We start from the raw sequence: 57,671 nt of genomic DNA on the forward strand, positions 1-57,671 counted from the left end.
GGATTTGGACGAACTCAAAAATGAAACGTTACCTGAGTGGCAGCATTACTACAATTGGCAACGCGCTCACGGCTCATTCAAAGGTAAAACTCCAATGGATGTTGTATGTGAACGGCTTGAAAAAAACACCGCTTTGGGAAGACGTTCACGCTAACTACGAAACTGAAAATGAACGCATTCAGTTATCGAATTATCAGCGTGATCTTCAACTACGAAAAGTGAAATGATGTCTATGAATCACACACTCTATGTGCCATATCTTGTCCGAGCTAATACATATAAAACACAAAGCTGGCTTGCTTAACCTTGCTGATAATAGATACTCTGGCCTTCTCCTGTTTCGTTTATGTGTAATAATTTAGTTATGACACATAAACACTATATTTGAAGTTGGCCACTACATGAACTCGTTATTTCTATAAAACACTCGCTCTATCTAAGCAAGAAAGTGTTGTTTGGCCTTGCTGGTTATAGAGTTCAGCTATCTCCTCTCGGCCTTGTGCTTTTTTATCTAAACAATACAACAACTCGTTTGGGCGCATTAATTTTGCATTGATAGGTAGAAAATCAAGCTTATTATCATTCATATGCGTATTATCTAAACCAATAAACATACCAATATTACCATCAGGGTGATCAACAGACCATTCTTCAGGTGCACCATCCATGTCTAATTGTAGTGTAAGAAAACGGTGTTCTATGAGGCGCTCTTTAAAGTTATCGATATTAGGTATTATGCGGCCAATTGTTTGAATTAGGTTCATTTGCCAAGAGCTGCTAAATCTTTGAATGGATTCATTGGTTTCTATATATACCTCAAATGGTGTTTCAGGGCTTGATAAGCCACTTGTAGCAACGATCTGATTTTCCCATTCTGGTGGTGTAACCAAAACAATATTTCGCGTGCTGCCATGCCAATGAGGGTAATCTGCTAAATAAGGATTTAAAAAGCTCAGCTCTAATGTTTCGTTTATTTCACCGGCTTGTTGCCAATAAGATGATAATATTGCTTGCTCTGATTCAGTTTGTTGTTGAACATCTAAATTACTTTGCAAAAATTTACTCTTATCATAACTGCCTTTTTTCCATGGGCGTGTCATATCATTTGGTAGGCTTTCCCACGACTCTATGGCTAAATGAAAGTCGCTACTTAATGAGTCAAACTCTGCACCCTCGGCATCTAATCCAGTGTAGATTATATAATCTTCATCGAACTTAGTTTTAATGTCGTAACTACCATCACTTTCCAATTCAAAGCGAGCTTTATTCCAAGGAATATCCGCTTCGTCTTTTTTCATCATTTTATAAAGTGCATAAAATGCTTCATCACCCTGAGAATTTTTCAGTACACCATCGACTATATCTATATCATAAATTTTTTCTTCGCCGCCGATATAGTAAGTTCCAGTCATAAAACCACAGGTGTTTTCTCGACTCAGACCGATATCACAATAAGCTTTATCCCACTGTTCGGGTAATGCGTTGAACATTGATTGGCCAATATGCTGGTGAATTTCTTCTGCTGAATTAAACATTGCTACTCCTAGAGATTAAAATTAAACATCCTGTTCAGTTAATTGGATATGATGTGCTTTAAAGCTGTTAATTAATTTTTTTGATGGATTACTGTGCTCTAAACCAATGACTTGTTTTAAGTTAGGTAGCAGTGGTAAGTCTTTTGATGCTTTGTTGCTTACTTTTAATACCTCATCTCCACAGCCTGGATCCCAAAAAGGCCATATCTGAGAATAAACTTCTGAGCCGCCATCGACACCGCAATCTTGTGTCAGAGAAGTGACTTTTGCTAACAGTTCCTCTGGGATATCAAGTCCTTTAAAGTAAGCGAGTACCTCGGGTATAACTTCATATCCTTCTTGCTCTTTATCAATTTCTCGCTGGTGGTATTCAGCTATAAACTCGGTAAGGTCAAACTTAGGGGTTAATAAATTTTTGTTATACATCAGCTCTTCAATAACAAGTAACTTAAAATGCAGATCGTTAAATTTGATTTTAGGTTTTTTATTAATCGGAAATGCTTTGGGTGTGTTTTTAAGAGCTAAAATTCTTTCGATAAGTTGTTCAAGCTGTACTTTTGTTTTACTGTTTGGGGTAAGTTTTGAAAGGTTCTCTAAAAATGTAATGGTATTATTTTTTACCATTAATTTTTTAGCAGCCTTGTTATAGCTCGTATTTATAAAGGCGTTTGGGTCATTTTTAATGTTTACTATTTCTTGGTTATATTCTTTAACTCGTTTTTTAACAATCTTAGCATTACCGTCACCCTTATTTAACTGGGTTATATAACTCTTTATTTTATCAATCTTCGTTTGTGGGTTTGGATAAATGCCATAGCCATTAAATACGCCTTGAGTTATAAAGTAATCAAGCTGCTCGTCATTCCAATGTGTAATATGAGTTGAAAGTAACGTTAAGATCTCTTTTGATTTTTTATATAAAAAGTCGCTTTTTTCGGTATAAAAACCAATTATTTCGCTTATTAAAATATAAAGTAGTAAATCACGATTTTCATCGTTTTGTTTGCTACATACAATGTCATTAATTAATTGTGTATATTTTTCTAAGGGGTCTGAGGCTGATGGTAATAAACTGATTAGAAGATTACTGGTATTTTGGTAAGGATAAGTATGTAAAAACTTAAATGCTAAATTGCCACCAATATGTTTTAGGCCTTCATACCCCTCACTGTGATAAGAAGGATGATAAAAATATAAAGAAATTAAATCACTCACCATCTCCCTTAAATCAGCGTCCTTTGCAGGTGTTGGGTTTTGGAACAGTTGCGTGTTTTTCTCAAGTAATAGCTGTTCTATTTCACTTTCTAATAACTCTGTGTGCATAAGCAAAGCATGATGATAATTTTTGTCAAAAATAACTTTATAATCTGATGAACTAAATAGCTGTAAAAAATAATATAATTTCGTAGGTTGGCTTTGACCTTCACGAAATAATCTTAACTCTTTAATTAGTGATGAATAAAGTAGCATAAGAGTTGCTTGATCAAAGACATCTTTCCAATGACGGTTTATCTTATCTTTTAATGACTTGTTTAATTTCTGTGTTTTTAAATCTAGTTCATCCAAGTCAGGAATGAACGTTTTAAAAAATGACATAAGGTATCCATTAATAACTTCTTAACTTTACAAAAACACCAGTTAAGATTTAAATAATCATAACTTATTTAGGTAGTTAAAGTAATTATCAGTTATTTGGGTTAAAAGTGACAATACATAGATTAAATTATGTATTATTGTGTATTGATATTAAACCTTTATTCCGATTATTTCCCAGTTCTAAGTAAAGTATCAATATATGCTAGCTCTTCGCGAAAAAGACCGCTAAAGAATGTGGATTGTTCAACTTTTACGGCGTCATCGGGTTGGGCTTTGCTGATATCTGATAAGTTTTGTTGTTAACCACCAGCATTCGTTGCTCGAAGTGTTTATCGCTGTTGTTAGAAATGATGACCATTTTATCTTTTGTAAATTAAAGCGATAGAGCGTTACGGGATATGGTCATAGGCTTGTTGCTCTTGTGATGGAGAGTTACCAGTATTTACAGCATTACGGTCTAACAGCTTACTGTTTACAGTGCTTGTTGCAGTGCGACTTGCTGTGATTGACTTAAAAATTTTGTCGTCATAATGCGTGGTCAGCCTCAGTTAAAATTAAAGGTGACATTTAATATTGAAGGTTAAGCAGGGCTATATGTGAGTCATGCAGCAGCAAAAAAATGAAGCAGTAGTCATAACAAAATTGGGCTGACTCTTTACTGAATTATCAAAATACGATTGTAATTAGTTAGATAGTTTTGAGATATATTAGCATCAATATTTTAATATCAAGGTAGCCCATTGTTCTGGTCTTTTCTTTTTTACAATATTACCAATTTTATTAGCTATAAAGGGTAAAAACACACGTTTGCTAGATGATGGTAATCGTTTTTACTCATTAAGTATCATAACTGCTGGTAGCGGCGCATTGCACTATATTTCTATTCGACTGGTATGCAAGATGGCATAAAGTAATAGGTAAAAGAAAAAAGTCCCCAAAATTTTGCAGGTGTTGTTTAAGCTTTATTATATTTTATTTATAACATTTAGCTCTATGTTTTTTATTAGCATGCCTTATGGCATATTTTTATTTAAAAGGGAAAAAGATCAGAATGGTTAAAGAAATTTAGAGTCAGGAAATCGCGACTATTCATTAAGTTTTGTATGGCATTTCATGGTTTACTTCATTATAGCAGTGTATTTTGTAACTTTTATGCTTTGCGTATTTTTAATGTTTTACCTACATTATTTTTTGAATAATGAATCTAGATGATGGTGAGTGAAATGACTGTGGCCAGCTTACAGATAAATTCAATACCAAAACTAAAATACAGTTTAGCTTGTGCTTTAGCTATATGATACTGTAAATGCACTCAGATCTAGGGTTATCGGGTTTTTATTGGCATATATATGTATATTGTTCTTGGTGCTCATATTAGCAGCTCAAACTGGGTGATTAATATGTATAATTTAGTTGCCGGGTGCGCTATAGCTTTTTCCCTGATTTATATTTTAGGATTAATATTTACGTATAAATGTGAGTGATAATTTAATGATTTAGATATTTAATTTTTATTTTTAATGTCTAACTTAGTATTACTGCTATTTTCTAACAGTAAATATTTAATGTGAGTGTTAATGTTATTAAAAGATTAAAAAGACGAAATAAAAAACAATTTAAATACTAAAGAAGTCAGCTCTAAATTTTAGTCTGCAACAGACTCAGCAAGTATTAAATTATTAGCCGCAGTGAATTTTTTATAATATATAACTTACCTAATACATGGAGAAATATAAGGTGCAACTGCTTAAGCCTCTTTTTTTACTGAGCATTATACTGTTTAGTCAGTTTACGATGGGGGAAAGTTTATATTTTTATGTGGGAAAAGCGACTCCTTATCTTAGTGTATGCTCACTAAAAAATGATTTATCTGAAAGTAACTCAGTTGTTGATTTTACCAATGATTTACTAGGTAAAATCTATCACTCATCCGCAGAGACAGAGAAGGCTGTTATTGCTTTAGGTGCTAATGAATACCTTGATCAGTTGAGTTATCAATCTGCGCTTGGTGTTACTGAGGAATATGAGTTGTATACTTTGCGAAGGTGCGAGCGTTATGCCGTGAGCCTTTTAAAGAAACTATGCCCAGATAACGCGAGTAAATTTTTATTTTCTAAACTTACATGTACAAAGGCAGAACGCTATTTTAAATAAGAATAAAGCCCATTAATATCTTGCGTTCAAACTTGTAGTAGCATAGTTAATTTGGCTACCCATTAAAAAGAAATATTATGCTAGTAAGCATACAAATTTTGGTAAAAAATGACGAAATTAAGACGCGCAGCGTATTCTGCGGCAATCAAATTAGAAACAGCTAAGCTTGTCGTTGACCAAGGCGATAAACAATAAGAAGCAGCCAAAGCAATGGGTGGTTGTTAAAACAACCGTAAGTAAGTGGGTTACTCAATTAAAGCCAGAACGTAATGGTCAGTCACCAACTGCTTCACCAATGACACCCGAACAAATAGAAATATGGGAACTTAAAAAGCAAATCCAACGCATCGAATTAGGAAAGGATATATCAAAAAAGCTACCGCTCTCTTTATGTCCGACTCCCTGAACAATTCTCCTTAATTGAGAAGTTAAATCAACGGGAGCGTTATCCAATTAGCGTGTTGTGTAGCGTATTCAATGCGCATCGTAGCGGCTATAAATATTGGGCTATACGGGATACAACGCCGACACCTGAGCAATTAAGGCTGAATTAAAAGCAATACATGTGATGAGTGATGGTTTAGCAGGGGCAAGGACAATCGCTATAATAGCAACGAGTAATAAGTTTGAATTAAGCCGTTATCGTGCCGCTAAGCTGATGGTTAAACTAAAATTAAAGAGCTGCTAAGTCCCACAGCATCAATATAAACATGATGATAATGAACACCTTGAAATCCCAAATTTGCTAGATAGGCAGTTTGATGTTGTTGATCCAGATACCGTGTGGTGCCGTGATGTTACATATATTTACACAGGTAATTGCTGGGCTTATTTAGCCGTTATTGATTTATTTGCGCGTAAAGTTGTTGGCTGGGCAATGTCGTTGTCGCCAAAGACTAACTTAACGCTAAAAGCGCTTGAACTTGCGTATGAAAGTAGAGGAAAACCGGCTGAACTGATGTTTGATTCAGATCAAGGTAGCCATTATACAAGCTTACAATATCGCCAACGTTTATGGCGCTATGAAATCACAAAAGCATGAGTCGACGCGGAAACCGTTGGGATAATGCGCCAATGGAGCGATTTTTAGAAGCTTTAAAACGGAGTGGATGGCGAAGGTATGATACTTTAGTACTTTATCGGTTGTATTTATACTTTATGAAGCGCATAACCCAGTAGTTCAAAATAGTGGTTAAGTGCTTCATTTGCTTTATTGATATGCTCACTATTTGGGTATATTAAATTACTACTTTTTAAGCCTCCCACCAAAAAGCTATTTTTTATATATGTGTGGCCTTCAATACAGGCTTCAAAACACCGTGCTGCAAGCTCTTCTGGCATGCTCATATAATTCATATTGTGGGCTTTATCGTGTTCTATACACGTTTGTACAAAGTTATTTGCATCAATACCATCTTCATCTAGAAATACATGTTTATAAAAACTGTTCAAAGCATTATTAAGTGGATGCGATAAATTAGGCGTGTTTGAAAGCCACAATTTTGAGGCAAAGCCAAATTGTGGTTTTGTTGCAAATAAGTGCTCGCTTATATGATGGTCAAACGCATGGAACCATTCATGAGCAAGTGCACCACCGCCTGCATTTTTTGCAAGAGCAAGTGTTTGAGAGGCTGCATTATAATGCGCTTGCACGCCTTTTTGACCACCATGGCCAAATGCAAAGTTAAGCTTCCCGCGCAGGCCAATTGCTTTAGGTGGTAAATGCAGTATTTGCGCAAGGTCGGCCAGTGCATCGTAAATTAAATTGGCGCTAATGTAGCGCTCTTCTTTAGTTACCCATTTACCAACGACCATTGACCTAAAGCCGAAGGTATCTCTTATATCGCTAAAGTCGACTTGGTCGTCAAAGCGATAGTCGGGTCCTTGGCGAGTAAAGCCACGTTTTAGTCTGTTAGGGTAGTTACGCATTGCAAGTTTCATATAGTAACGAATTTAATCTAAGTAACGTGCTTTTACGTGCTCAGGCATGTGTTGGGTTTGTTTTTGTATTAATTCATTTAGCGCATTATAAAGTGGTGCGGGATTTAGCTGCTCTATTAAAAACAAACTATGCGCTACAGCTTCAAGTGTGGATAGGCTGTCGGCCCGAGGAGCTTTACGAATAGCATAACGATTTTTAGGTAGCTGTTTAAAACTGACCGTTTTAAATTGATTTAGTAATGTGGTGAGCTGCAAAATTTTGTAGACTTTTTTCCATGTACCATCAACCACGATTAAATGGGTGATGTTTTTTACATTTGGCTGCTCAGTGTTATCGTCTAAATTTACAGCGTGTTCGTTAGGGTAGAGTAAAACAGTTGAGCTTACAGGCAGTGTTTTTAGTATGGAAAAGTCATCATTATTTTCGCCTTTGATTATTTGGCAATCAGTTAGGCATAAATTGAGTAGTTTAGCGGTATTTTTTGCTATTTTTTCTTCACTCGGGTGCTGTAGAATAATAACCGTAACTTTGTTGTTTATATTTGTAATTGCGTTGCAAATACAGGTGTTTATTGAAAAGTTACAATGATTACAAAGTGTGCGTGCCATTTAATAAACTTTTTGTTGCCAGTATGATCCTCGCAATTATACATTTATAAGGTAATTAAGTTGGTTTTTTTTACGCATCAATATAAAGTAGTACTATTAAACTGTAACTTACATGGATTGTTTTAAGGGCTTAAAATATGACAGAAATAAATATTGATACATCAGCATTAGAGAGTATGGAATCGTTATTGGGTGAGCAGTTTGCTGATACACTTGATTTTTGCTGCTCAGAGTTTGAACGTTTAGGCTCAGAAGTGTTAGCAACCATTGGTAAAGATAAAGAAGCAGCTATTCGCCACTCTCATAGCTTAAAATCGAATGCGGCGCAGTTTGGTGCTTCAAGCCTTGCTGAAGTATCGCGTGTTATTGAACAAAATTTAAACCTAGATAACTTAGCTGAAGCTATCGACGCATCTAATAGCTTAATGGCTCAAGTAACAGGCTCTCAAGCTAAGCTAAATGAATGGTTAGCATCTCGTTAATTATTGACGCTGAAACGTGAATTTATTTCAGTATTAAGCACCTAAATTGACTGGCATTTTACGCCTTTACTAGGTTAGTCTAAAGACTCACTAGGGCGTGTTGATCTTTCGGGATTGAATTTGCAACGAGTGTCTGGTTTTTAGGTTAGGCAGAGCCTATGCAGTGTGGTTTTTCCACATAAATAGGCGAGAACAACACATAAAATCCAAACACGCATTGCCCAGAGGGTTCTTCCTAGGGGCTATTTTCTCTTTGTTACTCAATTTTTACTTAGCCCACTAGGTTACAAATCTCGCGCCGCGATTAAATCGCCCCTAGGTTGAACAAATTTAATCCATAAAGTCAATACGCCCTAAAGAGGTAAAAATGTCTGATATTAAAAAGAGTCACAAATTAGAGGGTGTATGTTATGACATTCGTGGGCCGGTTTTAGCACAAGCTAAAAAAATGGAAGACGAAGGTCAAAAAGTATTAAAATTGAATATAGGTAATCCAGCTGCTTTTGGTTTTGATATGCCAGAAGATATGCACCGCGATATTATCCGCAATTTATATTCAGCCCAAGGTTACTGTGACTCTAAAGGCCTCTATTCAGCCCGCGTGGCTATTTATCAGCACTACCAACAACGTGGATTACATAATTTAGATGTAGATAGCATATATATTGGTAATGGCGTAAGCGAACTTATTCAGATGATCACCCAAGCGCTATTAAATAATGGCGATGAAGTGCTTATTCCAGCTCCAGATTATCCACTTTGGACTGCTTCTGTCACATTATCGGGTGGTAATCCGGTGCATTATTTATGTGATGAAGAGCAAGATTGGTTTCCGGATATTGCAGATATAAAAAGCAAAATAACGTCTAAAACTAAAGCTTTGGTATTAATTAATCCTAATAATCCGACAGGTGCGGTTTACAGTGATGATTTGTTAATGCAATTAATTGATATAGCGCGTGAACATAAACTGCTGTTATTGAGCGATGAGATTTACGAAAAGATTTTATACGATGGTATAACGCATACTTCAATCGGCTCACTGTGTGATGATGTACCAATCATTACTTTCAATGGTTTAGCAAAAACCTACCGTGCAGCGGGGCTAAGAATGGGGTGGATGGTTCTAAGCGGTCGTACCTCGGTAATGGATGATTTACGCAAAGGCCTTGAAATACTTTCATCTATGCGTTTGTGCGCCAATGTACCTGCGCAATATGCAATTCAACAAGCGTTGGGCGGCGTGCAATCAATTGATAATTTAATTAACCCAGGTGGGCGCTTATACGAGCAGCGCGATATAGCATGGCGCGGGTTAAACGCTATTGAAGGCATTAGTTGTAAAAAACCTAAAGGTGCGCTCTATGCGTTTGCCAAAGTAGATACAGCACTTTTTAACGTTAAAGATGATGAAAAGATGATGTACGATTTGCTAAAAGCCGAAAAAATATTACTTGTACATGGCAGGGCGTTTAATTGGCCCGAGCCGGATCATTTTAGATTGGTATTTTTACCAAGCAAAGATGATTTATCGGATGCGATGTTAAAAATGAAGCGCTTTTTTAAAGACTATCGCCAAGTATAGTTATTTAAAAAATAAAAAAACGAGCCAAATTTGGCTCGTTTTTTACATTAGTCATGAATATATTGGCTAATACGCTTTATCTACACGCACCGTGTTGTCGTTCAAGTACACTAATCTTACGTTATCGCCTTTGCTAAAGCGCATTGATTGGTCTTGATCTTGAACAACCATAAACTGGTCGCCGTTTTCAACTTGTATTAATAACTCTACAAAATGATTTTGCTGATAATGACTTTGCTGCTGCCTATTGTGTGCAACACTGCCGCCAATTACCGAGCCTAATATTGTTGCTACTGTGCGGCCGCTACCGCCACCAAACTGGTTGCCTACAACACCACCGAGTAATGCACCGCCGAAGGTTTTCCAGCCGTTGTTTTTGTCTTGAATGATTTCTTGTTCGGTAATATTGCGTACCGATTTTACGTCACCAAATAAAACTTGCTGCACAGGGACTGCTTTATTGCGCTCGTATTGAGCAAAAGTTGGCGCGCTCACACTAAGTAGGGCACACATTATTAATATTATAGCTTTCATAATAATCTCCTATTGGTAGCCTTTATGGGCTTATTAGCCCGTAAAGGCTTAGTAACTACCAACCAAATGTCGATTTTTCTTTAGTTTTACGAATTTCAGTTTCGTCAGCCCATTCTACAAGGCCGCTTTCCATATCCATTAAGCGCATTGTAAATTTGTAATAAACATCTGATTTATCAGCGTTTGATTTAACTATGCTCGATAAATTTCCGTATAACATATATTGCGCGCCAATTTGTTTACCAAATGCAACGGCTGTTGCAGGGTTAACAAGGGCATCTTCGTTTTGAAACGTTAATTGCTCACGTACTGACTCAACACGCGTCATATCTACAAAACGGAATTTACCACTGCGTAGCATTTGCGTTGAGATTGAATCGGTGATTGATTCAGTATCAATGTGCTCACTAGTTTTGTTTTTAATACGCTCAACAAATACTACAGGGCGTTTATTAGCGGTCATTGTGCCAACAACGGGTGAGCTGAGTAATGAATCGGTCATTTGGCTAGCTACTTTTTGTAAATCGGTAGAGCCAAAATTAATATCGGTTGTTTCTACTGCTTGTGCATCGCCATAACTTACTACGGCTTTATTAGCACAGCCACTTAATACTAAAGCGCTCAAGCCAACTAAAGCGTAAGTTGATACTGTTTTAAATTTGTTACTGATGATCATGGTTGTTTCCTTTAATCTTTAAATTCTTGTGATTCGGTAGACACTTCTCTTACTGCTAAAGAAAAGGTAACCGCATCAGAGCTCGGTGCTAAGCCCGGTAATTGTGTTTTTGCAAAACCAAATAAGGTGAGTGCTTGCCAAGGTGAATGGTTGCCTTTAATTACAAAGCCGTCTTTATCAAACCAATTAAACTGATACTGTAAATATTGTGATTTTTTATACTGGCTCGAAAGTGTCACTACTACATCGGTTAACTGGTTGGTTTGACGTGTTTTCACATCAGTAATGGCCAGCTTTTTACCAAGCTCTGGGTTATCTACACGTAATTGCTCATTAAACTGGTTTTTATTTTGTTCAACAGAAATACCCGATGTAACCGGTTGGCTGGAACATGCACTGAGCATTAAGGCTGCTAATAATGGCGCTATGTATTTCATGATGGCTCCTAAAGTTGAACTACGTGGTAATTAAAGTAGTTATTAATAGAGGTTAAGTAAATTAACGTTAACCCTTGCTTACTAATGGTAAAATTTATGGGTGCTTGTGTGCCTATATGCACAGAATGCTCACCTGTATTTAGGCTTTGCCTTGCGACACTTATTTGATTTGGAAGTGTAAGCCAGCTGCGTGTATCAGCTTGCTCAGACGCCAAATTATAAATATTAGCAAGTATGTTACCTACATCACCGGCACTGCGAGCAAGTTCTGCCCGTACTTTCTCTTTGGCTACTAATCTGAGTACTTGGCGAGCGACTTTTGCAGGTATTTGATCTTCTAGAGTTTTAGCTGCAAGTGCCTCAATGTGTACCAGTGGGCTAAGCGCCAAGCTTTGTGCATCTATATTTATATTGTTAAGGCGGCGCACATAGGCATTATCTTTATATACCGGCATCGCCAAGCTGTAAAAGCGTGCATCGCCACGTGATGAATAAATTGGCAAGCGCAGTTTAAATTCATCTTGTTTTGGTACTAATCCTTGTTCAAATAAAACAATTACTTCGCCTTGTGATGAAGAAATAGTGGGCGTATCGCCAAAGCGTTTTTTAAATTCATTTAGATCTTGGTCAAACCCTTGTTTTTTAGCAAGGCGCATCACATCTTGCTGTAAATAAATATTGTTAGGTTGTATAGCCAATGCTTTTTTATAATCGATATAGGCGTCGTCGTATTGTTTAGCACTTTGGTAAAGCAAAGCAGATAAGTAAAATGTGTAGGCATTTTGAAAGCCATTTTTTATGTTTCTGGTTACATTGCTCATGCTTGGGTAGTGTTGCTGAGCTTCTTTAACGGTTGAGTCTACTTCTGCTTCATTCTCGCTAAGCGCATCAACTTGTACTTTATTAGCTCGGCGAATTTCGACCAATGCGCCTTCAACATCATTTTTATACACGTAGTTAAGTGCTTTATAACTATGAAGCATGCTCATTTCGTAAGCGGGTGGCACATAAGTTATTGCTGAGTCGTTGGTAAATAAAGCGTTACTTTGTTCAAGGCCCGCACTAACTTGTATTTTGGCGGCTTCACGCTTTTTTTGCATTTGCGTATACACGTTCTCAAATTTACTTTGTGCATCATCTGGTGTATTTGCTAAGTCGTTTAAACGAGCTTGCTCAAGTTGGTTGAGTAAGTAGCTGCTGTGCAGGGTGCTATTATTAGCAATAAGGGATTGCGCTTCTTCGATGTTGTTTTTCTCGATCGCATTTCTTATTGGTGTCATTTGTGTGGCATAGTCATTAAATAGGTCATTAAAACCCATTGTGCTACACCCACTTAAAATAAAACAAAAGCTTAAAATTATACTGCGGCGCACTGAGCACTCCTCTTAATTTACCTGTATACATTAACATACTATTTTTAGCTAAATGTGTGAAATATTGTAAAAAATCGTAGAGTAAAACTGCCTGCTAATAAAGAAATATAAAGTGACATTAGTGAACAAAGTGTGAATTTTTTTGGTTTATTATCACTCCACTGAAATAGTATTTTCGCTTTAGCGGTCTTGCTAAGAGTTATATCACTTAGAGGAATTAAAAAATGAAAAAGTTTACAGGTGCAGCAATGGCTGTAATGGTAGCAGGTTTAGTTGGTTGTAATGCAACAGAGGCAGAAACGGCAACATCAAGTGCAGTTGCTAGTAATGGCGCAACAACTGATTTAGTTCATTGTTATGATGCGAATGTATGTGGTGGCCATAACGATTGTAAAACAGCTGAGAATGCATGTTCAGGTCAAGCGTCATGTAAAGGGACTGGTTTTGTAGCAATGCCTGCAAAATCATGTGCTGACGTTGGCGGTACAGTAAAAGATAAATGGGTTGGCAGTGTAGCTAAAGCAGATTTAGTACATTGTAACGATGTAAATGTGTGTGGCGGTCATAACGATTGTAAGACTGCTAATAATGCTTGTGCTGGACATGCATCATGTAAAGGCACCGGTTTTGTATCAATGCCTGCAAAAGCATGTGGTGATATTGGTGGTTCTGTAGGTAGCTAATACCAATTTATCGAACGCATAAAATAAGCTTGAACGATGTGTTTATTATTCAGGCTTATTAAGGAAGTTTATGACAAATCGTTTTTTAGGTTTTGGTTTAGGACTAAGAGCCCCGCATTTTGAGCAAATTATTGCAGATAAACCAGCTGTAGATTGGTTTGAAATTATTTCAGAAAACTATTTTGTAGCCGGTGGAAAACCTTGGCATTATTTAAATAAAATAAGAGCAGATTATCCGATTGTTATGCATGGGGTATCAATGTCGATTGGTAGTATTGACCCTATTGATAAGGACTACTTAAATCAGTTAAAAAACACAATTGCGAGGGTTGAGCCGCATTGGGTGTCTGATCATTTATGTTTTACCCAAGTGGGCGGTATTAATAGCCACGATTTACTACCAATGCCTTACACCTCAGAGGCGCTTGATCATTTAGCAAATAAAATTTCGCAAGTTCAGGACTACCTAGGGCGCGAAATGATTTTTGAAAATGTATCGAGCTATTTAACCTATAACGATTCACAAATGAGTGAGTGGGAATTCTTAGCGCAATTACATAAGCAAACAGGCTGTAAGTTTTTAATGGATGTAAATAATGTTTATGTAAGTGCGCGTAATCACGACTTTAATGCAATGGATTATTTATCAGCTATTCCGAGTACAGCTATTGCACAAATTCACTTAGCAGGACATCAAGACTTTGGTACGCATATTATAGATACGCACGATGAAGATGTTCCCGATGCGGTATGGGACTTATATGCTCAGTATGCAAAAACATTAAATCCGGTAAGTACCATGATTGAACGCGATGATAATATTGGCTCCCTTGATGATTTAATTACTGAGCTTGAGCATGCCAAAGCGCTAGTGAAACCGTTTTGGGATATAAGGTCATGAGTGGTTTAGCAAAGCTGCAACAACAGTTTATGGATTTACTGCAAGGAGAAAGTTCGGATATTAGCGAGCAAATTGCGCAGCAAGGGCAGTTAAATACACAACAGCGACTCTCTATTTATCAAAGCGCTTATAAAATTCGCTTAAGAGCCGTGATTGAGCAAGATCACGAACAGTTGGGCATTTACTTAGGTGATGATTTATTTGAGATGATGGTTGATGGTTATTTAGCTTTATATCCTTCAACTCATACGTCACTACGAATTTTTGCAGAGAAGCTACCAGATTATTTAGCCGCTAATACTCCTTTTAGTGATTACCCCATACTTGCAGATATAGCAAAATTTGAACGACTATTACTAAGTACTTTTGATGCAAGCGATAAAACATTACTTAATGTATCAGAGCTTGAAAGTATTGAACCTCAGCAATGGCCAACTTTACTATTAAAATTACATCCAAGTGTTCAGTTAGTTGTGTTTTATACGTTGGCGGTTGAAAGTTGGCAGGCAATAAAACAAAAGCAAACACCGCCAGAGCCAAGAGTCTCAGAACCTCGCTTTTGGGTTGTAGCACGTGATGCTCAAAGGCGTACACAATATTTAAGCGTTGATGCACAAGAATACCGCTTACTGAGTTTATTAAAACAAAACACACCCTTTGCACAGTTATGTCAATCCTGTTTAAATGAACTCCCAGGCGAGAAAATCGCTGGGTTTTTAATTACTAAAATTAATCAATGGCTTGAACGTGGTTGGTTAATTAGCGAGTGAGTTAAAACAATATAGTTATTTTTCGTTGCGAAGGAATTTTTTTGAAAGCCACCATATACACATTAATTGCTTTAATTGCGTTTGCCGCAAATTCTCTTTTTTGCAGAATGGCCTTAGCAGAAGGTTATATAGATGCTTGGAACTTTACTGTTATTCGCTTACTTAGCGGGGCTGCATGTTTGGGCATTATAATGGCTATTTATACCCATAATTTAAAACGTAAAGGCACATTCAATCCCGCTATTTTAAGTGACAGAGGAAGCTGGCGAAGCAGTATTAGCCTGCTTGTTTACGCGCTTTGTTTTTCGATTGCCTACGTAGAGCTAGATACCGGTACCGGTGCACTAATTTTATTTTCTGCTGTGCAACTTACTATGATTGGCTGGGGTATTTATCAAAAAGAGCAATTAAGCGTACTCCAGTGGTGTGCATTTATAGTGGCGTTATCTGGTTTTGTATATTTAATGCTGCCATCTGCAGCGGTGCCTTCATTATTAGGTGCATCACTTATGGCACTCAGTGGTGTGGCATGGGGTATTTACAGTATTCGCGGTAAAGTGTGCGTATCGCCACTGCTTACTACTGGGTTTAACTTTATAAGAAGCTTAGTTGCTATCCCTGTTTTATTACTTGTAGGTATGAGTTATTTAAAAAATATGAGTATTGAAGGGGTATTACTTGCGTGTGCCTCGGGGGCAATAGCGTCTGGAGTTGGTTATAGTGTTTGGTATGTAGCAATGCCACTACTTAAAAGTACCCAAGCTGCGGTTGTGCAACTTTGTGTGCCGGTACTTGCTGCCATTGCTGGTGTTATGTTTTTATCAGAGCAGGTAACAATTGAGTTTATAGTAGCAAGCTCGTTAATATTAGGGGCCGTGCTGGTGTTTATTTTAAATAAAAAGAAGGCTTAATAAAACCTAACCTTCTTTTAGGTGTGGGCTTACGTTTGTTACAAAGCGTTTATAAATAGCAGGTAAGTTATCAAGTATTGCCTGCTTACCCTGTAGTTCACTGTTTTTTATGCATTCAAAAAGTACTTGCTCGCTAAGTTTATTCACTAATAATTGTGATTGCTTAATATGGCTTATATGCCAAAGCTCAGGTGCTACGCCACCTAAATCATGCTGGTAAGGGCGATAAAAACCAAATTTAACTAAGTTAGTATCAAGCCAATTACTTAAAGGTGCAAACGGCCCACCTTGCAGGTATTCATCAGGTGTTAGCTGTAGCTTATAATCATCACTGACCGCAGCTTTATCAAACACATCTAAGTCAGTCCCTAAATGGTGTCTGCTTGCGCCAGGTAGTGCAGAGTAGAGCATTATTGCTATGCATTTATCTACATCATTTAATTTAGTTAAATTTACAACCTTTTGCTGTTTATTATAAACAGGTCGAATACTTAAAAACTTATTATTCCAAATAATTGACTGGCGTTCAAAGTCGCGAAAACTTGAGGCAATAGTAAGATCAAATCCCGCTTTTTGAGCTGCACTTTGCAGCGCTAAAAAGTCGCTAATAATAGCGCTGTGCAAGCGATGATTTTGTATGTCAGTTAAATGTGTATCACTTTGCCCTGTGATACACATTATCGATGTTGGTTTAGTTACATCCATTATGCTAAAAGTTGCTCTAGTATTTGCTCGTAAATGTCGGTAAGGGCTATTAAATCATCGGTACTTACGCATTCATCTACTTTATGAATAGTTTCGTTACGTGGGCCAAGTTCAATTACTTTAGCACCTGTTTGTGCAATAAAGCGACCATCTGATGTGCCGCCGGTAGTTTCTAGGTTTGTGGTTAAACCGGTTACTGATTTAATCGCTTTTACTGTGGCATCAACAAGTGGGCCGTGCTCGGTAATAAAAGGTAAGCCATTTACTATCCAGCTTAATTCATAATTTAAGTTATGCTTTTGTAGTATGTCATTTACACGTTGTTGTAATTGCTCATGTGTTACTTGCGTGCTAAATCTAAAGTTAAACTGTACTTCTAGCTCACCCGGGATCACGTTGCCTGCACCTGTGCCGCCATTAATATTTGAAATTTGAAAGCTGGTAGCAGGGAAGTATTCATTTCCGTTATCCCACACCGTTTGGCTAAGCTCAGTAAGGGCAGGGGTTGCTAGGTGAATTGGGTTTTGTGCTAAATGTGGATAGGCGACATGCCCTTGTACACCCTTAACGGTTAAAAAAGCGGTAAGTGAACCTCTGCGGCCATTTTTAACAACATCACCTAATACATCTCGTGATGAAGGCTCGCCTACTAGGCACATATCAATTTTTTCACCGCGCGCCTCTAGCGTATCAATTACACGGGTAGTCCCGTTTATAAACGGGCCTTCTTCGTCAGAGGTTATTAAAAAAGAAATTGAGCCTTTATGATCTGGATGTTTAGTAACAAACCGCTCGGTTGCAACAAGCATTGCAGCTAACGAGCCTTTCATATCGGCAGCGCCGCGCCCATGTAATAAACCGTCTTTTATTAATCCTGAAAACGGCGGGTGTTGCCAATTTTTTTCAGGGCCTGTTGGCACAACATCAGTGTGGCCTGCAAAACAAAAGTGCGGTGATTGTGTGCCTTTTCGAGCCCATGTATTTAATGTGTCGGTAAAAAATAATGACTCAATATTAAAACCAACCGCAGCAAGGCGATCGTTCATCATCTGTTGGCAGCCAGCATCCTCGGGCGTTACTGACTCACGTTGTATTAGTGCTTGAGCGAGTGCAATTACATCATCTTTCATGATTTAAATATCTCATCGTATTGGGCTGCTTTAAAACCTAAGTGGTAACTGCCATTGTTAATAAGTACTGGGCGTTTGATCATGGCAGGTTGTTCAACTAACAATGGGATAGCACTTTCTTTCGTCAAACTCTGTTTTTGCTCATCAGTTAGTGCGCGATAAGTTGTGCCACGTTTATTAACAAGCTGTTCCCAATCGAGTTTATCTGCAAAATCACTTACCATTTGCTCATTTACGCCATCTTTGCGGTAATCATGAAACGTAAATTCGATGTTGTTGTCGGCTAAGTATTTTTTTGCTTTTTTTATCGTGTCGCAATTGCTAATACCGTATAGAGTGATCATAAATCTAGTTCTTCTTAATAATAGTTAATAAGGTATCTACATCCGCATTTACATGCGAATGTGAGTAATGAAATGTGCCGAGATTATGGCCGTTAAGTAAGATTAAACTGGCCAGCATAGGCGTTTCTAGTTCGCGTAAATCAAAATAAGCTAGGCGCTGGCCTTTACTTATTTCACTACCATTTAATTGTGCAATATGAGTATGTGTAATTGATTGCGAACCGGTAATAGTTAAGTTGATTAAAACTTTTAAACCATTTTTAGCCTGTAAAATAAACTCAGTACCTGCGTTTTTTACTTGTAATAACGTGCCATCAAACGGCGCTAAAATTTTGTGGCTACTGAGCTTTACAGTAATACCAGGACCGAGAATACCAAACCTAAAAATAGGTTCGGGGTGTTCTTGAAGCGGTATTACTTTACCTGTAAATGGGCTTGTAATAAGGATGGCACTGCGGGGCGTTTTATTGAGTGCTAGATATTCAATTGTTTGTGCTTTCATATGCTATTGGGCCACCACGTTGTAACCATCTTTTTTTAAGGCGTTAAGTGCTAGTGAGGCCGTTTGCTTTTTTACTAAAATATAATCGGTATCGTAGGTTGAGATTGAAAAAATAGAAATTTTAGCGCGTGCTAATACACCCGATATATTAGCCATTATTCCGGTCAGCGAAAAACCAAGTGGGCCAACCACCTCAAGTGCTTGCCAATCAGATTCGGTATCTAAACTCTCTATTTCAAAGCTACTAGGGCAAACAATAGATAGTTCATCCTGGGTTTTAGATATAAAAAATAAAGGAAGCTTGAGTAGCGCCGCAGGTATATCGGCGTCAACATCTAAACTGTGAATAGATAAAACCGTGCTGTGTAATTGTAATGTTTGTTTTGACATTAAACGCCTGCGATACAGCATTATTGATAGCTTTATAGTATAGATTATTGCCTTCAAGTTAAAGGTGTAAGCGTGACTAAAATGAGCATTTGGAAGTGGGTTTTAATAGAGATTAAAAACTTACCCACAATTTCTGTGGATAAGTATGGGGGTTGCAGGGTATAAATAGCCTAACTAGTTAATTATTAAATAAATAATAGCTAGGCTATAAAAAGCACACGTTGTGTTTAATGTGCTATTAGCGCTTCTGCTTGGGCTGCCTGAATTGCAGTTAAGGCGATTGTATACACAATATCATCGACTAATGCACCACGGCTCAAGTCGTTTACGGGTTTGCGCATACCTTGAAGCATAGGGCCGATACTTATTAAGTCGGCACTGCGTTGTACTGCTTTATATGTTGTATTACCTGTATTTAAATCTGGGAATATAAATACAGTCGCTTTACCAGCTACAGGGCTGTTAGGTGCTTTTTTAAGTGCTACATTTTCCATTATAGCGGCATCGTATTGTAGTGGGCCGTCGATAATTAAATCAGGACGTTTTTGTTTTGCTATTTTTGTGGCTTCACGTACCTTTTCAACATCGGCACCCGTACCTGATGTACCCGTGCTATAGCTTATCATTGCTACACGTGGCTCTATGCCAAATGCAGCTGCAGAGTCGGCAGATTGAATCGCTATATCAGCAAGTTGTTCAGCATTAGGGTCGGGGTTTATAGCACAGTCACCGTAAACTAACACTTGGTCAGGTAGCAGCATAAAAAATACGGAAGATACCAGCGATGATCCTGGCGCTGTTTTAATTAACTGCAGGGGCGGGCGAATTGTATTGGCAGTGGTATTAACCGCGCCCGATACTAAACCATCTACTTTACCTTGCTCAAGCATCATTGTGCCAAGTACGACGTTATCTTGTAGTTGCTCTTGTGCTACAACGGCAGTTAGGCCTTTGCTTTTACGAATTTCGACCATAGGCGCAATATAATCATTTATAATACTTTTTGGCTCGATGATACTTACATGTTCGTTTAGCTCAATACCTTGCTGCTGTGCAATACGCATTATTTCTTCGCGATCGCCAAGCAATATAGTTTTAGCAATGCCACGTTGACCACAAATAGCAGCCGCTTTAATTGTACGAGGTTCATTCCCTTCTGGTAATACTACGGTTTTATCTGCTTTACGTGCTTTATCGGTTAATAAATAACGAAATGCGGGTGGTGATAACTTACGCGTTTTACCCACACTTTGAGCTAGAGTATCGAGCCAGCTTGAATTGATATGCTCTGCATTGTGATCTTTTACTTTTTCAATGCGTTGGTCATCATCATTTGGTACTTCCATATTAAAGTTATGCAGTAATAGTGATGTGCGCCATGTGTCGGCATCGGTTGCGAGTATTGGTAAACCGGTTTGCATGGCTTGTTCACACAAAGCCATAATGCGTGGCTCTGGCTCAAAGCCACCGGTGAGTAATATAGCGCCAAGTTTAGTGCCGTTCATAGCAGATAAACACGCAGCAACAAGTATGTCTGAGCGATCGCCTGGTGTTACTAATAAAGCCCCTGGCGTAAAATAATTTAAAATATTAGAAACCGTACGAGCACAAAAAGTAATACGACGCAGGCGACGATGAAGCATATCGCCTTCGTTAATTATTGTTGCTTTCAAATACGCGCTTAAGTCTTTTACGCGTGGCGCTACTAAGTCAAAATCCCACGGGATTGCGCCAAGCAACATAAACGGATTTTTTTTAAAAATAGGTAAAGACGCTAAACGATTTAACTCGTTTTCAAGCTCTTCGGGTTTGTAAGCGTCGACTAAATCGGCGCGTGCCCGGCCTTCTTCATCAAGTGGCGCATTTACTTTATTAAAAATACAGCCCAGTACACGAGGATGATCGATTCCACCGTAATTACCTGCTGCAATTTCTAGGCGGTCTTCTATTTGAGTAATGGTGTAATTACCAGGGGTAAGTACAAATACAATTTCAGCGCCGAGTGTTTGCGCAATTTCGCGGTTTACACGTCCAGCATAAGGTTGGCGACGAGTAGGCACCATACCTTCAATAATAGCTACTTCATCGTCGTTTATTTTACTTTCAAAGCGTTCAACAATTTCCTCTAGTAGATCATCACCTTTACCGTCGCCAATCATTTGCTCAGCATAATCAAGAGCAAAAGGGGTGGGTGGGTTAATAGGTGAACCTTGAGTGACTATTTGTGTTGATTTTTCAGGACCTGTTTCGCCTGAACGAGGCTGAGCGATGGGTTTAAAAAAGTTAACTTTAACTGTTTTTTGCTCAAGAGCGCGAACTAAACCAACTGATACCGACGTTAAACCCACACCGGTAGACACAGGAATTAACATAATACGACGTGCCATATTAAAGCTCCTTTACGATGTTAGCGGCATCAAGTGCAATAACCCACTCTTCGTTGGTCGGCATTACTACCACTTTGGGTGAAGTATTGGCTGAACTAATAATACCTTGATTACCAAAACGTGCATCAAGATTGCTCTTCTGGTCACAACTGAACCCTAAAAAAGCTAATTGATTAATGACATTTTCACGTATGATATCGGAGTTTTCGCCAATGCCGCCAGTAAATATAAGTGCATCTAAACGTTGTAATGGTACCATGTAGGCTGCAATTTGTTTGGCTAGTCGGTAGCAAAAAATATCCAGCGCTAAACGTGCTTGTTTATGTCCGGCAACAGCGGCTTCTTCAATCGTTCGACAATCGTTAGAGAGTTCGCTAATACCTAGTAGGCCGCTTTCTTGGTTTAATAAATTATCTATTTGCTGAGCGTTGTAACTAAGCTGTGTAGTTAAAAAATTAAATAAACCGGGGTCAATATCTCCACTGCGAGTACCCATAACAATACCAGCCAATGGTGTTAAACCCATACTGGTATCAACACTTTTACCATTTTTTATTGCAGTAACAGAGCAGCCATTACCTAAATGAGCACTAATGAAATTACTCTTCTCTATAGGCTGATTTAATAATTTAGCAGTTTGTCCTGCTACATAGTAATGACTTGTGCCGTGCATACCATAGCGTCTTACACCGTAGCCTGTATAAAGCTTATAGGGTAGGGCGTAAAGGTAGGCAACTTCATCCATAGTTTGATGAAATGCTGTGTCAAATACTGCTACTTGGGGTAAACCTATAAATGAAGCTTGTGCAGATGAAATACCTAACAAGTTCGCATGACCATGTAGCGGCGCTAAAGAAGACGCTTTAGTAATACCGTTAATTACGTCTTCATCAATTAAGACTGACTTTGTGAAATGCTCTCCGCCATGAACAACACGGTGCCCAACAGCAATAAGGTGCTCATCAAGGTTATGATCCTTTATTAAGCTTACAAGCGTATTTATAGCCTCAGCATGCGCTTGATTAGCCGCTAAGTCGATAACCGTCTTAGTTCCATTAAATTTGTATTTAATGGAGGGGGCTTTGGCGCCCAAGCGTTCAGCAAGGCCTGATATAATTTCGTGACCGTCGTTTGCATCAATAATGGCAAACTTTAAACTAGAGCTACCACAGTTTAAAACTAAAACATGTTGGGATTCAGGTGAGGTTGTTGGCATAGATTCAATTTCCATAAACAAATTTAGTAAGTGAACGTTAATACGTGATAGTTACACTTACGGTATTAAATAAAGCTAAAACAATTAAATGTTCAACTGCAAAGTGGTTAACTCAATGTTAAATATTTTACCTTATTTATGATGTTTAAGTTAGGATTGTTCGCCATTAAAGGGGAAATTTAAGCTCTTTTACTGAGAAAGTGTAACTCCCTCATTTTGTGTTACACTTTGGTATAGCTCGTTTTCTATTGTATTTAAAAGCAGTATCTGTGAGGAGTCATGATGCAAAAAAGTGTGATGTCACAACTACAAACAGGCCGTTTGTATGGTAAAAAATGGCCAATGCGTAAAGAGCTTGCGCCTTTGTTTTTAGAGTTTAGAGTGATTAGAGCGACCGAGCTTGCCATTACAGTAATGCCAATCTTGGCTATGTTAACGTTGTTTTTTCAGCTTAATTACTTAGGTTCTGATTTTTTACCTCAAGCTATTGCGAGTGCATTATTTTTTATATCGCTACCTTTACAAGGTTTATTTTGGTTAGGCAAACGAGCGCAAACGCCTTTAGATCCTGCAATGCAAAAATGGTACAACGAGCTGTACACTAAAATGGCGGCTAATGGATATCAAACGCAGTTAAGTGAAAACAAGCCCCGTTATATGGAGCTTGCTAACTTACTTAAAGATATGTTTGAAAAAATGGATAGAGCATTTACTAAAGAGCAGTTTTAGCGGGTTATACCATTATCTATTTTGGTAAACTGAGTAATATAAAATGATAAGGTGACATTGTGTTCACCTTTTTCTTCGAGTGCTGCCCAGTGCTCGGGTCTAAATTTCCATGCAAATGGCGTCATCATTATTAAATTTTTAATATCAGTAAAGCTAAGCGCTACATGCTCTGTTAAAAGAGTCTGTTCTGCTTTTTGAAACCCTTTTGGCGTGGCTATTTCAGTATGTTCGTTTACTTCTGAATATATATACGATTTTAGCTCTTTTAAATGATAAGGGCCTGGGCTTGCTACCACTAATGTTGCGTTTTTATTAGCTAGACGTTCAAGTTCTTCCTCAAACAAAGGCGCAAATACACTAATAAGTACATCAGCAAATTGGCTTTCAAAAGGCACTTGGCTAATTGATGCAACACTAAAATGGCACTTAGGGTAGCGCTTTGCTGCATATTTAACGGCAGATTTTGAAATATCGACACCGTACACTATAGAGTCTGTTTTACTTGCTATTGCCTGGGTATAAAAACCTTCACCGCATCCTAAATCAATAACCGTATTCGCGCTTATTCGACCGACTAACTCGCTAAGATTTTGTTGTAAAAAGCGGTAGTACCCACGCTCTAAAAATGCGCGTCTAGCTTGCACCATTTCAAGGGAGTCGCCCGGTTGTTTTGAATTTTTTTGTTGTACTGGCAGTAAATTAACATAGCCTTCTTTGGCAAAATCAAAGCTGTGGTTGTTAGCACAACGAAGTGTTGAATCAGCTTTCAAAAGTGCGAGGTTACATAGCGGGCATTGATATTGTAGACTCATGAGTCTAGGTAGTCCTTATCGTAAAAAGTTTTTACCCAATGCGGGCGATAGGTGATCATAATTGTTATAGCCATGCCGTTGAGCATTGCTTCAGGAAACCAAATTATGGCACTTAAATAAACGTAGTTATCTGCAAGTTCTTGCCAATTGTATTGCCCTATAGCTAAGTAAAATAGAGCACCTAGGCTTATCTTTATACAGGCTATAAACCCTGCAGTTATAAACGCACAAACAAATATATAAACAAAAAAATGACGAGGTAAATACTGGTAACTAATTATAAAGCCAAGGTAGCTTAGTAAAATAGGAATAAACGCACCAATAAGCAGTTGTACTGGTAACAGTTCAAGTTCAATTTGACCAAAGGCAGCGAGTAGCGCTGTGGCAAGCAGGCTACTTAAAATCGTCAATCGCCAGCCTAAAATTAATGTAGCAGCCGTAACACCTAGGATGTGTAAATCAAGGCCAGTTAAAATGCCAGCCTTTATTCGCCAAAGCACTGCAAACACTAACGCACATGCAAGAACTCCAGTTTGACGGGCTGGCGTATTAAGCAATGTTTTATATGTTTTTTTATCAAAGCTTAGTAGGGCAATAATAATTACAAGGGCCCAAAGTAGCCCTTGTATTGTTATGCTGAGCATAGTAATTACTTAAATGTTGACCATATAGGGGCATGATCTGAGGGTTTTTCAATACCGCGCAGTTCGTAGTCAATACCAGTATCTATACAGCGTGCTGCAAGCTCATCAGTCGCAAGTACTACATCTATTCGAAGCCCTCGGTTATCTACAAACCCTTTAGAGCGATAGTCAAACCACGAATATTGATCGTCTGTTTCTGGGTTTTGTTCTCTAAAGGTGTCTTTAAAGCCCCAATTAAGTAATGTTGCAAGCCATTCACGCTCTACCGGTTGGAAAGAACATTTACCCGTTTTTAACCAACGCTTTGCATTAACTTCGCCAATACCAATATCTAAATCGGTGGGTGATATGTTGATATCGCCCATAACAATGACGTCTTGATCAGGGGTGTGGTTGGTTTCAAGGTGTGTCATTAAATCTTTATAAAATTGTCGTTTATAAGGAAATTTAGTTTCGTGATTAATATTATCACCTTGTGGGAAATAGCCATTCATGACTGTAAGGTCGCGACCGTTATCTTGTTCAACAGTGACGCTTATCATGCGTTTTTGCGATTCCTCTGTATCGGTAGCGAAGCCTTTTAAGACCGATTTAGGCTCTTTTTTGCATAACATAGCTACGCCATAATGGGCTTTTTGGCCATGAAAGTAGACGTGATATCCCATTTTTTGTACATCTTCTAGTGGGAATGCTTCGTCATGAACTTTAATCTCTTGCAAGCCAATAACGTCTGGTTGATGTTTGTCGATAATTGCTTGTAATTGGTGGAGACGAGCACGCAGACCATTGATATTGAAAGAAATCACTTTCATAAAATTTACCTTAAAATTGGATCTATTTAATGAATTAAATTGTATCAGTAAATACGCGTACATAACATGACTGAAATGAGAAAATAGCTGCACAAATGTTGATCAATTGGTGAGTAAAGTTTAAACATTGTAAATGCAGTATTAATTATTTTAAATAAATAAAAAATTCAATTGAACTTAACTTTATTGAATATATAATGCGCGAAATTCACTTGTTTAGCTCGTTCAAATAGGATCTCTCATGAAAACACAACTACTTTTAGCTACTGCTTTATTAGCATCTGCAACTGCTTCAGCACAAAGCAATACTTACTTCAGTCAAGATAATAAAATTGAGTCTAAGTTATGTGTACTAAGCGCAAACGAAGGCTTTAGTGTTGCTCGTAAAGAAGCTGCTCAGCACGGTGTTTACTTATCTCGTTTTTCTAAAAGCATTTTATGTAATGGTGAAGATATTCGCGATATTGCTAAAAAAACGGCATTAAGCAACGCATCAGTTGAGAAAGTAGAAGTATTTGCAAAAGATGCTCAACAAGAAACTCAATTATGTATGACGGCTTTAAAACAAGGTTTAGCACCTGTTCGCCAAAAAATTGGTAACTTAAACTCATTAAAATGTAATGGTCAAAACGTTACTGAGTTTGTTAAACGCTACCAAAACGCAGCAATCTAATTATTAGCTGAACTATATAACTAAAATTGAGGTACCTGGTTTTTTACCGGGTATTTTTTTGCAAAAATTACAAGGTTGTTTGCAAAGCTTGCAAGCCTAACTTGTTGAAACTGTTCAATAAATGCACCAGCCAAGATTAAGTTGTTGATTCTTATAAGTTAACTATTATTGGCATTGGATTTGTATTAGTTAAAGTGACATTTAATTAATTACGAAGGATACGTCTTATGAAAAAGTTAACATTAGCAGCCACTATTTTAGCATCATTAAGCCTAGCGGCTTGTTCATCTAATCAGGGTCTTGAAAGAATAGACAGTGACTTTGCAAGTTTAGATAATGACAGCGATGGCTACATCTCAAAAGTTGAAGCTGATGACGATAGCATTTGGGGCCATTTTTCAAATATTGATACCAATATGGATAACGAAATTAGCCGCAAAGAATTCAACACTTACATGAAGTTAAACAATGGTAAAGTAGCCACTGATTCTGAAGTAAGTGAGTCGGCATTTAAAGCTGAAATCGCTAAATTCGATAAAATTGAAAGCAGCTTTTCAAGCTTAGACAACGACAGTAATGGCTATATTTCGGTAGTTGAAGGTAACGATGATGATATTTCAAATCACTTTGGTTACATGGATAAAAACCAAGATAAGCGCATCAGTAAAAGTGAGTTTATGGGTTACATTAAAAAATACGGTAACGCAGTAGCTGAAGATGATGCATTAGAAGCCATTAAACACAGCTAATATTTGTTGTTTTAAAGAGTAAATTAGAAGCCAGTGATAATCACTGGCTTTTTTGTATTTAAAATCTAGTTATTTAGTAGATATATTTTCCTAGTTTGGCGTTGTTCTGTCATAATAGATGGCTGTGTATTTTTATTTGTTAAGAGTGTGTATGGCGGGTCGGCGAATTAGTGATGAACAACTAGTTGAGATCATTGAAGCAGCTATTTTTGTTGCAGATAAGCCTGTGAGTAAACGCCACCTTAAAGATACTGTATTAATAGATTTAGCTATTTCTATGGCGCGAATAAACGACGCAATAGATACAATACAAGAACATTTTCAAACTCGTGGTATTCGCTTAGTTGAAGTTGGTAGTGGGTATCGTTTTCAGGCATGTAGTAGTTTAAGCCCTTGGTTAAATAACTTGTGGCAAGAACGCGCACCAAAATACTCACGTGCTTTACTGGAAACATTATCACTTATTGCATATAGGCAGCCCATTACGCGCGGTGAAATTGAGCAAGTAAGGGGTGTTACTACGGGTTCGAATATTATTAAAACCCTACTCGAAAGAGATTGGGTTAAAGTGGTAGGGCATAAAGAGGTTCCGGGTAAGCCGGCTTTATATGCAACTACTAAACAATTTTTAGATTATTTTTCGTTAACTGGACTTGAAAACTTACCTGCGCTGCCAACAGAGCAGCAAAGTAAAATTAACCAGTTATTGAGCGATCCTTCTGTGAGAGAACCATCCGAATGAGTATTATACAAGGTGAAAAGTTACAAAAAGTCTTAGCCCGTGCAGGCGTAGGCTCACGCCGTGAAATGGAAAAATACATTGATGCAAACCGCGTTAGTGTAAACGGTAAAGTGGCAAAGTTAGGAGACCGTGTTGAAGAAACCGATTTGATTCGTGTTGACGGGCACACTGTAAAGATTGAAGAAAAAGCAGATAGAATCTGTCGTGTGATTATGTATAACAAACCCGAAGGTGAGTTAAGCACACGTAAAGATCCAGAAGGGCGTCGGACAGTATTTGACCGACTTCCTCGTATTGATGGTGAGCGTTGGATTGCGGTTGGCCGATTAGACGTTAATACTTCGGGTTTGATGCTCTTTACTAATGATGGTGAATTAGCTAACCGCTTGATGCACCCAAGCTATGAAGTAGAGCGTGAATACTCTGCGCGTGTATTTGGTGAAGTAACCAATGAAACGGTTAAAAACTTACTACGTGGTGTTGAGCTTGAAGATGGTCCAGCCAAATTCACGACTGTAACCCCTATGGGTGGCGAAGGCGTTAACCGCTGGTTTAACGTAACGTTAAATGAAGGACGTAACCGTGAAGTACGTCGTTTATGGCAGTCTCAAGATGCGGAAGTATCTCGTCTTATTCGTATTCGTTACGGTAAACTAGAGCTTGATAAGCGCGTGCCACAAGGTGGTTGGATGGAGTATGATTTAGAAACAGTAAACTACTTACGCAAAACCGTTAAATTAGGGCGCGAGACACAAACTAAGCTTTCTGTTATGCCTGAAAAACGCAAAGATAAACGCGCTAAAATCAACCAGATCCGCAAAGCAGTTAAAAAACACAATCAACGTGTTAAGCCTACCAAACGTAAATAATAAATTAGTTATTTATTGCACACAAAAAAGCCGCTAATTGCGGCTTTTTTAATGTGTGTTGTATAAATTTTTTAAACTCTAAATTACTTTTTTACTTGAGCATCTAACGATTCGCCATTCACTTTACTAGAATCATCGCTCATCAAGTATAAGTAGGTTGGCATTAAATCTTCTGGTGTAGCAAGCGCGTCTCTATCTTCTCCTGGGTATGCAGCAGCACGCATAGAAGTGCGAGTAGCGCCTGGATTAATACAGTTTATACGAATATTCGTTTTGCCTACTTCACATGCCCATGTTTGCATCATGCCTTCAACTGCAAATTTTGAGATGGCATATGGCCCCCAAAACTCACGGCCTTTGCGGCCTACACCTGATGACGTAAATATCACAGATGCATTGTCAGATTTACGAAGAACAGGAAAAAGTGCTTTAGTGATCATTGCTTGTGCAGTCACGTTTACTTTCATTATGTTTTCGAACGTAGATGAGCAAAAATGTTCAAGTGGACCAAGTGACCCTAAAATACCTGCATTATTAAGCAAGCCATCAAGGCGGCCAAATTGATATTCAATTGTTGCAGCAAGGTCACGATAGTTTTGTTTAGTTGCGCCTTTTAAGTCCATGGGCACAATTGCAGGTTTAGGGTAACCCGCATTAACAATTTCATCGTAAACACATTCAAGTTTATTAGTTGTTTTTCCTAATAAGATAACTGTAGCGCCGTATTTTGCATACGTAATTGCTGCTACTCGGCCAATACCATCACCGGCGCCTGTTATTAAAATAATTTTATCTTTAAGTGCGTTTTCAGCCGCTTGATATGTGTGCATAAAAGTACCCATTCATCTATTTTTTTTGATTTTAACATAGCGAAACGTGAAGTAATCGAATTTATTGTAAAATTAGGTGGCGAAAATAGAAACTTTACGTTAAGTTTAACTGGTCTAATGTCTCATTAATAACCTGATTACATTGTTTTAACTTAATACACTGATTAAACACACTATAAAAATAAAATATGTGCGGAGCCAACAATATGAAAAAAATGCTACTTTCACTCTCTGTTACAGCTGCCTTGGCAGGTTGTGGCGGCGGAGAAACGTTAGAAGATGTTAAGAACGACACAGCAACCGTTATTCCAACAGCAACGGTTACATTTGACCCTGCTGCAGGTATCTTATCGGTACCTAATGATTTATTAATGAGTGGAACCCAAGACGGTACACTTAACATTCCTGGAGAATTAGATGACAACAATGTGTCTATTTCTCGAGCAGCTTATGCTGACCCTCAGCTTGCTCTAGGCGCACTTGACGGTTGGTCTTCTCAGGTTCCTTATAAAATCGATTTAACATTTCCGCCAAATGTGAGTTTAGATGAAACGTCTGCTGGGACACCAGGTACAGTCCGTATTTTTGAAGTAGTAATGGGTGCAAGTTTAACTGACGCAGAATGTTCAGTTGTAGCTGCAGGTACAGCTTGTAAATTGGTCGGTGAGCTTACTTTTGGTGTTGATTTTGTCACTCAAGCTTCTGGTGATGCCGTTGCAATTATTCCTTTAAAACCATTTACGGCAGGTAGCTCATACATCAATGTACTAACTACTGGTCTTAAAGATTCATTAGGACGCTCTATCGAGCCTTCTTCTACTTATGGTCTGGTTAAGCAAGAAGCGCCATTAATTACAGAAGCCCAACTTGGTTTGCAGGGCGCTGTTAACAGTTACGAAAATGTAGTTGTAAGTTCAGGAAATATAACAAAAGAAGATATTATTTTTTCTAGCGCAATGACTATTCAGTCTGCGGGGCCAGTACTTGGGACAATTAAAAAATTGCTAGCTGCTAGTTTGCAACAGCCTGCGATGCCAACGCCTGCGCTTCAAGTTCCTGAACAACCGATGGTAAATGTGCAACAGGTGTTTGCTTCTCAGGGTGTAGAAGTGTCTGCTGCTTTCTCTGGTGTGCAATATCAAAAAGGTAGCATTATGCTACCGATGTATTTAGGTACACCAACGGGGACCGATATTAGTGATTTAAGTGATACATATTGGCAAGGTATGTGTGATAACGCGGTGGCAATAATCGGTTACAAGGCCGTTGCTGGTGATGCATTTCCGACAGATCCTATTAGTGAAAATGATGGTTTATGTTCTGCATTAAGTGACGGGCAATTACGCGACTTAGGACTAGATAGCACACGTCATTTAACAAAATATAACTCCATTCCAAAAGTACAAAGCATGGCAAATGTGCCAGTGCAAGTTACTAAGCCTATTTTACCAATAATTAATGGTGTACGTGCACAGTTACAATTAGATCCTATCGCAATGCCTGATAGCGGATGGCCAGTTGTTATTATGCAACACGGTATTACAACACAAAAAGAAAGTATGCTTGCTTTAACGGCGCAGCTTTCTATTCAAGGCTTTGCAACAGTTGCTATTGACCATCCAAGACATGGTGAGCGTGGAATAGATGTTGATGGTGATGGAACAGACGACTTTAATGCAACAACAGGTTCTGTGCTTAGTTACATGAATTTAAGTTCATTACTTGTTGCGCGTGATAGCTTACGTCAATCAGCGGCTGATTTATTAGGTTTACGTTTAGGTCTAAACTTTATTAATGATGCAACGATTAATGCGCAAGATGTAACTTACATTGGTCATTCATTAGGCTCTATTGTAGCCCCTGCATTTATTGCACAAGCTAATAACCCATTAGCGCCAACCGTTGACCCATTATTTAATGTAAACACAGTAGCACTTGCAAGCGGCGGCGGCGGTATAGCTAGCTTCTTACTAGAATCAGCTGCATTTGGTCCATTTATTCAAGGTTCAGTACTTTCACAAGCAGGTACAACAGAAGCTGATGAGTTTAACGCGTATTTACAAGTTGATGCAGTGTCTAACTGTGGTGCAGTATTGCCAGATATGGAAGCATATTTAACCTGTGGTTATAACGAGTATGTAGCTTCGTTAACTACAGCTGGCGAAACAAGTAAGCTTACTAATATTCAAGGAGTGTTTACTCAATTTGCATTTGCGGCGCAAACAGCACTTGATAGTGGCGATCCAACTAATTATGCAGCCACTGTAAAAGCATTAGGCACTCCTGTTTATACTAATGTTGTTGTGGGCGATGGTGTTGATAACAAGCCTGACCAAGTGATACCACCAATGGCAGCTAATAATCCTATTTCTGGCACAATCCCATTAGCTAACTTGATGGGTCTTGAAACAGTAAGTACTTCGCAAGCATTGAGTGAAACACCAACAAGCTACTTAGTTAAATTTACTAAAGGGCATCATGGTTCTATATTAACGCCAGCTCAAGATGCTGCACAAGCTGCAACTGTTGAAGGCAGTGCTGCCGCTAATACAGAAATGCAGTTGCAAGTAGCTACTTACTTAGCTGCTCGCGGTCGAATGTTATTAGTTTCCAACCCTGAGGTTGTGACTGATTAATAACCAGTAAAATAATTAACCTTTAAAAGCCACTGAAAAGTGGCTTTTTTTTGCTTTAAAGCATGCTAAATTAGCTGAAATTTATAAATGGAGAAACCAGTTGGAATTTTTATACGAATACGGTTTGTTTTTTGCTAAAACAATTACTTTTGTTATCGCTATAGCAGTTATTCTAATGCTAATAGTTGGCGCTGCAGTTAAGCCTAAAGCCAAAAAAGGTGAAATACAAATTGACGACATATCAGAGCAATTAGTCGATCTTAAAGAAAGTTTTCTACAAAATACGCTGGGTAAAAAAGAGCTTAAAGCACACCAAAAGCAGCTTAAATCGCAAAGTAAAAAAGCAGATAAAGATGAGCCTAAACCTCGTTTATATGTAATTGACTTTGTGGGTAGTATGGACGCTCACGAAGTAGAAAGCTTACGAGAAGAAATAACAGCCATTATCTCTATTGCTAACCCAAGTAAAGACAAAGTACTTATTCGTTTAGAAAGTGGCGGCGGAGTAGTGCATGGCTATGGACTTGCTGCATCTCAGCTACAGCGTATTAAAAATGCCGGTATTCCTTTGAGTGTTGCAATTGATAAAGTAGCAGCGAGCGGTGGTTACATGATGGCGTGTGTAGCCGATGAGATACTAGCAGCCCCTTTTGCCATAGTTGGATCTATTGGTGTGATAGCTCAAATACCTAACTTTAATAAAATATTAAAGAAAAATGATGTGGAATTTGAGCAAATTACTGCAGGTGAGTTTAAACGTACGCTTACTTTATTTGGTGAAAACACAGATAAGGCCCGTGAAAAATTTCGTGAAGAAATTGAACAAACACATGATTTATTTAAAACGTTTGTAAGCACTCAACGCCCAAGCTTAGATATAAACTTAGTTGCGACAGGCGAGCATTGGTTTGCAACTCAAGCGATTGATAAAGGTTTGGTAGATGTTATAAAGACAAGTGATGATGCATTGCTGGAGCAGCAACATGAGCGCCAAATTTATAAGATTAAATACAAAATTAAAAAGGGATTAAGCGATAAGCTAGCTCTTGGCCTGAGTAGTGGTGTAAATAAAGTGGGAATAAACTTACTCTCTAAATTTAAATCCCTAAATCCTTAGATTAGAATTTTTTACGATTCAGTTTAATTCTTTCTACTCGAAAAAAAACCTTGATGTATTGCATCAAGGTTTTTTTATAGCTGTATAAATGTAGCTTATGAGTCAATAGACTGATGATAATCTTCTAAGTCTTTAGCTGCATTAGGGTCGTTAAAGATGCTCTCATCAAGTTCACCTTCAGATTTAGCCACAACACAGGTAACCATACAATCGCCAGTTACATTAACTGCTGTACGTGTCATATCTAGCAAGCGGTCTACACCGATAATAATTGCAATCCCTTCTACAGGTAAGCCAACTTGGTTAAGTACCATGGCCAGCATTATTAAACCAACACCAGGTACGCCTGCTGTACCTACAGAGGCAAGTGTTGCTGTTAGTATAACCATTAGATAATCAGAAATTGTTAAATCTACACTAAACACTTGTGCAATGAATACGGTAGCCACACCTTGCATGATGGCAGTGCCATCCATGTTAATGGTAGCACCCAGTGGGATAGTAAATGAGGCAACCGAGTTATTAGCACCTAGTTTTTTAGTAGCAGTTTCAAGTGTAATAGGCATAGTTGCGCTTGAGCTCGAGGTACTAAATGCAAATAAGCATGTGTGCTTCATTTTTGCTAAGAAAATAAGCGGGTTTAAGCCCGTTAATATTTTTAAAAGCAATGTGTAGTTTACGAAAGCATGTAATAACAGTGCAAGCACTACAACGCCAAAGTATTTGGCTAGGCTAACAATTAAGTTAAGCTCAATTGTTGTAAATAGTTTTGCCATTAAAAAGAACACGCCATAAGGTGCAATGTTCATTAACAGCGTAACTAGTTTTAAGATTACTGTGTTTAAATCTTCAAAAACACTTGCTACGCGTTTGCCTGTTTTACCACTTAATGCCATTGCTACACCAAATAATAGTGCAAACACTATAACTTGAAGCATATTACCCTTGGCCATGGCTTCAAATGGGTTAGTAGGAAACATATCTATAATTACACGTGCAAGGGTAGGCGCTTCTTTGGCATCATAAGTTGCATTAGATGGCAAGCTTATACCTTCACCAGGGCTAAATAATAAGGCAAGTGTAATAGCCACCGTTATAGCAATAGCCGTAGTTAATAAATATAAACCAATAGATTTACCACCTAGGCGGCCTAGTTTTTTAGGGTCACTTAAGCTACAGGTACCACAAACGAGCGATACAAAAACAAGAGGCACAACTAACATTTTTAAGCTGGCAATAAATATTTGGCCACCAACATGGAAAATACCATCAACAAAAAAGGCTTTAATTGGCAAAGAGAATAACCCAAGTGGTATTAGATAATCGTCTTCACCAGCTAATATAGCCTGAAATATAAAACCTACTGCAACCCCAAGCGCCATACCAATCATGATGCGAGTGGTTAAACTCATTGAACGGATTTTTGACATATTCCCTGATCTACATTTTATAAATTTGCCATAGACTACCAGCAAGGAAATATTTACTACAGAAAAAATTGGTATTTATTTAAAATTATTTTGCGCAAAAAAGTAATAAAAAACTGAGATTTTAGACTAAGTTATAGGTTAATATTAAGTGAAAATTAATTTTGATTATAATAACAACGCTAGGGAGAGGTTCATGCCTTTAATGCGACTGCTCGGCATTTCATTGCTAAGTTTTTTACTCACAGCCTGTGGTGGCGGTGGGTCACTTGAAAAAGACGGCTCTATTAGTGATGGTGATTCCACGACGGAAACATCAACCTATACAATAAGTTTGAAAGGTTATTTGAAAGCGAGTGATACTGAGTCGAATAGTGTTACTGCTGATACTCCTTTAGAATTAAGAGCTAGTTTAGTTAATGAAGATGGTGATGCAGTGTCTGGCGAGCGTATTACATTCACGTTAGCGGATTCTATTGGTGAGCTAGACCCAGTAGCAGGTACCGCTCTTACTCAATCAGATGGCGTAGCGACTATTGAACTAATAGCAGGTTCAAGTGCAGGTGCAGGTGAAGTTACAGCCACTTTTACGATTGATAGTGTCAGTTACACGGATACATTTGCTTTTGAATCTGATGGTACCGCGTCAACAGAACCTCAGTTAAATATCACAGCTGTAAACAGTTCAGGTGAGAATACTCGTAATGTTGATTATTCAAACCCTCTTACTGTTCAAGTTGAGCTAGAGATTGATGGAGAGCCTGCTGCATTTAAGCTTGTTGAATTCGTACTCACTGGTTTAGGAACAATCAATCCAACTAACGGCACAGCACTAACAAATGCTCAAGGCATTGCAACAATAAGCCTTCTAGCTGGTACAGAAGTTGGTGCAGGTTCTATAGTTGCAACCTACACTGATAATGAAAACATTGTTTACAGCTCTGATGGTTATACATTTACTACCGAAGGTGATGCACCCGTTCAGGGTGAGTCGTTAGACTTTTCTATAGGATTGAGTCTTACATCTTCGACTTCATTGACCGAAATTAGTACCATTAGTGCAGCCGATAGTGGTGTGGTTAAAGCAACTGTTCTTGATGGTGATGGTATTAAAGTAGAGGGGGCCGTTGTTAATTTTTCTTCTACCCTAGGTAATCTTATCCCAAGCATTGGAACAGCATTAACAAACGAAAATGGTATAGCTTCACTTAATTTAACTTCAGGTACTGTCGAAGGTGCTGGTTTAATAACCGCACAGTATGAAGGTGTGGAGAAAACGTTGGGCTTTTACACCCGAGGCGATGCTGTAAACCCAGATCAAAGCACTGCGGATATCAATTTTAAAATTTTGCAAAACTGTCCGGTTGATTTTAAAACAACTAGAGATGCAAGTTTATGTGAAGAGGTAACAAGTATTTCAGGTGATTCTTCAGCTATTTTATTTATTGAAGTGACTAATGAAGACTCTACAACACCACTTACTCAAGCTTTAGTAACCGCTACTACTACTATTGGATCTATTACTCCTTCAACAGGCACTGCAATTACAGATGCAAATGGTATCGCACTACTCGATATTGTTCCTGGGCAAGATGTAGGGGCAGGTGAAATCACCGTGTCTGTACTTGATAGTAACTTGACTAAAGCGTTTCAGATTGCTGCGGTAGATATCGAAATTTCTATTTCGAGCTCTATTGCTGATGATGAGCTATTAGCGGCAGGGGCTACGGCTCTAATTTCTATTGAAATTTCTAAAGATGGTGAGTTATATACAACTCCATTAACGGTTGAATTCTCATCGGGCTGTGTAAGTTCGGGGCAGGCATCAATTGATGAAACAGTGACTAGTATTGGTGGATTTGCACGTTCTACATATCGCCCTTTAACTTGTGTGGGTGGTGATATTATTACAGCAACGGTTATTACTGGTGGAGATACCGTTTCTGCAAATACTACAATTAATGTATCACCTGCAAATATTGGTTTTTTACAGTTTATAGATGTTACAGAGCCTGTAATTGCATTAAAAGGTACTGGTGGTGCTGACCGTACTGAAATTTCAGAAGTGACTTTCAAACTTGTCGATTCAAACGGGAACGATTTAGCGTCAAGAACGGTTAACTTTGAACTTTCAACTGCTGTAGGTGGCATTACATTAGGCACTGCCAGCGCTATTACTAATGCCAGTGGCGAAGTGAAGACATCAGTACTATCGGGTTCGATTGCAACACCTGTACGTGTTATTGCATCAAGTGAAGAAGAGGTAGAAGGTAATACAGTTGTTGTAACAGCCCCTTCAGATATTCTTGTTGTTAGTACAGGTATAGCTGATCAAAATAGTTTTTCGCTATCGCGTTCTATTTTCAATCCCCATGCATTAAATGTTGATGGTAATACAGTAGCGGTTAACGCACGTTTAGCCGATCACTTTAATAATCCTGTTCCAGATGGTACGGCCGTTACTTTTATTACAGAAGGTGGAGTTATTGAGCCAAGTTGTACTACAACGAATGGAGCATGTAGCGTTACTTGGACAAGTAGCAACCCGCGTCCTTTTACTGATTCAATGTACGAAAATACAATTGCTCAAAAATGTGATGGTGGATTACCGTGCCCATTAGGTATTTTAAATAATGATCTTACAATAGATTTACCACTTGGTGGACGAGCAACCGTTCATGCATATGCTATTGGTGAAGAGACTTTTTCAGACTTAAATGGTAATGGTTACTTTGATAGCGAAGACTTCTTTGATGATTTATTTGATATCCCAGAAGCTTTTATTGATAACAATGAAGATGGTACTTTTGGCGGCAAAGATTGTAGTGATGGAACAGACCCATGTTCTCGTGACAATTCAACAGGTGATGAGTTTGAAGAGTTCGTAGATTTTGATGGTAATGGTTCTTGGACTACCCAAAACGGTTTATACAATGGTTTACTATGTCGTGAAGAAGACGAAACCGCAGGACTATGTAGCCGTCAATTGGTTAATGTATTTCAAAACCAAGAGATTGTTATGTCGGGTGATGCGGCATTCTTTAGATTAGTAACCTATGCTGATGATTGCTCTGCTATTGCAGGCGTAACAGCATCTGAGGTGCATATAAACAGTGATCCAGCGAGCCCATTAGTACGTCGCTCACAAGCTGATCCAACAAGCCAACAGATGTGTCAAGTCAGTGAAATAGATTTAACCCAGACTCCAACAGGGACTAGTAGTGTCAGTCTGATTATGTATATTGCAGATATGTATAATAATCCTATGCCTGCAGGTACTGAGGTATCTATTAGTACTGATAACGGTGAAATTACTGGCGAAACTAGTTATGTATTTCCTAATACTACGAGCTTTGTTCCAGTAGGTGTTTCTTTTGGTATTAAACGGGAACCTTTGACAGGTGGTAACGATAGTCCATCGGGTAGCTTAAATATATCAGTTGAAGCTCCTTCAGGTTTAGTTTCACCATTTTCAGTTTCAGTAGTCGACGATTTATAATCGTTTAAAATAAAAAATGCCAACCTTTAGGTTGGCATTTTTGTTTCTGTTCTATATATTCCACATCAATTAATCTAAAAACACCTGTTTGTTTAATTTAACGACAAAAATTGTTCGTTTATTCAGTAAATACTGAAAAGTTTGTATTAAAAGCTTGTAACAACTAGTGTTTGTAGATATACCTATAAATATTCGCGCCGCTTATGTCGGCAAAACACATTTTTAATATTTGGTTAGAAATAGGCAACTATGGGCAAATCGCTAGTAATTGTAGAGTCACCTGCTAAGGCTAAAACAATTAATAAATATTTAGGTAATGACTTCATCGTAAAGTCCAGTATTGGGCATGTACGTGATTTACCTACTTCAGGTTCGAGCAAAGCTAAAGTGCCGGCAACTAAAACGCCAGCAGAAGTTCGCAAAATGGAACCTGAAGAGAAAGCAGCGTATAAAAAGCAACGAGATTATACTAACCTGGTCGCGCGTATGGGTATTGATCCTGAGCAAGGTTGGGAGCCGCATTATGAAATCCTGCCAGGTAAAGAGAAGGTTGTTCAAGAATTACAAAAGCTGGCTGAAAATGCAGATCAAATATACCTCGCAACGGATTTGGATAGAGAAGGGGAAGCAATTGCTTGGCACCTTCAAGAAATCATTGGCGGCGAACCTGAAAAGTATAAGCGCGTAGTTTTTAACGAGATTACCAAAAACGCAATACAGCAAGCTTTCGAAACACCTGGCGAGCTTAATACTGACATGGTTTACGCTCAGCAAACACGACGCTTTTTAGACCGTGTTGTAGGCTTTATGGTTTCTCCTTTGTTGTGGGCAAAAGTTGCACGTGGTCTATCTGCAGGACGAGTTCAGTCTGTTGCGGTACGCTTATTAGTTGAGCGTGAACGTGAAATTAAGGCATTTATCCCTGAAGAGTTTTGGGATATTCACGCTGATGTTAAGAATACTGAGTCTGAGTTACGATTAGAAGTAACCAAACAAGCAGGAAAGGCATTTAAGCCTGTAAATGAAGCTCAGGCTAGCGCAGCTGTTAAAAGCCTTGAGAATGCAGAATACAAAGTAATTAGCGTTGAAGAAAAACCAAGTAAAAGTCGCCCAAGTGCGCCATTAATTACTTCAACCATGCAACAAGCGGCAAGTACACGCCTAGGTTATGGCGTTAAAAAGACTATGATGCTCGCTCAGCGTTTGTATGAAGGCGGTTATATTACTTATATGCGTACCGATTCAACCAATCTTTCAAAAGATGCGGTTGAAATGTGTCGTGAGTATGTAACGAACGAGTTTGGTGCTAAATATTTACCAAAAGATCCAATTAACTATAGCTCTAAAGGCAATGCACAAGAAGCGCATGAGGCAATTCGTCCTTCAAGCGTTACAGTGTTGTCTGGTCATATCGAAGGCGTAGATGCCGATGCTAAAAAGCTGTATGAGCTAATTTGGCGTCAGTTTGTAGCGTGTCAAATGGTACCTGCTGAATACGACTTAACAACACTGACTGTTGCAGCTAACGATTTCCAGCTCAAAGCAAAAGGCCGCGTGCTTCGCTTTGATGGTTGGACAAAAGTACAACCTGCGGTGCGTAAAAAGAACGAAGAAGATCAATCACTGCCAGCTGTTAAAGAAGGTGAAATACTTACTTTAATAGAACTTGATCCTAAGCAGCATTTTACTAAGCCGCCAGCTCGCTTTAGTGAAGCTAGTTTAGTAAAAGAGCTTGAAAAGCGTGGTATTGGTCGTCCATCTACTTATGCGTCGATTATATCAACAATTCAAGATCGTGGTTATGTACGTGTAGAAAATCGCCGTTTCTTTGCTGAAAAAATGGGTGAAATTGTTACTGACCGCTTAGTTGAAAACTTCACTGATTTAATGAACTTTGATTTTACAGCTAAAATGGAAGGTCGTTTAGATGACATTGCTGAAGGCGAGCGTGTATGGACTCAAGTTTTAGATAAGTTTTATGCTGATTTTTCAACGCAACTAACTGTCGCTAAAGACGAGCCAGAGAATGGTGGCATGCGTCTTAATGAGATGGTTGAAACCGATATAGAATGTCCTACATGTAGCCGCAAAATGGGCATACGTACGGCTTCAACCGGTGTTTTCTTAGGGTGTACTGGTTACAGCCTTCCGCCAAAAGAGCGTTGTACTACAACAATGAACTTAGTGTCGGGCGATGAAGCGGTTGCTGCTGATGTCGAAGACGTAGAAACCGAAAAATTAATGCAGATGAAGCGTTGTCCTATTTGTGAAACTGCAATGGACTCATACCTAATTGACGAAACCCGTAAACTACATGTGTGTGGTAATAACCCAGCATGTAAAGGGCATATAGTTGAAGAAGGTACCTTTAAAATTAAAGGCTACGACGGACCAATTATCGAATGTGATAAGTGCGGTTCTGACATGGAGCTTAAATCGGGTCGCTTTGGTAAGTACTTTGGTTGCAATAACGACGAGTGTAAGAACACACGTAAGTTACTTAAAAATGGTGAGGCTGCTCCACCAAAAGAAGATCCTGTTCACATTACTGAATTAGAGTGTGAGAAGTCAGATGCGTATTTTGTTTTGCGTGATGGCGCTGCGGGTATATTTTTAGCCGCAAATACTTTTCCTAAGTCACGTGAAACACGTGCACCTAAAGTTGAAGAACTAAAACGCTTTAGAGACCGCATTTCGCCTAAGTTTTATTATTTAGCAGATGCACCAGCTAAAGATCCTGATGGTAATCTTGCTGTTGTACGCTATAGCCGTAAAAATAAATCTCAGTATGTTATGACTGAAGTTGACGGTAAAGCTACCGGCTGGACTGCTCATTATGAGGCAGGTAAATGGACAGAAGAAGCGAAGAAAAAAGCAGCGCCTAAAAAGAAAGCAGCTGCAAAAAAGGCACCAGCTAAAGCTAAGCCTAAAGCGAAAGCTAAAAAAGAAGATGAATAAGCTCGTTATTGCTTATTCATAGCTTTTGTAGATTTAAAAAGTCATAAAAAAACCGGAATGCACAGCTTGTGTCTATTCCGGTTTTTTTGTGCCTAGTTGAATGCTTTCGCAACGGCTTTATTAGCAGTACATTCACCTAAGCGTGTTACCAATTTGATTAAAAACATGGACATTTTAGCGTATTAAATAATTCAGTTACTGCGTTAAACACTATTCATATATGACTGCGTAGATGCAGAAAGTAGGCATTGCAGGGAGCAGCTGCCGAGAACAAATATATGTCATGCTTTTTCGCTTAGCTATTGAGCTATATTCTTATAGCTTTAACAGATCACTAATTAAATGTAATTGGTATAATTAAATCTTAACAGAAGATACTTTTTTATAGCCTTCAGATTCAAGCTCATCATTTACGCATTTTAATACGTAGGCATTTAGCTCTTCATTGCTTACGTCATCATCTTTAGCCCAGTTAACACACATTTCTGTGTATTCTTTTATCATTTCGGCTGAAGCTGTTGGCGCATCGTCTGCAACCGCGTAAGTCGCAGATACTGCAAATAGTGGTGCTACGATTAATGCTAGCAATGCTTTTTTCATTCGTTTATTCCTAAAAAAATGGTGTGATGACTGATTTATCCAGTTTAAAGTTAGGTATAAATCAGTAGTGCCCAATTCAGAACAACTCTGTTGGTATGCTGATTTTTAATCGAAATTGAAATAAAAGATAACGAAATTTTTTTATCGTGAGGATGAGTAATTTACTTGTCAGTTTTTTAACTTTAGTAAGTACAGCATTATCAGCTGGAGTAATATATTTAGTAGCTAAGAAAACTTGATTCTGCGCTCTATATTAATAACCTTTAGATTGTTTTAGGAAAAGTGATTTTTTAGGTTCAAAAATGAAATGGATAAGCGCCATTGTATATTTCTGCTATGAGGATATTTTAAGTTTGTAATATCAGCCGTATTATTTGCTTTAACTGAATGTCTAAATGTTGAAACTAAAAGTCACTAGAATGCGTTAAATACAAAAAAGCCCAAGTGAATAGCTTGGGCTTTTTCGTGTGTAACGCGCTTACGTATACACTAAACGTAACTTTTGAGTCATTAACACTGAGCGTAAAAACATGCGTAAGGCTCAAGTATTGTGGTGCCTCGGTCTAACTTTGCGCTGTGGTGGCTAAGCTCGGTGTATTCTTTAACGATTGATGTTGGCATATCAATACTTGTTTGCTTAGCGCTGAGATTGAACATACAAAGCATTCTTTGCTTTCCAAGCGTTCTATAAAAAGCAAGCACAGGCTCTGGCGTTTCTATAAATTCAATATCACCTTCAAGTAAAACTGTTTGGCTTTTTCGCCATGCCATAAACTCACGGTAGGCATTTAAAATTGAGTTGTTATCATCTGTTTGTATAGCTACTGATTGCTGCTTATGTGCATTATCAACGGGTAGCCAAGGTTTTACTTCACTAAAACCTGCATGAGATGAATCAGCTAGATCCCAAGGCATTGGTGTTCTACAGCCATCACGCCCTTTAAAATTAGGCCAAAATGTAATGCCGTATGGGTCTTGTAAATCTTCAAATGCCACACTTGCTTCACCTAAACCTAGCTCTTCACCTTGATACATACACACGCTGCCGCGAAGAGAAGCTAATAGGGCGGTTAGCATTTTACATTGTTGAGGGTTTACTTCGCCATTTTCGCTCCAGCGGCTCGCTACGCGCTCTACATCATGATTACTAAATGCCCAGCATGGCCAGCCTTCAGTCATACGTTGTTCTAGAGTTTGAACCGTAGTTCTAATATATTCACTTGAGTAATCATTTGTTAATAGCTCAAAGCTATAACCCATGTGCAGTTTGTCGCCACCTTGGGTGTACTGCGCCATTGTAGCTAATGAATCTTCTGATGAGATTTCGCCAAGCGATACAGTACCTGGGTATTTATTAAGTAATGTGCGAATATCTTGCATAAACTCAATATTTTCAGGCTGAGTATTATTGTAGTAATGGTACTGAAATGCATACGGATTATCTTCACTAAAACCACGACCCTGGCGCTTATCTTTTGGTTTAGCCGGATTATCACGTAATTGCGCGTCGTGATAGCAAAAATTAATTGCATCAAGCCTAAAACCATCAACGCCTTTTTTAAGCCAAAACTCAACATTATCAAGCACAGCTTTTCGAACATCTGGGTTATGAAAGTTAAGATCCGGTTGTTCGGTTAAAAAATTATGTAGGTAGTATTGCCCGCGACGAGGCTCCCACTGCCAAGCACCACCACCAAAAATAGATAGCCAGTTGTTTGGGGCTGTTCCATCATCTTTTGCGTCAGCCCAAACATACCAGTCGGCTTTACTGTTATTTTGATTTTCACGGCTATCAGTAAACCATTGGTGTTGATCTGATGTATGGCTTAACACCTGATCAATAATTATTTTAATATTACGAGTGTGGGCTTCGCTTATTAGCTCATCAAAATCATTTAGGTCACCAAAAAGCGGGTCAATGTCACGATAGTCGCTAATATCATAGCCAAAGTCTTTCATTGGCGATTTGAAAAAAGGTGAAATCCAAATAGCGTCAACGCCTAAGCTTTTAATGTAATCAATACGATTAATAATACCTCTTAAATCACCAATGCCATCGTTGTTGCTATCTTGAAAGCTACGCGGATAAACTTGATAAATAACCGCACCTTTATACCACTGCTTTTGGGTCATGCTTTTCTCCGTCATTCCACACAGTATTTAGACTATTTTTATTTGTGATTACGATTAATCACGTTATTTGCAAAAAGCATACGTGAAGCCTTGTACACTGTAAAAAGTCTGCATACGTATGCACTAAAATTAACGCAATTAAATTTTTAAAAATAAGTACTTATAGCTAGTTTAAAGGTGTTTTATTTATGTGACGGGTTTTTACCAATTATGGTGCTCACTTACTTTCTGACTTTTATTAAACATAACGGTTTGTCATACAAGAGAAAATATATTTTATGTTTTGAATTTAATGGTCTGACCAATTAAACATTTGAATTGTGTCTAATATTTCTTATTTTGAATAGCGATACTAATTAGTTTCACTTTGTTTACATTGCGTCCTGTTAACTTTTAGTTTTTGATACAGTAGATTTTACATGTAATGTTGATTGCGTCATTTTCAATAATTTTATTTACAACAAAATCAATTGTTTAATGTTTGTTTGGCAAGGTTTTTATTAATCTGAAGTCGTGCTATAACTGTTGAATACGTATGCATAAAGTTGTTAATAAAATAAAGCTGGCGTTAATATTCATCCTGACAACAAAATTAGCTCGCCTGTTTGACTATCACTCAAATAAAGAAGCGAGTATCACAATATGGGTAACGGGAAAAACATCATGTCTATGTTCAAACCAAGTATATTAACGTTGGCAATGGCTACTGCAGGATTAGCAAGCTTTGCCTCTGTAGCAGCACAAGAAGATACAGCTAAAAATGATGACGTTGAGGTTATCGAAGTAAAAGGCTTTCGTGGCAGTGTTGTAGAATCAATCAACACAAAGCGTTTTTCTACTCAAGTCGTTGAGTCAATTTCAGCAGAAGATATAGGTAAGCTACCTGATTCATCTATTGCTGAGTCTATTGCACGCTTACCAGGTTTAACAGCGCAACGCCTAGATGGTCGCGCAAGTAGAGTATCAATTCGTGGTTTTGGTGAAAACGAAAGTGGCACCACATTTAATGGCCGCGAGCAAGTATCTATTAGTGATAACCGCGGCGTAGAATTTGACCTTTACCCATCAGAAATTATGAGCGGTGTAACTGTTTATAAAACACCAAGTGCAAATTTAGATGCAGAGGGTATTGCGGGTATAATTAACATGCAAACAGTTCGCCCACTAAGTAAAGGTGAACGTGTTGTTCAAGTAAATGGACAGTATGAGCAAACAAGCTTTGATAAATTAAACCCTGACGGCAACGACGACGGTTACCGTGGCACTTTCTCATACATCGACCAGTTTGCTGATGACACTATAGGTATTGCATTTGCACTAAACACCATGAGCTCGCCAAACCAAGAAAAACGTTGGAATTCATGGGGGTACCCTGAATTCACTGCTGAAGATGGTAACTCGTATTCAATTTTAGGCGGTGCTAAACCATATGTTCGTTCATCAACGCTTGAACGTGATTCAGCAATGCTTGTTCTAGAGGCAGCGCCTACAGATAAACTAAATATGACGTTTGATGCGTTGTATGTAGACTTTACAGACGAGCAAATTTTGCGCGGCATTGAAGTTCCTTTTGCTTGGGGTCAAGGTAGTATTGATGCAAGCAGTGCTATAGTAGATGCAGAAAGTGGATTTATAACAAGTGCTGTAACACAAGGCCAACGTGTTGTTGTGCGTAACGATTACCAAGAGCGTGATGCTGAACTAACTGCATTTGGATTTAACACTAAATACGATATTGATGATTCATGGTCAGTAGAATTTGACGCAAGCTACTCGCAAGTTGACCGTAAAATTTGGAGTATAGAAAGCTACTCAGGTACAGGGCGTGGTGATTCTCGCGGTGTAGCAGATAACTTAGGTTATGCTTTTAATGGTGGCAATACTGGCGCTACTTTTTCACATGACTTAGATTACAGCGATTATGATCTAATTCAATTAGGTGGGCCGCTTTCGTGGGGTGCAAGCTCTGCACTAAATGATGCATATGGATTAACTGGCACAGAGTATGAAAACCAAGCTCAAGACGGTTTTATTAATGCTCCAACTATTGAAGATGAATTAGTTACATTAAAACTTGCAGCGTCTAAAGTACTAGAAAACGAATACATTAGCTCAATTGAATTTGGCTTAGGTTATAAAGAGCGTGAAAAGTCTAAATCTTCGCAAGGTTACTTCTTGACTTTAACTGATTTTTCTCTTGAAAACCCAGGAATGCTTAGTGTACCTGAGCAATACCGTTTAGGCAGTGTTGGCCTTGACTTTATTGGGCTAGGCGACATGATAGCCTACGATGTAAATGGTTTAGTTAATGATGGTTACTATGAAACCCTTGACGAAAGTTTAACTAGCTCAACTCATGCAACTAAGTCGTGGACAGTAAAAGAAGAAATCACCTCAGCATTTGCACAAGCTAATATTAATGCAGAGGTAAGTGGTCTTCCATTAACTGGTAATGTTGGGGTGCGCTATGTTCATACAGATCAATCCTCTCAAGGTAATGCTTTTGGTGTAGATGGGAATACTGGTCTAGTCATTACTTCACCTACAGATATTGGTCACGATTATTCTCACGTTTTACCAAGCTTAAATTTATCACTTGCGATTGATGAGCAGCAAACAATACGTTTTGGCGCAGCTAAAACAATCTCACGTGCGCGTATAGATGAAATGAACGCCTCTGTTAATGCATCATATAATGATACACCGGATGAAAACGGTAACTTTTGGTCTGTATCGGGTGGTAACCCTAATTTAGAACCTAAAGAAGCAACAGGCTACGATTTATCTTATGAAAACTACTTTAGTGATGAAGGTTACTTCTCTGCTGCATTTTTCTATAAAGACTTAACCCAGTGGATTTTTGACGGTACTTACGCGATTGATATGTCGGGTGTTGCGGACCCATCAACAGGTGAAGTACCAGCTACGTCAGAAGGTACTGGCAGTGGCAAAGTAAATGGCGGCGGCGGTGACCTATACGGTTACGAGATATCTCTAGCGTTACCATTTAAAATTTTCCACCCGTCTCTTGAAGGCTTTGGCTTAATTGCTAGTCATACAGGTATTGAATCTGATATTGAAGATGGAAATGGCAATGAGTACGAACTACCGGGTCTATCAGATAAAATTCAAAGCTTAACGGTTTACTACGAGATGAATGGCATGCAATTACGAACCAGCATGCGTAAGCGTAGTGACTTCAAAGGTGATGTTTACGGATTAGGCTTTAATACAGAGCAAGTGAATATTATCGGCGAAACAATTTGGGATATTCAGGCAGGTTATGACTTCTCTGAAGCAGGGGTTGAGAGCCTTGAAGGTTTATCAATTCAGTTCCAAGTTCAAAACTTAACAGAAGAGCCGTTCACATCGCTTTCTGGCGATAACGCGCTACAAGTTCGCGACTACCAAGATTACGGTCGCACTTACTTGTTAGGCTTTAGCTACCAGCTATAATAAAGGTTGTGTGTAGGAGCCCTTGTAAATTGTTTTACAAGGGCTTTTTTATAGCTACTTTATCAAACTTAACAAAGCTTTAAACTGTAAACGTGGACAATAATATGAAACCAATAAAACACGTCGTAATCGCAGGCGGGGGCACAGCAGGGTGGATAACAGCCGCCTTGCTTAATAAAGTGTTAGGTAAAGTAATCAAAATAACCCTTATTGAGTCAAGTACTATTGGCACTATAGGCGTGGGTGAAGCAACAATTCCGCCTATTATTCAGCTTAATAACGCACTGGGTATAAACGAGCAAGATTTTATAAACGCTACAAATGCATCTATAAAATTAGGAATTGAGTTCGAAGATTGGAAAACCACCTCTCATAGCTACATGCATGCTTTTGGCTCATTTGGAAAAGACTTCCCTTTTTGCGATTTTTACAATTTTTGGGTAAAAGGAAAAATTACAGGCTCTGAAGATAGCCTATGGGATTTTTCATTAAATTACCAAGCAGCTAAACAGCATAAATTTGCACCATTAAATACTATACCTAACACGCAATTACCTGGCGTAAGTTATGCGTACCACTTTGACGCAACGCTATATGCTGAGTTTTTAAAAAAGCTCGCAACATCACGCGGTGTTGAGCATATTGATGCCAAAATAGAGCAGGTTGAACAATGCCCTCTATCAGGGAATATAAAATCATTAACCCTTGATAACACACAGCAGATAAATGGCGACCTTTTTATAGACGCTACAGGGCAGCGCGCCTTACTCATAGAGCAAACCCTTAACACAGGTTTTGTAGATTGGTCTCATTATTTACCATGCGACAGCGCCGTTGCAGTGCAATCTCAAGGTACTAGCGAGCTAAAACCTTATACGCGTTCAATTGCACACAGCGCAGGCTGGCAGTGGCAAATACCGCTGCAAAGCCGAATAGGTAATGGCTTGGTGTACTGTAGCCGTTACTTATCTGACGATGCAGCAACGCAGTTATTATTAAAAAATTTACCCGCTGAACCAATTACGGCGCCACGTGTTATAAAATTTAAAACAGGACGGCGCTTAAAGCAGTGGCATAAAAATGTGGTGTCGGTTGGTCTTGCTAGTGGCTTTTTAGAGCCGTTAGAGTCAACTAGTATCCACTTAATACAAAGTGCAGTAACCCGTTTAATAAAGCTGTTTCCACACAATGGCATAAGCGAAGCTTTAGTTACTGAATTTAATAAGCAAAGCGTGATAGAAATAGAGCACATACGCGATTTTATTATTTTGCATTACAAACTGACGGAGCGAGAAGATTCTGTTTTTTGGCGACAATGCAAGCAAATGGACATTCCTCACTCATTGGCCCACAAGCTCAAATTATTTAAGCAAACCGGCAAAGTGGTGCGCGAAAACGATGAACTATTTGCCGAAGTTGCTTGGCAACAGGTATTTATTGGCCAAGGTCTCATCCCCGATGATTACAACAGTATTGTTGACTCATTAAGCAGTGAACAACTAAACGACTTATTTTCTACATTAAAAACGCTTATTACCTCAACAGTAGATCAATTACCCACTCATAAAGATTTTTTAGCAAAAATTAAAAAGGCCTGATGATGCGATTTTTAAACACACTTTTACTTGTAAGTGCCTGTACTTTACCAACCATTAGCTACGCACTTAACGTTGAGCCTGCTAATTGGTGGGTTGGCATGAACAAAAATACCATAACCATCATGGTGCATGAGCAAAATATTGCAAACGAGCAAATTACATTAGCTAAATACAATGGTGTTAAGTTAAATAAAGTAACCCGTACAGATAACCCAAATTATGTATTTTTAAATATTACTATTACTGATACCGCTAAAGCAGGAACGCTTGTGTTTAACAGCAGCGAAGCGAGTCAAAATTTTGAGTTTTCACTACTTGAACGTAATAAAAACAGCGCAAACCGCCAAGGGTTTACATCAGCTGATACGCTTTATTTAATTAACCCAGATCGCTTTGCTAATGGTGATAAACAAAACGATAGCGTTCCTAGCATGTTAGAAGCCGCTGATCCTAGTACTAAGGGCGGGCGCCACGGTGGTGATATTCAAGGTGTTATAAACGCATTACCGTATTTAAACAATTTAGGCGTTACACAGCTTTGGCTTACCCCAGTGCTTGAAAACAACATGCCAGATTATTCTTATCATGGTTATGCAATTACAGATTTTTATAATGTTGACCCACGTATGGGCTCAAACCAGTTATATAAAACGCTCTCGGTAAAAGCAAAAGAGCAGGGCATAGGCCTGGTAATGGATATGGTTCTTAACCATTTTGGCTCTGAGCATACTTGGGTTAAAGATAAGCCAACTAAAGATTGGATTAACTTTAATGGCGAGTTTAATAAAGGCAAAAATGCCACCAGCCATGCGCGCCAAACCATACAAGACCCACACGCCAGTGAATACGACAAGCGCCAGTTTAATGATGGGTGGTTTGTAGAAACCATGCCTGATTTAAATCAGCGCCAACCACTGTTAAGCGAGTATTTAATTCAAAATGCGATTTGGTGGATAGAATACGCTGATTTAAGCGGAATTCGAGTTGATACCTACTCTTACTCAGATAAAGCATTTTTGAGTGATTGGACAAAAGCCATAATGCAAGAGTACCCAAATTTTAATATTGTTGGAGAAGAGTGGACGTCTAACCCTGCTATTGCCTCTTACTGGCAACGTGGCAAACATAACCAAGATGGCTATACATCAAGCTTACCAAGCGTGATGGACTTTTCGTTGCAAGAGTCGGTAATTCAAGCACTAAATGAAGATGAAAGCTGGAATACCGGTTGGGTTAAAGTATATGAATCGTTAGCTAATGACTTTTTATACCCAGATACAGATAACATTATGGTATTTGCAGATAACCACGATATGAGCCGTGTTTACACCGAGCTTGGCCAAGACGTAGCTAAAACAAAAATGGCGATGACGTTATTTTTAACCACACGTGGTATAGCGCAAATGTATTACGGTACGGAAGTGCTATTGGATAACACCCCAAGTAAAGACCATGGTGATATTAGAATCGACTTCCCGGGTGGATTTGAAGGCCAAATACGTAATGCCTTTACCAAAGAGGGCTTAACAAAACAGCAAAAAGACATGCATAACACCATTAGTACGCTGCTTAATTTTAGAAAAAACAGCTCAGCACTTGATAAAGGAAAACTTGTGCACTTTACGCCTCAACAAGGCGTGTATAGTTACGCGCGTATTAGCGACGAGCAAACTGTGTTGGTATTTATGAATAAAAACACAAAAGAGCTAACTAAGAATATTGAGTATATGCAGGAAGTAATACCAAAAAATACCAAAGCACTTAACTTATTCACCCACAAAACACAGGTGTTGGGTAATACAGTTGCTTTACCGGCAATGAGTGCAACGGTATTAATTATAAATACCTCTCAATAGTTTACCTGAATACGTATGCAGCAACTGTATGGTTGCTGCAGTAATCTTTAGTATAAAGTTAATAACAATACTGACAAAAAAGACACACAATGAAAAAATCAGTTTATGTACCCGCAGTACTTTGTAGTGCACTTATTGCTACAGGGTGTTCAGAAAATAACAAACCTGAACAACAGCAACCACCTGCACACACGCAAAATGAGCTTACCAAGCCAGTTGTATATCAAGTATTTACTCGCTTGTTTGGTAATACCGAAACAGCCAATGTTTCATGGGGCACTAAAGAGCAAAACGGCGTAGGTAAATTTGCCGACTTTAACGATGCAGCCCTAAAAGGCATTAAAGAGTTAGGCACCACACATGTTTGGTATACCGGTGTGTTACACCATGCGTTAGTGGGCGATTATACCGACTACGGCATTTCGCAAGATGACCCCGATGTAGTAAAGGGCCGTGCAGGTTCACCGTACGCAATTAAGGATTACTACGATGTAAATCCTGATTTAGCAGTTAATGTTACTCAGCGAATGGATGAATTTGGCGCACTTGTTGAGCGTACACATAACCATGGCATGAAAGTCATTATTGATATAGTGCCTAACCATGTAGCACGAAATTACCAATCCCTTGGCAAACCTAAAGGCGTTAAAGACTTTGGCGCACAAGACGACACCACTAAAGCGTACGATAAAAATAATAACTTTTACTACGTACCAGGGCAGTCTTTTCAGGTGCCAACATCGCCAGAGTATAAAGTATTAGGGGGTAATGAACACCCATTAGCGGATGGCTTTTTTGATGAAACACCCGCTAAATGGACAGGTAATGGTGCCCGTGCAGCAAAACCCGATATAAACGATTGGTACGAAACAGTAAAAGTTAATTATGGCGTAAAGCCTGATGGCAGCTACGACTTTGTTCAATTGCCAAGTGAATACAAAAATAAAGACTACCGAGCTCATTATGCATTTTGGCAAGATAAAGAACTTCCTAACAGCTGGTACAAATTTAGAGACATAGCACTTTTTTGGCTCGATAAAGGCGTTGATGGCTTTAGATACGACATGGCCGAAATGGTGCCAGTAGAGTTTTGGAGTTTTTTAAATTCGTCGATAAAAATGCAAAAAAGCGACGCCTTTTTGTTAGCCGAAGTGTATAACCCGCTAATGTACCGTGCGTATATTCACCAAGGTAAAATGGACTACCTTTACGACAAAGTAGGCTTTTATGACACACTAAAAGCCATTATGCAGGGTAAGCAAGCTGCTAATACTATTTTTGCAGCCCAAAGCCAAGTTACTGATATTGAAGCGCACATGCTGCACTTTTTAGAAAACCACGACGAACAACGCATCGCGAGCCCTGACTTTGCAGGTAACGCTGCGTGGGGTAAACCGGCTATGGTGGTTTCTAACTTAATGAGCCGCGCACCCACGTTATTATATTTTGGTCAAGATGTGGGAGAAGATGGCTCAGAAAACGCAGGATTTGGCACAGCTACACGCACCAGTATTTTTGACTACATTGGCGTGCCAGCGCACCAAGCATGGATGAATAATGGCAAGTTTGACGGTGCTAATTTAACACAAGAGCAAGTAGCACTTCGTGACTACTACAAAGCGATTATGTCACTAAATAGTTTACCTGCTGTGGTAGGCGGTGAAATGACTGAGCTTAGCGTTACAGGAAGTGAGCGAGTTGTAGGTTTTACGCGCAAACTTGGCCAACAAGCGCTGTACGTATTAAGTAACTTTAGTGAACAACCTCAAACAATTACGGTTAATTTATCAAAGGCACAATTAGCGGTACTTAGCGAGCACACTCAATTACATGACTTACTTGAGCAGCACAGCACCGAGATCACATCAGGGTCTCAAGGCGCAAGCTTCACACTCACACTTGATGCATTTAGCAGCGCAGTTTTAACTAATAAGGCTAATCATGAATAATCAAAATAATAATTATGACAGCAACAAACCAAACCTGAGTTTTTGGCAAATATGGAATATGTGCTTTGGTTTTTTAGGTATTCAATTTGGTTTTGCCCTGCAAAACGGTAACGTGAGCCGAATATTTCAAACATTAGGCGCACAAGTTGATGATATTCCCATTCTATGGGTTGCAGCACCGCTTACCGGTTTAATCGTACAGCCTATTATTGGTTACTGGAGCGATAAAACATGGGGGCGCTTTGGTCGCCGCCGTCCGTTCTTTTTTATAGGTGCAGTGTTAACAACGCTTTCACTATTTATTATGCCGCATTCACCAACGCTTTGGATTGCCGCTGGTATGTTATGGATAATGGATGCGTCAATCAACGTAACCATGGAACCGTTTAGAGCACTTGTTGGTGATAATTTACCAGAAAAACAACGCGCTACAGGTTACGGGTTACAAAGCTTTTTTATTGGTATTGGTGCGGTACTAGCCTCAGCATTACCATGGATGATGACCAACTGGTTTGATGTAAGTAATACTGCAGCGCCTGGGCAAATTCCAGAGTCTGTTAAATACTCATTTTATTGGGGTGGGGTGGTGCTACTTGTTGCTGTGCTTTGGACCGTTGCACGTACTAAAGAGTATAGCCCAGAGCAATTAGCGGCTTTTGAAAAGCAAAGCGCTCAACCAACTACCAGCAAACTGGTTGATATTAACTTTAATAAAGGCGCCATTATTTTTGTAGTGCTGGGTTTAGCAACCCTTGCATTCGTAATGGGCTTATCGCTTGAAAAAGAATTATACCTATTAGCTGGTGGTTTATTAGCGTTTGGTATTGTGCAGTGGATTGCAGCAGCGCTTAAAAGTGCTAACAAAACTCAAGGTGGTTTTTACCAAGTAGTACAAGATGTATTTACAATGCCAGAGGCTATGAAGCAGCTTGCCTGGGTGCAGTTTTTTAGCTGGTTTACTTTATTTGCTATGTGGATTTATACCACCGCTGCAGTAACAAGCTTTCATTATGGTAGTAGCGATGCAACCTCTAAAGCATTTAACGATGGTGCAGACTGGGTGGGTATTTTATTTGCCGCCTACAATGGCTTTGCAGCTATTGCCGCTATGTGTATTCCGTTTTTAGTTAAAAAAATGGGCTTAAAAGGCGCGCATTGTTTTAATTTATTGCTGGGCGCATTAGGCCTTGGCAGCTTTATGTTTATTCAAGACCCTAAGATGTTACTTATACCTATGATTGGGGTGGGGTTTGCGTGGGCGTCTATTTTATCGCTGCCTTACGCCATGCTAAGTAACGCACTGCCAAGTAATAAAATGGGCGTTTACATGGGTATTTTTAATTTTTTTATAGTTATACCTCAGTTACTTGCCGCCAGCATTTTAGGGCTCATTTTACGCCACGTATTTTCTAATCAGCCTATTTACGCATTGTTAATTGGTGCAGCCTCGTTCGTTGTCGCTGCCGTTGCGGTAATGCGCGTTAAAAATTCAAATTAAGGACACACAATGAAAAAATATAACCTTATAACCGCCTCACTTTTAACGTTAGGTTTAACGGCTTGCGGCGCTCAAAACACAAGCACAACTAACGAAAGTACCACAGCACAGGTTACATCAGCCCCAGGCGCCCCAGGCGCAGAGCCTTTTTGGGCTTATGCGGGTAAAACAGGTATTGGCACGTCATACGAGCAATACCAAAACGGCCAATACAGTGATTCAGCTGCAACGGGCGATGTATCTAAGGTGTGGTTTTCAATTGCTAAAGGTATGATCACCGAAACCATGTTTGGGCTTATTCACCAAGCTCAAATAAAAGACATGCAATTTATAGTAACAGGTAAAGACTTTACCGTTAGTGAAGCTGATGATTTAGATGTCACCATTGATTACTTACATAAAGATGCACAAGGTCGCCCGTTATCGCTGGCTTATAAAGTAACAAGCACTGATAAACAAGGCCGCTTTAGCCTAGAAAAACACATATTTACTGACCCAGATGGGCAAACCCTGTTTGTACGCAGCGTATTTAATACTGAGCTTGAAGGGTTAAAAGCATATGTGTCTGTTAATCCGTATATTAATAATAACGGGCTAGGTGACTTCGCCAAAACGACTGAGCAAGGCCTTGTCGCATGGGAAGACGATAACTATTTATCACTTCAATCAGCGACCTCATTTAAAGATAAAACAGTGGGCTTTACCGGTGAAAGCGATGGTATTAACGCACTTAAAACTACGCAATCTATAAATACACAATACATAAATACCGGCGATACAGCAGGTAATGTAAGCATGCTTGCAGAGCTTGGCGACATAAGCGCGAATACCACCTTTGATTTAGCACTTAGTTTTGGTAAAACGCAGCAGCAAAGTATAAAGCAAGGCGAAAAAAGCTTAGCAAAAGGATACCAAGCGGTGCTTGATCACTATAACGGTAAAGGTGAAGCGCTAGGCTGGGAAGATTACCTACAAAGTCTCAAGCCGCTCAATAAAATGATTGAACAAACAGCCGATAACGGTAAGCTTTTATACACAAGCGCCATGGTTTTAAAAGCACAAGAAGATAAAACACACGCAGGGGCATTAATTGCTTCTCTATCTAATCCATGGGGCGAAACGGTTTCGGCTAAAGAGGGCTCTACTGGCTATAAAGCAGTATGGGTGCGCGACTTTTATCAAGTAGCCATGGCCTTTATGGCACTCGGCGATACAGCCACAGCAAAAACAGCGTTTGAATACCTTGAAAAAGTGCAAGTAAATAGCAAAACACCAGGTAATAAAGGCGATACAGGCTGGTTTTTACAAAAAACGCACGTAGATGGTGAGCTTGAATGGGTCGGCGTACAGCTTGACCAAACAGCTATGCCTATTATGCTTGCTTGGAAGTTACATAAAGCCAATGTACTTAGTGATGAAGAGCTAAAAAGCTGGTACGGAAAAATGTTAAAACCCGCGGCTGATTTTTTGGTTGATGGCGGCCTTGCTAAAATTTTATGGAACGACACGCAAATTACACCACCGGCAACCCAACAAGAGCGTTGGGAAGAGCAAAGCGGTTATTCGCCTTCGACTACTGCAGCAATAGTCGCTGGCCTTATTACAGCCAGTGATATTGCAACACTAAGTGGCGATGATACAAACGCAAAGCGCTACTTAGATACAGCTAAAAAATACAGCAGCGATATTGAATCGCAAATGTTTACCACTAAAGGTAACTTAAAAGGCGAGAATAGCGATGGCGAATACTTTATTCGTATAGGCCAAGATACCGATGCAAACTCAAACACTAAAATTAACGCTAATAATGGCCGCGAAGGGTTTAATAAAAAGCAAATTTTAGATGGCGGTTTTTTAGAGCTAGTACGGTATGGCGTACGCGGTGCAAATGATGAAAGCATCGTTAAAACACTACCTGAGTACGATGACGAAACACTAGAAGATAACCTACAAGTTAAATACAGCTTTAGCTTTGACGACGGCAGCGGCACATTTGCAGGCTACCGCCGCTATGGTAATGATGGCTACGGCGAAGATGAAGTAACGGGCACAAACTATGCCGAGGGTGGCAGTAATACACCAGGCCAACGTGGTCGTGTATGGCCGTTTTTCACAGGTGAACGTGGCCACTATGAAATAGCAGCAGCTAACGCAAACAACGCCTTTGATGATGCTAAACAAGCGCAAATTAAAAATAGTTATGTTAAAGGTTTGGAGCAATTTGCCAATAAAGGGCTAATGCTACCAGAGCAAGTATGGGATGGTGTAGGTGTAAATAAAGCTGGTTATGAGCTAGGCGAGGGCACAAACTCAGCAACGCCACTTGCATGGACACATGCAGAATACATTAAGCTTGTACGCTCACTCAGTGATAAACAAGTATGGGATTATTATCCAGTGGTTGGCGAGTCACTTAATTAGTTGTCTTAAAATCACACAAAAAAAGTTCCTAATTAGGAACTTTTTTTCTCTTAATTTAGTTTCGTTTTATGCAATGGTTCCTAATTGAAAAAGTGTTGTGTGAATATTTATGCAGCTCAGCCAATATAATAATTAGTTATAAATCGCGTTTTGGCGTATAGGCTTTATCTTTTTTTACTGTTTCAGGCCCCTAAACTTACAAATGACAGGGTTGTTGTTGTGTTTGGCTCATTGTCTCCGTGAATAGTTATTGGTGTTAATTTTGTGTTCATTATCCTGATTTTCTGTTCGTGCTATTTGCTTTTGTTAATCCATTGTTTCTATTGATATATCCATGGTTAACAGCTATCGCATTTTGTTGGCAAGTTTATTTTTATTGTGTTATTAATTTGTTTCTCTTGTAGGTTAAGAGGTGTTATTTAATTTATATAAGTAATTTTTATGTGAATTTAAATAATGTAATACATAAAAAATAATAATTTAATTATCTAGGGATAAATCAAGATGAACCATAATTTTTCTAAGACATTTAAACGCTCATTTACTGCTGCAGCAGTTGCAATGACGTTAAGTGCGGCAATGCCTGCAATGGCAGATAACGTTAACGGCGCTATAAAAGGTAGCTTAACGGCTCAGTCAGGTGTTTCGCTAGCGGGTGCAACAATAACAATAACAGATGACACTAAAGGTTATTCAAAAACGCTTATTGCAGATTCTAACGGCGAGTTCGATCTAAAACAGGTACCGGTAGGCAAGTATAATATAGTAGTTTCACAAGCTGGTTTTGACCAAGCTCAAGTTA

The 57,671-nt window shown here is 38.8% G+C and carries 45 protein-coding genes and 1 pseudogene (1 of these 46 running past the window's edge); 24 read left to right on the forward strand and 22 right to left on the reverse strand.

Annotated elements, in window-relative coordinates:
• Window positions 1–416 precede the first annotated feature (416 nt).
• On the reverse strand, window positions 417–1,535 hold the full coding sequence (locus tag H5117_RS02365; RefSeq protein WP_182693541.1) for a hypothetical protein: 1,119 nt from the start codon (window positions 1,533–1,535) through the stop codon (window positions 417–419).
• 21 nt (window positions 1,536–1,556) lie between these two features.
• Window positions 1,557–3,131: a DUF6892 domain-containing protein gene (locus H5117_RS02370; RefSeq protein WP_182736059.1), complete on the reverse strand. Its 1,575-nt coding sequence runs from the start codon at window positions 3,129–3,131 to the stop codon at window positions 1,557–1,559.
• 1,737 nt (window positions 3,132–4,868) lie between these two features.
• On the opposite strand from H5117_RS02370, the gene H5117_RS02375 reads away from it, so the two are divergent.
• On the forward strand, window positions 4,869–5,285 hold the full coding sequence (locus H5117_RS02375; protein ID WP_182736060.1) for a hypothetical protein: 417 nt from the start codon (window positions 4,869–4,871) through the stop codon (window positions 5,283–5,285).
• A 108-nt stretch (window positions 5,286–5,393) separates the two neighbouring features.
• Window positions 5,394–6,397, forward strand: a pseudogene (locus tag H5117_RS20600) (IS3 family transposase); the annotation flags it as partial.
• A gap of 37 nt (window positions 6,398–6,434) precedes the next feature.
• Here the strand turns inward: H5117_RS20600 and H5117_RS02390 are convergent.
• Both H5117_RS02390 and H5117_RS02395 read right to left on the reverse strand, forming a co-directional pair.
• Window positions 6,435–7,214, reverse strand: a complete 780-nt coding sequence (locus tag H5117_RS02390; RefSeq protein ID WP_182736204.1) for a CLCA_X family protein — start codon at window positions 7,212–7,214, stop codon at window positions 6,435–6,437.
• Window positions 7,215–7,238: 24 nt separating this feature from the next.
• Window positions 7,239–7,835 (reverse strand): tRNA-uridine aminocarboxypropyltransferase, encoded by a 597-nt coding sequence (locus tag H5117_RS02395; RefSeq protein WP_024597610.1) that lies wholly within the window; start codon window positions 7,833–7,835, stop codon window positions 7,239–7,241.
• 137 nt (window positions 7,836–7,972) lie between these two features.
• Here H5117_RS02395 and H5117_RS02400 point away from each other — a divergent pair, with 137 nt between their 5' ends.
• On the forward strand, window positions 7,973–8,317 hold the full coding sequence (locus H5117_RS02400; RefSeq protein ID WP_002959674.1) for an Hpt domain-containing protein: 345 nt from the start codon (window positions 7,973–7,975) through the stop codon (window positions 8,315–8,317).
• A gap of 367 nt (window positions 8,318–8,684) precedes the next feature.
• A complete protein-coding gene (locus tag H5117_RS02405; protein WP_024597609.1) occupies window positions 8,685–9,902 on the forward strand; it encodes a pyridoxal phosphate-dependent aminotransferase in 1,218 nt (405 codons plus the stop codon).
• A 66-nt stretch (window positions 9,903–9,968) separates the two neighbouring features.
• On the opposite strand, the gene H5117_RS02410 is transcribed toward H5117_RS02405, so the two are convergent.
• From H5117_RS02410 to H5117_RS02425, 4 genes are read right to left on the reverse strand one after another with little or no spacing between them, the layout of a single operon-like run.
• On the reverse strand, window positions 9,969–10,436 hold the full coding sequence (locus H5117_RS02410) for a glycine zipper 2TM domain-containing protein (protein WP_002959676.1): 468 nt from the start codon (window positions 10,434–10,436) through the stop codon (window positions 9,969–9,971).
• Window positions 10,437–10,491: 55 nt separating this feature from the next.
• Entirely contained in the window at window positions 10,492–11,112 is a 621-nt protein-coding gene (lpoB, locus tag H5117_RS02415; RefSeq protein ID WP_002959677.1) for a penicillin-binding protein activator LpoB, read from the reverse strand.
• An 11-nt stretch (window positions 11,113–11,123) separates the two neighbouring features.
• Entirely contained in the window at window positions 11,124–11,549 is a 426-nt protein-coding gene (locus H5117_RS02420) for a YcfL family protein (protein ID WP_002959678.1), read from the reverse strand.
• Window positions 11,550–11,557: 8 nt separating this feature from the next.
• Window positions 11,558–12,922: a COG3014 family protein gene (locus H5117_RS02425; RefSeq protein ID WP_024595111.1), complete on the reverse strand. Its 1,365-nt coding sequence runs from the start codon at window positions 12,920–12,922 to the stop codon at window positions 11,558–11,560.
• Window positions 12,923–13,146: 224 nt separating this feature from the next.
• On the opposite strand from H5117_RS02425, the gene H5117_RS02430 reads away from it, so the two are divergent.
• The 4 genes from H5117_RS02430 (at window position 13,147) to H5117_RS02445 (ending at window position 16,187) form a co-directional block, all read left to right on the forward strand.
• A complete protein-coding gene (locus H5117_RS02430; RefSeq protein ID WP_182736062.1) occupies window positions 13,147–13,605 on the forward strand; it encodes a hypothetical protein in 459 nt (152 codons plus the stop codon).
• A 70-nt stretch (window positions 13,606–13,675) separates the two neighbouring features.
• Entirely contained in the window at window positions 13,676–14,506 is an 831-nt protein-coding gene (locus H5117_RS02435; protein ID WP_154903261.1) for a DUF692 domain-containing protein, read from the forward strand.
• Entirely contained in the window at window positions 14,503–15,276 is a 774-nt protein-coding gene (locus H5117_RS02440) for a DNA-binding domain-containing protein (RefSeq protein ID WP_182733207.1), read from the forward strand. The genes H5117_RS02435 and H5117_RS02440 overlap by 4 nt, the downstream gene beginning before the upstream one ends.
• A 41-nt stretch (window positions 15,277–15,317) precedes the next feature.
• Complete coding sequence (locus tag H5117_RS02445) at window positions 15,318–16,187, forward strand: DMT family transporter (protein WP_182736063.1); 870 nt, start codon at window positions 15,318–15,320, stop codon at window positions 16,185–16,187.
• A gap of 6 nt (window positions 16,188–16,193) precedes the next feature.
• Here H5117_RS02445 and H5117_RS02450 read toward each other — a convergent pair whose 3' ends face one another.
• The 7 genes from H5117_RS02450 to H5117_RS02480 form a co-directional block, all read right to left on the reverse strand.
• Complete coding sequence (locus H5117_RS02450) at window positions 16,194–16,892, reverse strand: M15 family metallopeptidase (protein WP_182736064.1); 699 nt, start codon at window positions 16,890–16,892, stop codon at window positions 16,194–16,196.
• Window positions 16,892–18,022, reverse strand: coding sequence for a succinyl-diaminopimelate desuccinylase (gene dapE / locus H5117_RS02455; RefSeq protein WP_154903259.1), 1,131 nt, complete (start codon window positions 18,020–18,022; stop codon window positions 16,892–16,894). The genes H5117_RS02450 and dapE overlap by 1 nt, the downstream gene beginning before the upstream one ends.
• Window positions 18,019–18,366, reverse strand: coding sequence for an ArsC family reductase (locus H5117_RS02460; protein ID WP_002959693.1), 348 nt, complete (start codon window positions 18,364–18,366; stop codon window positions 18,019–18,021). Before H5117_RS02460 ends, dapE begins: the two co-directional genes overlap by 4 nt.
• Before the next feature lie 4 nt (window positions 18,367–18,370).
• Window positions 18,371–18,868, reverse strand: a complete 498-nt coding sequence (locus H5117_RS02465; protein ID WP_002959694.1) for a PTS glucose transporter subunit IIA — start codon at window positions 18,866–18,868, stop codon at window positions 18,371–18,373.
• Window positions 18,869–18,871: 3 nt separating this feature from the next.
• Entirely contained in the window at window positions 18,872–19,258 is a 387-nt protein-coding gene (locus tag H5117_RS02470; RefSeq protein WP_002959696.1) for an ACT domain-containing protein, read from the reverse strand.
• A 227-nt stretch (window positions 19,259–19,485) separates the two neighbouring features.
• A complete protein-coding gene (pta, locus tag H5117_RS02475) occupies window positions 19,486–21,645 on the reverse strand; it encodes a phosphate acetyltransferase (RefSeq protein WP_002959697.1) in 2,160 nt (719 codons plus the stop codon).
• 1 nt (window position 21,646) lies between these two features.
• Entirely contained in the window at window positions 21,647–22,861 is a 1,215-nt protein-coding gene (locus H5117_RS02480; RefSeq protein ID WP_182681387.1) for an acetate kinase, read from the reverse strand.
• A 282-nt stretch (window positions 22,862–23,143) separates the two neighbouring features.
• Here H5117_RS02480 and yfbV point away from each other — a divergent pair, with 282 nt between their 5' ends.
• Window positions 23,144–23,590 (forward strand): terminus macrodomain insulation protein YfbV, encoded by a 447-nt coding sequence (gene yfbV, locus H5117_RS02485; RefSeq protein ID WP_024596543.1) that lies wholly within the window; start codon window positions 23,144–23,146, stop codon window positions 23,588–23,590.
• On the opposite strand, the gene H5117_RS02490 is transcribed toward yfbV, so the two are convergent.
• From H5117_RS02490 to xthA, 3 genes are read right to left on the reverse strand one after another with little or no spacing between them, the layout of a single operon-like run.
• A complete protein-coding gene (locus tag H5117_RS02490) occupies window positions 23,587–24,402 on the reverse strand; it encodes a putative RNA methyltransferase (RefSeq protein ID WP_182736065.1) in 816 nt (271 codons plus the stop codon). The genes yfbV and H5117_RS02490 overlap by 4 nt on opposite strands.
• Window positions 24,399–25,046, reverse strand: a complete 648-nt coding sequence (locus H5117_RS02495) for an energy-coupling factor ABC transporter permease (protein WP_182736066.1) — start codon at window positions 25,044–25,046, stop codon at window positions 24,399–24,401. Before H5117_RS02495 ends, H5117_RS02490 begins: the two co-directional genes overlap by 4 nt.
• 5 nt (window positions 25,047–25,051) lie before the next feature.
• A complete protein-coding gene (gene xthA / locus H5117_RS02500; protein ID WP_182736067.1) occupies window positions 25,052–25,858 on the reverse strand; it encodes an exodeoxyribonuclease III in 807 nt (268 codons plus the stop codon).
• A 241-nt stretch (window positions 25,859–26,099) separates the two neighbouring features.
• Here xthA and H5117_RS02505 point away from each other — a divergent pair, with 241 nt between their 5' ends.
• The 4 genes from H5117_RS02505 (at window position 26,100) to rluB (ending at window position 28,891) form a co-directional block, all read left to right on the forward strand.
• Complete coding sequence (locus H5117_RS02505) at window positions 26,100–26,531, forward strand: exonuclease III (RefSeq protein WP_154903246.1); 432 nt, start codon at window positions 26,100–26,102, stop codon at window positions 26,529–26,531.
• A 227-nt stretch (window positions 26,532–26,758) separates the two neighbouring features.
• Window positions 26,759–27,280, forward strand: coding sequence for an EF-hand domain-containing protein (locus H5117_RS02510; RefSeq protein ID WP_002959711.1), 522 nt, complete (start codon window positions 26,759–26,761; stop codon window positions 27,278–27,280).
• Window positions 27,281–27,431: 151 nt separating this feature from the next.
• Complete coding sequence (gene scpB / locus H5117_RS02515; protein WP_182672229.1) at window positions 27,432–28,022, forward strand: SMC-Scp complex subunit ScpB; 591 nt, start codon at window positions 27,432–27,434, stop codon at window positions 28,020–28,022.
• Window positions 28,019–28,891 carry a 23S rRNA pseudouridine(2605) synthase RluB gene (rluB, locus tag H5117_RS02520; RefSeq protein WP_024595359.1) on the forward strand — a complete coding sequence of 291 codons (873 nt, stop codon included), beginning with the start codon at window positions 28,019–28,021 and terminating at the stop codon, window positions 28,889–28,891. Before scpB ends, rluB begins: the two co-directional genes overlap by 4 nt.
• A gap of 83 nt (window positions 28,892–28,974) precedes the next feature.
• Here rluB and H5117_RS02525 read toward each other — a convergent pair whose 3' ends face one another.
• The gene (locus H5117_RS02525) at window positions 28,975–29,721 is read right to left on the reverse strand and encodes a YciK family oxidoreductase (RefSeq protein ID WP_182736068.1); all 747 of its coding nucleotides are present in this window, start codon (window positions 29,719–29,721) and stop codon (window positions 28,975–28,977) included.
• Between the two features lie 206 nt (window positions 29,722–29,927).
• On the opposite strand from H5117_RS02525, the gene H5117_RS02530 reads away from it, so the two are divergent.
• Together H5117_RS02530 and sohB are read left to right on the forward strand one after the other, a co-directional pair.
• A complete protein-coding gene (locus tag H5117_RS02530; protein ID WP_182694966.1) occupies window positions 29,928–32,357 on the forward strand; it encodes a VolA/Pla-1 family phospholipase in 2,430 nt (809 codons plus the stop codon).
• Window positions 32,358–32,457: 100 nt separating this feature from the next.
• Window positions 32,458–33,474: a protease SohB gene (sohB, locus tag H5117_RS02535; protein WP_182681383.1), complete on the forward strand. Its 1,017-nt coding sequence runs from the start codon at window positions 32,458–32,460 to the stop codon at window positions 33,472–33,474.
• A gap of 95 nt (window positions 33,475–33,569) precedes the next feature.
• Here the strand turns inward: sohB and H5117_RS02540 are convergent, their stop codons facing one another.
• Window positions 33,570–34,904: a dicarboxylate/amino acid:cation symporter gene (locus H5117_RS02540; protein WP_182724288.1), complete on the reverse strand. Its 1,335-nt coding sequence runs from the start codon at window positions 34,902–34,904 to the stop codon at window positions 33,570–33,572.
• Between the two features lie 193 nt (window positions 34,905–35,097).
• Here H5117_RS02540 and H5117_RS02545 point away from each other — a divergent pair, with 193 nt between their 5' ends.
• On the forward strand, window positions 35,098–38,400 hold the full coding sequence (locus tag H5117_RS02545) for an Ig-like domain-containing protein (RefSeq protein WP_182736069.1): 3,303 nt from the start codon (window positions 35,098–35,100) through the stop codon (window positions 38,398–38,400).
• Window positions 38,401–38,649: 249 nt separating this feature from the next.
• On the forward strand, window positions 38,650–41,358 hold the full coding sequence (gene topA / locus H5117_RS02550) for a type I DNA topoisomerase (RefSeq protein WP_149602799.1): 2,709 nt from the start codon (window positions 38,650–38,652) through the stop codon (window positions 41,356–41,358).
• A 357-nt stretch (window positions 41,359–41,715) separates the two neighbouring features.
• On the opposite strand, the gene H5117_RS02555 is transcribed toward topA, so the two are convergent.
• Both H5117_RS02555 and H5117_RS02560 read right to left on the reverse strand, forming a co-directional pair.
• Entirely contained in the window at window positions 41,716–41,958 is a 243-nt protein-coding gene (locus H5117_RS02555) for a hypothetical protein (protein ID WP_002959734.1), read from the reverse strand.
• Between the two features lie 510 nt (window positions 41,959–42,468).
• Entirely contained in the window at window positions 42,469–44,091 is a 1,623-nt protein-coding gene (locus H5117_RS02560) for an alpha-glucosidase family protein (protein WP_182715325.1), read from the reverse strand.
• A gap of 663 nt (window positions 44,092–44,754) precedes the next feature.
• Between H5117_RS02560 and H5117_RS02565 the strand changes: the two genes are divergently transcribed.
• The 7 genes from H5117_RS02565 to H5117_RS02595 form a co-directional block, all read left to right on the forward strand.
• Entirely contained in the window at window positions 44,755–47,547 is a 2,793-nt protein-coding gene (locus tag H5117_RS02565) for a TonB-dependent receptor (protein WP_182693524.1), read from the forward strand.
• A 104-nt stretch (window positions 47,548–47,651) separates the two neighbouring features.
• Window positions 47,652–49,145: a tryptophan halogenase family protein gene (locus H5117_RS02570; protein WP_182736070.1), complete on the forward strand. Its 1,494-nt coding sequence runs from the start codon at window positions 47,652–47,654 to the stop codon at window positions 49,143–49,145.
• Entirely contained in the window at window positions 49,145–51,001 is a 1,857-nt protein-coding gene (locus H5117_RS02575) for a glycoside hydrolase family 13 protein (protein ID WP_182736071.1), read from the forward strand. Before H5117_RS02570 ends, H5117_RS02575 begins: the two co-directional genes overlap by 1 nt.
• A gap of 89 nt (window positions 51,002–51,090) precedes the next feature.
• Window positions 51,091–52,950, forward strand: coding sequence for an alpha-amylase family protein (locus tag H5117_RS02580; RefSeq protein ID WP_182736072.1), 1,860 nt, complete (start codon window positions 51,091–51,093; stop codon window positions 52,948–52,950).
• A complete protein-coding gene (locus H5117_RS02585; RefSeq protein ID WP_182736073.1) occupies window positions 52,943–54,448 on the forward strand; it encodes an MFS transporter in 1,506 nt (501 codons plus the stop codon). Before H5117_RS02580 ends, H5117_RS02585 begins: the two co-directional genes overlap by 8 nt.
• A gap of 9 nt (window positions 54,449–54,457) precedes the next feature.
• Window positions 54,458–56,869 carry a glycoside hydrolase family 15 protein gene (locus H5117_RS02590; RefSeq protein ID WP_182736074.1) on the forward strand — a complete coding sequence of 804 codons (2,412 nt, stop codon included), beginning with the start codon at window positions 54,458–54,460 and terminating at the stop codon, window positions 56,867–56,869.
• A 504-nt stretch (window positions 56,870–57,373) separates the two neighbouring features.
• Window positions 57,374–57,671, forward strand: partial view of a TonB-dependent receptor gene (locus H5117_RS02595; protein ID WP_182736075.1) — the beginning only. Its footprint extends 2,630 nt past the window's final position; 298 of the gene's 2,928 nt are visible here — the first part of the coding sequence; the start codon lies at window positions 57,374–57,376; the stop codon falls past the right edge of the window.

Source organism: Pseudoalteromonas sp. SG45-1 (genome assembly GCF_014164135.1).
Lineage (GTDB): Bacteria > Pseudomonadota > Gammaproteobacteria > Enterobacterales > Alteromonadaceae > Pseudoalteromonas > Pseudoalteromonas distincta.

Bases quoted from the DNA above. Each gene is read 5' to 3' on its own strand.
- yfbV (WP_024596543.1), top strand. From the start codon at position 23,144: ATGCAAAAAAGTGTGATGTCACAACTACAAACAGGCCGTTTGTATGGT.
- H5117_RS02580 (WP_182736072.1), top strand. From the start codon at position 51,091: ATGAAAAAATCAGTTTATGTACCCGCAGTACTTTGTAGTGCACTTATT.
- H5117_RS02575 (WP_182736071.1), top strand. From the start codon at position 49,145: ATGATGCGATTTTTAAACACACTTTTACTTGTAAGTGCCTGTACTTTA.
- H5117_RS02530 (WP_182694966.1), top strand. From the start codon at position 29,928: ATGAAAAAAATGCTACTTTCACTCTCTGTTACAGCTGCCTTGGCAGGT.
- H5117_RS02435 (WP_154903261.1), top strand. From the start codon at position 13,676: ATGACAAATCGTTTTTTAGGTTTTGGTTTAGGACTAAGAGCCCCGCAT.
- H5117_RS02440 (WP_182733207.1), top strand. From the start codon at position 14,503: ATGAGTGGTTTAGCAAAGCTGCAACAACAGTTTATGGATTTACTGCAA.
- H5117_RS02410 (WP_002959676.1), bottom strand. From the start codon at position 10,436: ATGAAAGCTATAATATTAATAATGTGTGCCCTACTTAGTGTGAGCGCG.
- H5117_RS02420 (WP_002959678.1), bottom strand. From the start codon at position 11,549: ATGAAATACATAGCGCCATTATTAGCAGCCTTAATGCTCAGTGCATGT.
- H5117_RS02450 (WP_182736064.1), bottom strand. From the start codon at position 16,892: ATGGATGTAACTAAACCAACATCGATAATGTGTATCACAGGGCAAAGT.
- H5117_RS02525 (WP_182736068.1), bottom strand. From the start codon at position 29,721: ATGCACACATATCAAGCGGCTGAAAACGCACTTAAAGATAAAATTATT.
- H5117_RS02400 (WP_002959674.1), top strand. From the start codon at position 7,973: ATGACAGAAATAAATATTGATACATCAGCATTAGAGAGTATGGAATCG.
- H5117_RS02370 (WP_182736059.1), bottom strand. From the start codon at position 3,131: ATGTCATTTTTTAAAACGTTCATTCCTGACTTGGATGAACTAGATTTA.
- H5117_RS02390 (WP_182736204.1), bottom strand. From the start codon at position 7,214: ATGCGTAACTACCCTAACAGACTAAAACGTGGCTTTACTCGCCAAGGA.
- topA (WP_149602799.1), top strand. From the start codon at position 38,650: ATGGGCAAATCGCTAGTAATTGTAGAGTCACCTGCTAAGGCTAAAACA.
- xthA (WP_182736067.1), bottom strand. From the start codon at position 25,858: ATGAAAGTGATTTCTTTCAATATCAATGGTCTGCGTGCTCGTCTCCAC.
- H5117_RS02590 (WP_182736074.1), top strand. From the start codon at position 54,458: ATGAAAAAATATAACCTTATAACCGCCTCACTTTTAACGTTAGGTTTA.
- H5117_RS02395 (WP_024597610.1), bottom strand. From the start codon at position 7,835: ATGGCACGCACACTTTGTAATCATTGTAACTTTTCAATAAACACCTGT.
- H5117_RS02540 (WP_182724288.1), bottom strand. From the start codon at position 34,904: ATGTCAAAAATCCGTTCAATGAGTTTAACCACTCGCATCATGATTGGT.
- pta (WP_002959697.1), bottom strand. From the start codon at position 21,645: ATGGCACGTCGTATTATGTTAATTCCTGTGTCTACCGGTGTGGGTTTA.
- H5117_RS02490 (WP_182736065.1), bottom strand. From the start codon at position 24,402: ATGAGTCTACAATATCAATGCCCGCTATGTAACCTCGCACTTTTGAAA.
- H5117_RS02555 (WP_002959734.1), bottom strand. From the start codon at position 41,958: ATGAAAAAAGCATTGCTAGCATTAATCGTAGCACCACTATTTGCAGTA.
- H5117_RS02365 (WP_182693541.1), bottom strand. From the start codon at position 1,535: ATGTTTAATTCAGCAGAAGAAATTCACCAGCATATTGGCCAATCAATG.
- H5117_RS02510 (WP_002959711.1), top strand. From the start codon at position 26,759: ATGAAAAAGTTAACATTAGCAGCCACTATTTTAGCATCATTAAGCCTA.
- H5117_RS02545 (WP_182736069.1), top strand. From the start codon at position 35,098: ATGCCTTTAATGCGACTGCTCGGCATTTCATTGCTAAGTTTTTTACTC.
- dapE (WP_154903259.1), bottom strand. From the start codon at position 18,022: ATGAAAGATGATGTAATTGCACTCGCTCAAGCACTAATACAACGTGAG.
- H5117_RS02465 (WP_002959694.1), bottom strand. From the start codon at position 18,868: ATGAAAGCACAAACAATTGAATATCTAGCACTCAATAAAACGCCCCGC.
- H5117_RS02460 (WP_002959693.1), bottom strand. From the start codon at position 18,366: ATGATCACTCTATACGGTATTAGCAATTGCGACACGATAAAAAAAGCA.
- H5117_RS02470 (WP_002959696.1), bottom strand. From the start codon at position 19,258: ATGTCAAAACAAACATTACAATTACACAGCACGGTTTTATCTATTCAC.
- H5117_RS02505 (WP_154903246.1), top strand. From the start codon at position 26,100: ATGAAAACACAACTACTTTTAGCTACTGCTTTATTAGCATCTGCAACT.
- H5117_RS02430 (WP_182736062.1), top strand. From the start codon at position 13,147: ATGAAAAAGTTTACAGGTGCAGCAATGGCTGTAATGGTAGCAGGTTTA.
- H5117_RS02405 (WP_024597609.1), top strand. From the start codon at position 8,685: ATGTCTGATATTAAAAAGAGTCACAAATTAGAGGGTGTATGTTATGAC.
- H5117_RS02560 (WP_182715325.1), bottom strand. From the start codon at position 44,091: ATGACCCAAAAGCAGTGGTATAAAGGTGCGGTTATTTATCAAGTTTAT.
- H5117_RS02565 (WP_182693524.1), top strand. From the start codon at position 44,755: ATGTCTATGTTCAAACCAAGTATATTAACGTTGGCAATGGCTACTGCA.
- lpoB (WP_002959677.1), bottom strand. From the start codon at position 11,112: ATGATCATCAGTAACAAATTTAAAACAGTATCAACTTACGCTTTAGTT.
- H5117_RS02480 (WP_182681387.1), bottom strand. From the start codon at position 22,861: ATGCCAACAACCTCACCTGAATCCCAACATGTTTTAGTTTTAAACTGT.
- scpB (WP_182672229.1), top strand. From the start codon at position 27,432: ATGGCGGGTCGGCGAATTAGTGATGAACAACTAGTTGAGATCATTGAA.
- rluB (WP_024595359.1), top strand. From the start codon at position 28,019: ATGAGTATTATACAAGGTGAAAAGTTACAAAAAGTCTTAGCCCGTGCA.
- H5117_RS02585 (WP_182736073.1), top strand. From the start codon at position 52,943: ATGAATAATCAAAATAATAATTATGACAGCAACAAACCAAACCTGAGT.
- H5117_RS02570 (WP_182736070.1), top strand. From the start codon at position 47,652: ATGAAACCAATAAAACACGTCGTAATCGCAGGCGGGGGCACAGCAGGG.
- H5117_RS02495 (WP_182736066.1), bottom strand. From the start codon at position 25,046: ATGCTCAGCATAACAATACAAGGGCTACTTTGGGCCCTTGTAATTATT.